Source organism: Christiangramia echinicola DSM 19838, from assembly GCF_000423065.1.
Lineage (GTDB): Bacteria > Bacteroidota > Bacteroidia > Flavobacteriales > Flavobacteriaceae > Christiangramia > Christiangramia echinicola.
Genome location: NZ_AUHG01000010.1, coordinates 865,073 through 922,743, shown reverse-complemented (window position 1 = coordinate 922,743; position 57,671 = coordinate 865,073). Strand labels below are relative to the sequence as shown.

Sequence of the window (57,671 nt, the reverse complement as noted above, 5' to 3'; positions counted from 1 at the left end):
GTAGTATCGGCTTTATCTAGGGTTCCTTTAATTTCGAATTGAATCGCTCCATTATCTTCAACTCCTTTAGGTGCTATATAATCAAGAACTGCATCAAAAGATTTATTTTCTATAGCTCCTACTGTTACTTCTAAAGGGAGGTCTTCTTTAATTTTTCCAACTTCACTTTCGTCTACCTTTCCTTCGAAGATCATCTCGTTCACATCTGCCAGAGTTGCGATTGTGGTACCGTCATTAAAATTGTTACTTTCAATAACCTGATTTCCGGCTTTTACGGGAACATCTAATACCATACCTTCTACCGTAGAACGTATCAACGTATTCGCTGCACTACCAATTCCACTTGTAGTACCAGTTCTAACGATTTCATAATTTTGTTGGGCAGATTTATAATTCTGTTCAGATCTTTTGAAACTAACTTCCGCAGCATCAAAATCATTAGCAGAGATCACCCCTTTATCATAAAGACCTTTTTGCCTTTCAAATTGTTTTCTCTCATTATCAAGATTGATCTTCGCAGTAGCAACAGCATCTTTAGCACTTTGCAATGAAGATACATTCGGGATCACCCTGATCTTTGCGATAAGATCTCCAGCTTCAATACGGTCTCCAGCCTCGATATATATTTCGTCAATAATTCCAGAAATATTCGGTTTGATGAGAACCTCTTCTTTTGGAACTATTTTTCCAGTAGCTACAGTTTTCTTTATAATGGTTTGCTCTGTGGGCTCCTCTGTTGCATAAACTACAGGGTCCTCCTGATTTTTTTGATAGAGATAGTATAAAGCGCCAACGAAGGTCACGGCTATGAATACTAGAATTCCGATGGTTACAAATTTTTTCATTCCTTGATTGTATTAGTGTTTAAAGTATTATTCAGTTCTTAAGGCATCTACAGGCTTAACTCTAATTGCCTGTTGCGCCGGAATTAAGCCGGCTAAAAGACCGGATATTATTAAAATGGATAAAGCGACCATGACCACTCCCAGGTTTACAGAAGGATTAAGGAACATCATTTCTGAAGTATCCATCTGGCCAAGTTGTAAATTCACCAGCCATATTACTCCCGTGGCCAGGATAATACCTGCCATACCGGAGACAATAGTTAAAAAGATAGATTCCATTAGAATCTGGCCACGTATAGACCATGGTGTTGCACCAAGGGCACGACGAACTCCAATCTCATTGGTTCGTTCTTTTACTACGATCAGCATAATATTGCTAATCCCGATGATACCAGAAAGCAAGACAAGTACACCTACGAAATAAGCAACAGCCTTAAGGGCTACAAAAAGTCCGTTTACTTTGCTGTATTCCTGGTAAAGATCAAAATTTCCAACAGCACGATCATCGTCAGGATGTATGGTGTGTCTATTTTTAATAAGATCTATTATATCATTTTTAAGGTTGGTTATAGAGTTGCCATCATAGGCAGTTATTGCCATCCATCCAACTTTATTCCCGCGGTTGAACGCCTGGGAGAAAGCTGTAAACGGGACATAAATTTCCTTCTGCCCTCTCTCAGGATCACCGCCCTGACTCTTTTTCTTATAGGTACCAATCACCATAAAGTTCACTCCACTAATCTTTATGTAAGTTCCCAAAGGATCTTCTCCTTTATCATATAGAGTAGACTTTACACCTTCCCCAATGATAGCAACCTTTCTCTTCTCATTGATATCTGAATAATTTAAAAATCTTCCCGATGTAATATTCATGGGTTCCTGTTGAATGATCTCAGGATAATCTCCATAAACATTGAAAGCTCCGGTATTTAATCCTCTTACCACATTATTTGCTCCACCAAATCCATCTAATTGATTTCTTGGAGAAACAAACCTTAACCCAGGCACCTGGTCCTTTATTGCCGCCACATCTTCTATTTCGAAACTATATCTACGTCCTTTGGGCATACCTTTATAAGGTTTGGAAGCAACCTGGGTCCACATGAACATTGTGTTGGTAGCTATACCACTAAACCCCTGCTTCACACCGTTTTCTAAGCCTTTTCCTGCAGCAAGAAGTATTACCAGGATAAATATTCCCCATAAAACTCCAAAGGCAGTAAGAACGGTTCTAAACCAATTCGCGGTCAAGGCCTCTATTATTTCACTCCAACGATCTCTACTAAACATATTATTCGTCTCTTAAAGCTATTATTGGTTTGATCCTTGCCGCCCGCCAGGCTGGAAAAAATCCTGCTAAGGCTCCGGCAAAAACAAGAATTACGACTGTATTTATGGCTACAGTAAAGTTCACGGTGGGATTATATATATATTGAGTTTCTATAGCCGGACCTACAAATTCCAGAAGGGTTAGGCTAAATATCAATCCAAGGAAACCTGCAATTGCAGTAACGAAGATAGATTCATGAAGTATCATCCCAATAATTGAAAGTGGCTGAGCTCCCAGTGCTTTTCGTATTCCTATTTCCCGGGTCCTTTCCTTAACTATGATCAGCATAATATTACTTACCCCAACAACCCCGGCTATGATAGTACATATACCAACTCCCCAGAAAAAGAGTCTCATCATATCCATTAGCGTGAAGAACCTTTTCGCGTTTTCCAGATAATTATTAATATGGATTGCACTATTATCATCTGGAGCTACGGTATGCCGTTCTTTTAAAAAGGCTTCCAATTCTGTAGAAAACTGAGTTGATGCTGCAACCGCCGCATCAAAACTTTCTTCCGGTTTCAGGGTTAGATATAATCTTTCAATATTATTGGCTCCTCCAAATGCTCTTTGTGCTGTGGTAATAGGAACTACTGCACGTGTTTCATCTCTTTCCCCTCCAGGATCTGTAAAAACCCCAACTACTTTGAAGTTAACCCCGGAAACCTGTACCATTTTACCAATAGGATCCTCGTCTTTAAAAAGATCGAGCTTTACACGGTTACCAATAACCATGGTTTTTTCAGAATTATTGAGATCATTAATATCAATAAACCTGCCTGCGGTAAGGCTCATATTTTCTAACTCCTGATAAGCCGGGAAAGAACCATGCACGGCATAGGAACCAGATTCCTTACCATAGTTTAGCACCTGCCCCCAATTCTGATAAAGCGAAGCTGTTTTATCCAGCCTATCGCCATAAAGTCGCAAGATCTGGTTATAATCCTCATTTTTCATTTGGATACGCCTACCTGGATTGAGACCTTTATATTCTTTTGAAGTAACTCCCGGAAATACAAAAATTAAATTGGAAGCATCCTGTTCAAATTCTCGAGCAATGCCATTTCTCATTCCTTCTCCAATTCCGAGAAGAATAACAAGAATAAATATTCCCGATGCTACTGAAAGACCAGTTAAAAACGTACGTAACTTATTTTTACGAATGGTTTCAAAGATCTCTTCCCATCTATCCAGATCAAACATTTTCTAAAGCTCTAACCTGTGAAACTACGGTATCCTCTATAATAAGACCATCCTTTAGATTAACGATCCTTTTCGTCATCTGGGCAATATCGTGTTCGTGGGTCACCACTAAAATGGTACGACCTTCATCGTTAATTTCCTGTATAAGATCCATTACTTCATAAGAAGTTTTTGTATCCAGCGCTCCAGTTGGTTCATCGGCTAGAAGGACTTTTGGATCACTAGCTAAAGCTCTCGCAATCGCCACCCTTTGCTTTTGTCCCCCAGAAAGCTCATTAGGTAAATGGCCGGCCCAATCTGCAAGTCCAACTTTCTCCAGATAACTCATAGCCCTGTCCATTCTTTCTCCCCGGGAATGTCCCTGATAGTACAGTGGTAAAGCCACATTATCCAGTGCTGTTTTATAACCTATAAGGTTAAATGACTGAAAAATGAATCCGAGAAATTTATTACGATACTTCGCAGCAATCTTTTCGTTAAGATTTTTAATTGGCACTCCATCGAGAACATAGGATCCCTCATCTGCCTCATCGAGCATGCCAAGAATATTTAAGAGTGTTGATTTTCCGGAACCCGAAGATCCCATAATAGAAAGTAATTCGCCTTCTGCGACATTTAAATTGATCCCTTTTAATACGTGCAATTTATTAGCACCCATTTTATAGGATTTGTGAAGATTTGAAATTTCAATCATGATTGATGGTTATTAAACAGGATAATGACTCCTATTTAATAAGACTGCAGAAAAAAAGAAATGTTACAGTCTTAAGACAAAAACCACAATTTCTTTACATTAACTTCACAAAAAAGGTACATTTCTATACCGATTTTGATTTGTTTTTTCTAGATCTGTAAATAAAATAGCCTACTCCTCCAATTAATAAATAGGGGAAAATCATGAGATAAAGAATACCATCATTAATACCTTTTGCGGTACTTTGATTTGCTTCACTTTCTAAAACAGCCCTACACATAGCACATTGAGATTGCGCCATTTCAGGGAGTAATAATAAAATTAAAAGTAATAATCCTGTGAATTTCAAATTCTTCATCTCCATTTTCATTCTAATAATCAATTCAAAATTAATAATTTACGATCAATTTTAATAATATGGCATCATAAATAAAAACACCAACACTCCGGTGATTGCAACGTACAACCAAATAGGAAAGGTCCATTTGGCAATTTTAGAATGCTTCTTATACTCGCCACTTAGGCCTCTATACATAGTAAAAAGCACAAGAGGAACTATAATTCCAGAAAGGACAATATGAGTAATAAGAATAAAGAAATAAATATACCTAAGCACTCCTTCTCCACCATAAGGCACAGGCTCATTACTTATTTTGGATAGAACATAACTAACCAGAAATACAACTGATAATCCAAAGGCTGCAATCATTGTATTTCTATGCTCAATATATTTTTCGGCATTCATAAAGAAATAACCAATGATCAATAACAGCGCAGTAAGAAAATTAAGGATCCCATGGAAAAGCGGGAAGGTTATTGCTTCAACCCCAAGTATATTAAAGCGCTCTGGCAATAACATTAGAACAAGAACGATCACTGGCACTGCAATTGAAAGAGCAATGATTACAGGCACTGCTACTTTATCTTTACTTTTTAGAGTTGTTTTCAAAGTAGTTTATTTATATCCTCTATTAATATATCTATTTGCGGCTCCTCTTCTCCACGAGCTACACTTTTATTCCTTTCAACTGAACCACGATAATAGATAAGTGGATTTCCAAACTGATCCTTTCTGGATCTTATAAATCCTTCCTGATCTACTAGAGCGAACATACCCTGATGAGCAAAACCACCTGCAGCATCGGCATCTTCACCAGCATACAGACCAAATCCCTCGTTTGCCAGTTTATATATATCGCTTCTATCTCCGGTCATTAAATTCCAGTTAGCGCTATCAATACCATAATTCTGAGCATATTCAGCTAAGACTTCTGGTGTATCATGAGCAGGATCTATAGAAAAGGAGGCAATTCCGAAATCATCCTGTCCCTTGAACACATCTTGAATTTCAACCAGGTTCTTATTCATGATCGGGCAGATAGTTGGACAGGTAGTAAAGAAAAATTCTACCAGATACACCTTACCTTTATAATCCTCATTGGAGATGGTATCGCCGTTCTGGTTTATAAATTCAAATTCTGGAGCTCTCTTCTTTTCACCATCCAGGACAATATAAGACAATGCCTCTCCGGTATTCTTCGTATTCTTAAGTCGCGGTTGATTTAATCTGTCTGAAGATACTACCTCGTCATCATTGATACGATCTATGATCTTTGGTATAAATATTATTCCGAAGATTAGAATAACAAGTGAGATACCTACGTATGAATAATTTTTCATTTTAATTATTTCTTTGTTTCAGGATTATTCCTTTTCAAAGCAAGACGATATTCAGCTAGAATAACCTTTACATCATCGTTCATTTTATTATTTAGCTCGGCTACGTCTCTGGAGTCGTATCCAAATAACTTTCCATGATCCTCATCATCATCTCTACCTCGAAGATTTGCATCTTTATCTACAATGAAGACGTATGGGGTATGATCATCTGTATCTAATGCATGTGGGGTTTCAAATGAATTGAATACTTCCTGAATATTTTCACGGGTTGAATACGCTATCTTCCATTTAGAAGATTCGCTGATCTTTTTAAATTCCTCTACAAAAGCACTGGTTTCCTCTTTAGTTTCTTCAGGCAGAATAATGACAAACTGAAAATCATCAAAATCGTAATATTTCTCCAGGATCTTTTTATCAAGATTGAAGGTATTACCCTTAATATTTTCAAGATCTGAACCGAAAAAGGCTACGATACTAATATGCTCTTTAAAACTTATAGGATCGCCGGAATTGGATTCAAAAGAAGTTATGTCCTGCACATTTTCAGTAAGAACAGGTAATTTGGCAAAATTGTTCTTTCCAGAGGCAAAAAACAAATATGCAGTTATAGGCAGGGCAAATAGAATACCTAGTACCAGAAACTTTTTCATAAGCAGAAATACCAGTTTTACAAAGGGCTACAAAAATAAAAAGACGGTTTAATAAAACCGTCTTTTCTAATGCTTTTAACTTTTCTTAGAAGTCCCAGGCCGTATGCCCGTTTTTATATACATCGTAAATGTAGCCACCTTCAGTTAAGAGAATAAATATCAAATAAGATATCAGGAAGATCGCTGTCCATACAATTGCACGTCTCAGGCCTTTTGTTTCATGCTCAAGGTGCATAAATGCCCAGGCAATATAATAAGCCTTATAAATAGTAAGTATAATAAAGATCCAGTTAAGCAACCTCATTCCAAGAAGAAATGTATCTGTTAGGAATACAGGTTTTATGATCCCTAGAATAACCTCTACAATTGTTACTACTGAGAGTATTGCAAAAACTATCCAGATCCTTCTGGTTGCCGATCCGTTAGAATGTGTAGTATCGTGAGCCATAATAATTTTATTTCCGTATTAAACCAGGTAAAAGAATGTAAATACAAATACCCATACAAGGTCTACAAAGTGCCAGTAAAGTCCAACTTTCTCTACCATCTCGTAACTTCCACGTCGGTCATAAGTACCTATGATCACGTTAAAGAAGATGATAATATTAATGATAACTCCTGAAAGTACGTGGAACCCGTGAAATCCTGTAATAAAGAAGAAGAAATCTGCGAACAATGGAGCCCCATATTCATTATGAGTAAGGTTCGCGCCTTCTACAGTTCCATTCGCATCATTATTAAGTTTCATCAAAGATTCTTCTCTAGAAAGAATTGTCTTTTTCCCGTCTTCAGTTAGTTTCTGAGTTCTAATAAGCAGCCCTTCATTTTGAATGAATCCAGCTTTTATCTCATCAAGACTATAAGTTGGAAGATCCTCGCCAGCATCAAACCAAATACCGGTATTACTTTCATGCTCAACTCTATCTCCAGCAATTGGAACAGCAATATCTGACAGAGCTACACGCTCACCATCACTGTCCACAAACTGAAGTATATTACCTCCGTTTGTTGTTACCGCTCCGTACTCTCCGCTAATGAAGTTTTTCCACTCCCAGGCCTGAGACCCTACGAAAATAGCACCACCAATTATGGTAAGGAACATATAAATTGTAACTTTTCCTTTCTTCATATGATGACCAGCGTCTACCGCAAGTACCATAGTTACAGAAGAGAAAATAAGAATAAAAGTCATCAACGCCACATAGTACATTGGCGCATCTACACCATGCAAAAACGGAAAGTGATTGAACACTTCATCTGCGATTGGCCATGAATCGATGAATTTAAATCTTGAAAAACCATAAGCGGCAAGGAATCCTGAAAATGTTAAAGCATCGGAAAGGATGAAAAACCACATCATCATTTTTCCGTAACTTGCTTTTAGTGGTTCATTACCACCACCCCAGGTTTTTCCTTCTGTGCCTGTTCTAACGACAGTAGCCTCCATAGAAGTATTTTAATGTTAAAGGATGCGCAAAAATACGTATTTTTATTATCTATAGAAATAGAAAAACAAAATCAAAAATATCCAAAGCACATCAACGAAGTGCCAGAATGTCTCACCAAGCTCAAAGCCAAGCATTTGCCCTGCCTTATAGCGTTGTTTAAAATGGTTATAAATTAGAACCAATAATACTATGATACCTGCGAATAAGTGGGCTAAGTGCACACATACAAGGATATAGATAAAGGATGTAGTCACCGTACTTTCTGCCCCGGTAAACCAATACCCCTGACTTAATATATCGCTAAAACCGTAGAATTGAAAAACGATAAAGAGAATGGCCAGGATCAATGTTCCTATCAAAAAGGCACTGGCATTTTTCCTATTACCAGCAAGTATCATTTTCTTACTCAAATAAAGAGTAATGCTACTGGCAATGATCACGATGGTACTCCATAAAAAAGCGATAGGCAATTCAAAATCAATCAGCCAGTCTGGCCTGTTCTTACTCACCACATAAGCACTGGTAAGCCCGGCGAAGGTCATCGTCATACTTACTATCCCAAACCAAAGCATCATCTTCTTTGCCCGGCCGTGTTTCTTTTCGTCAGATCCCTGAGTTAAATCCATTGTCTAATAAATTTATCTAATACATATATTATTTGCAAAAGTGTGATATAAGATACACTGGCAAACATTAATTTTTTAGCAGCCTCTGCTGTCTTTTCCTTATAAAGTCTAATCGCGTAGTAAAGCATCCCGAGCCCGAGCAGTAAAATAAGCACCCCTGAAACAGGTGTTAGGAAAAGCTTCCCGGTCACACCAAATACAGGCACAAGCGAGATAATTATCGTCCAGCAGGTGTACAAGATCACTTGTATCGCAGTTCCTTTATCGCGTTTACCCGTAGGCAACATAAAGAATCCACCTTTTTTATAATCGTCGAATAACCACCAGCCTATTGCCCAGAAATGCGGGAATTGCCAGAAGAACTGTATCATAAATAAAGTACCCGGTTCTATACTGAAACTTCCAGTAGCAGCAACCCATCCTAACATAAAAGGAATGGCCCCAGGAAACGCTCCCACGAATACCGATAATGGAGTTTTGGTTTTTAAAGGAGTATATATACTTACATACAGGAATATGCTAATAGCCCCGAACATTGCCGTTTTAGGGTTAATAACATACAATACTATTAGCCCTAATACCGTAAAAATACTCGCGATAGTAAAGGCAACTGTATTCGTCATTCTACCCGCTGGAAGAGGACGGTTCTTTGTCCTATCCATCAACGCATCAAGATTCTTCTCGATGATCTGATTATAGGCATTAGAAGCTCCAACCATAAGGTAACCCCCAATAGCCAGCAACGTAACAACGACAAAGTCTATATTATCTGCCCCTAGAAAATAACCTGCAACAGAGGAAAAGACGACACTTATAGCCAACCTCATCTTGGTAATTTCCTTAAAATCTGACAGTATTGAAGCGCTGGAAGTATGTACGCGAGTGTTGCTCAAAAAAGCTTTTTTTTAACTGGCGCAAAGATACTTCTTAATTGGGTTTTAACAAGGACGGCAATGTGTTAATTTTCAGAGGTGAAAATCATTAATAATCAAAGTACCAGTTAAAGATATCTGTTCTTAGACCAAAATTGATCCATGTAGTTGAATTTTCAAAGTTTGTCAGGGTTTTAGTTTGCGGATTAAAATCGCGATAAATAAAGCTGGCAAAAAGCTTTAGATTAGTAGTTGGATTCACAATATACCCGGCTTCAAATTCCGAATAAAAGGAATTCGTGGTATTTCCCTGCCCAATCTGCACTCCGGTATCAAATGGACGATCTTCTTCATTTCTATAAATATCCTGACCGTAATATTCTCCTGTTTCAGAAAAATCGAAGCCTCTTTCTCCAAATATCAGTTTTGCAGAGCCATACATCCTATCTTTTTTATATCTGGCGATAGCTATAAATTCTCTAAAATTCGCTCCCCACAGGTGCGACATAGATTGATTGTTATGACCGTAATTTAGTGTTATTGAATTATGAGAAAAAGTATATGGCCTTACCTGGTTATATTCAGCTTGCAAATAGAGATTATCTACTTTAAAAGCATCAAAATATTTTAACCCCGCCTGGAATCCCAGTTTATTCTTCCAACTCCCTTCTCCGCCAAAAACATCTACCGAAGAAAACTCATCTATCAGCCACTGACCATAGGCATACATCTGGTTCGAAAATTTATATTTTCCGGTTAGTCCTATAATTGCATTACCTCCATCTGCCCCGGTTGCGAATTCTATGGCCCGGTAAAAAATAACCGGATTCAGATAATTAATATCAAAACCACGGTCATTATCATTCTCCCACATCACAGATTCAAAAAATCCTAAATTCAGTCTTTTGGTCACATTAAGACTCAAATAGTGATTAGCTATATACTTTGTTCTGTAAGACCCACTATTTACAACCTGGGGCCGAACGTCTCGCAAGGACATCCAGGTGTTGGTATATTTAATTTTCCAGAAATTGGTATTCAGTTTTAAATATGGATAAGGAGAGGCATTGTCACTTAACAATAATGATCTATATCCATCACCGATAAAATTTTTACCATGACCAAACTGGATATTAATAAATTCGGCAGGAGTAAATGACAAATATCCTTCAGCTACAGGATAATCATAACCGTCGTCCATAAAGGTTTTAGCTACTCCGCGCCCCGGAATTATAGCAGGATCGCCACCGGCAGGTTTTATAGATTCAGCGAACCTATTATAATATTCAGCAAATCTTCCCTGAGTTTCATATACTACAGAGTAGAAATTAAATTTTTTACCCAGACCACCCTGAACTATAAACTGCCTCCCATTATTATAAGTGAAATCATGAGAAGTTTGTTCAAAGTCTTTCCCTATCTGCAGGTCAAAACCTGGATCTAAAGTAAACCAGTATTTATCTGTCTGGAATCTAACCAAATGTTCATTCCAAAGTTTTCTACCCGCATAAGTTGAACGATCCTGTAGCATTTCATCTCTGTGCGCTTCAAAGTCATAATACCTATTCACTTCACTGAATAATAAAGGTTTTGAAGCTGAATGCGTATTTGTACCAATCTGATTGAATTCTGCATCAAACCTGCTATAAACCTCATGCGATAATGGGATATTAATCTCACTATTATATCTGGGACTGGTAATTTCGTTAGATTTTATATTTTCATATTCAGATAAAATGTTTTCATCCTTAGAAGGCTTTGAATCCTCAACCTTTAAAGCAATCTCATCTTCCTCTGGAATTGGCTGTATCGCAGCGTTATTCTGAAGCGGTATCCTTAGCGGCATTTTAAACTGCATATGCACCGAACGCCCATTATATCTGGCTGGTTTAATGCCTGGAAGTGACTCAAACACCCTTTTGGTTTCATCCTTTAATTCTTCATACGCAGCATCCAGATAGATCAACTGGAATTTTCCTTCTTCATCTACTTCAAAAATTATGGTTAGCTGACCTTTATAATTTTCTTCCTTTACAACATCAGGAACCTGGAAATTAGAAGTGACATAAGTAACGAGAGTTTGATTAAAGCATTGTTGCTGGTTCTGAAAATCTACATTCTCACATTCGGGAAATTCAGGATAAACTTCAGAAGAAAGATTAGTATCCTGCGCGGTGATCTGAAAACTTAAAAATAAAATTGGAAGAAGTAAAATATACTTCATACGCTAAAGGGGCCTATGGTTTATGGGTGTAATATACAGTTTTTATAAAAGTGAATTTACATAAAATAAAAAATCCCGGCGAATGGCCGGGATTAAATATCTTCGAAAGTAATTTCTTAGTCCTGAACTTTAAATGCAATAGGAAGAGAATACATAACCCCTACTGGCTTACCACGTTGTTTACCTGGTTTCATTTTAGGCAGACTGTTGATCACTCTTGCAGCTTCCTGCTCAAGTCTTGGGTGTGGAGCACGAGCTCTTACCTGACCAATATTACCTTTTTCATCAATTCTAAACTGAACGATCACACGGTTGATACCGCTTAGTCCAAGCTCAGCTCCAAGATCTGTATCAAACTCTTTGTTCACATACTTAGAGATCTTTTCACTCATACACTTTTTACGCTGATCGTTGTTACCTAAATTTTCACATCCTGGAAAAATTGGCACATCTTCAATAACCGCAAACGGAACATCTTCAACTTCCTCCTCTACCGGAGCCTCAACAACTTCTTCCACTTCTACGATCTCATCAAGATTAGTTTCTGTAGACTGAATTTCGTCTTCTTCAACTTCTTCCTCATCTTCCACAACCTCGATAATTTCCGGTGCCGGTGGCGGTGGTGGAGGTGGAGGTGGCGTATTCTGCATTTCAGTAATTGGCACATCCTCTTCATCAAGTGCGTCCATATTTACCTGTCCTATATCTATATTATCAGGGTCATAAGTTTTCCACTCAATCGCCCTCCAGGTTATAAATAGAACTACTACAAGACCAAGTTGAAGAAACAAAGTTCTGTTTCTGTTCAAATTAGCCTTCGGATTTTTCTTAGGTTCCATAATGCGTTATATTGTTAAGGGTTGCTAAAATAAAGATTTTTTCTAAAAAACTAAATTTATCTGGGATAATAAGTAATTAAAACTACGGTATTTTTATAAACTACTCATTATCACTCCTGAACTTTAAACCTTATAGGTATAATATAGGAAACAGGAACTGGTTTTCCCTGTTGACGTCCCGGCTTCATTTCTGGTAATTTTCCTATCACTCTGCGGGCCTCCTTTTCCAGTTCTGGATGCGGAGCTCTTGTCTGGATTTCTTCGACAAGACCTTTCTCATTCACTATAAACATTACTGTCACAAGATTCGTACCAGTGAGGCCAAGCTCTGCCCCTAAATCTGTATTAAATTCCCTATTTACGAAATTACTGATCTTATCACTCATGCATTTTTTCCGTTCGGCGTTCTTGCTCAAACTTTCGCAACCGGGAAATATCGGCACTTCTTCTATGAAATCTATTGGAATATCTACAGGTTCTTCCGGATCTTCAGGTTCCTCTATTTCGTCTGGCTCTGGAATATCCTTAAGATCGAGATCGGTAGGAACAACTGGATCTTCAATAATATCTTTGTCATCTGGCACCTCATCAATAATATCGGTTATAATCTTTGGAGGTGGTGGAGGTGTTTTCTGTGGAACGATAGTTACCGGGGGAACCTCCTCGGTCATTTCATTCATACTAATAATATCTGTTTCTGCAGATTTTGTATCATAGGTTTTCCACTGGAAAGCCTGAAGAGTTAAAAATAGTACAAGTATGAGTCCGATTTGAAGAAAGAGGACCCATCTCCGACGAAGGTCAGCCTTCGGATTTTTCTTAGGTTTCATAATAGTTTAGTTAATAAAGGTTATAATTTAGCTAGGCAACTTTCTGTTTCAGCTTTTTTACCGTCGGCGCCATGACCATAAAAAAGAAAACAGCAAGTACTACACCAGTAGAATTTGCCAGAACATCCCACCAATCGGGTGTCCTGTAACTGGTTAGGGTTCCCTGCAAAACCTCAATTAACATACCAAATAGAAAAGAAGCGAATGCCACCCATAGTAAATTGGAGGTATATCGCTCAAAATCAGAGTGTTTAAATAGAAAGTATAATTTCCACAATACTGCTAAAAACAAATATGCTCCGGCATGGAGCATTTTGTCTGTGGGATCAAATCCACCAACGCTAACCTTGAAATCCATTACTATTAAAGAGAAATAAGTAATGGCACTGGTATAGATCAGTGCAAAAAGCAATAATATTCTAGCTACCAACTACTTCCTTATATTCATCTGCAGATAATAGATCTTCAACTTCTGAAGTATCTGTCAGCTTAATTTTTATCATCCATCCTTCACCGTAAGGATCTTCATTCACTTTCTCTGGCTCATCCTCAAGGCTATCATTAAATTCAATGATCTCACCAGAAAGAGGCATAAAAAGATCTGAAACTGTCTTAACGGCTTCTACTGTTCCAAAAACTTCCTCTTTTTCAAGAGTTTCATCAAGAGTTTCAACCTCAACATATACGATATCCCCAAGCTCGCCCTGGGCAAAATCTGTAACTCCAATGGTTGCGGTGTCGCCTTCTATTTTAACCCACTCGTGGTCTTTAGTGTACTTTAATTCTTGTGGAATATTCATAGTATTGTTTTATAAGACCGCAAAGTTAGTTTTTTAGCCGAATTGTTCAAATAAGGCTTCGTTAATTTCCGAAATTATATATGAGGGTAAAACCAGATCTAATCGTAGTTTGCGGAAAGGCTGTTGAAACTGCATATTCTGAGAACGTATGATCATAATAGAACCTGGCAGTTAAATTCCTGGTAAACGCATAATCTGCCTTGAAATTAATAGACCATATATCCTGACCAGAAATTGTCTGGGCATTGGCAAGGTCGAGATACCTTACGATTGTGCGGTTCTTTCTATAAGATACATCTGCTCTAAAATTAAGGTCGCTACTCAGCACTCTTCTTCTTCCTCCTAAAGCAGTTGCAATTTTAAGATCTTTAATTCTATATCCAGTCCCCAGGGTATACTCATTACCACTATATTCGGTTAAAAGGTTATTATCAAAACTAAAAGCAAGGGATCGATCTTTTTGCATTTCAGCGAGGATCTGAATACTTCCTTTAGTTTCAAAATCTATCCTGACCAGCGGCGTAAAAAGCTCTGTTAATACAAGGTTCGAGTAAAGTACCGGATTTTTAAAATCTCCGGCCTGGTTTAATTCTTCTGGATTTGCGGGGTTGTAATCGAGATTCGTCTGGAACTGGTTAAGCGTATAATCTGAACGATATCCATGATTTAATGAAAATCTTCTAAACTTATCTCTAAACCATTCAAGCCTCATTAAACCGGTATATTTCAAATTCCAGTTAGGAAGCGGAAAATTCCTGAAAGCTCCTAATTTCACATCCCCGGCATCCTTCCCGGAGTACGCAGCAATGAAAGCAGGCAATAATACCGCCTGATTACTTTTCCCTATTCCTCGAGGATAACCTTCCTCATCAACATCTGCAGGATCAAGACCTCTTTCTGAAGCCAATCTACGTGCAACTTCTATCCTGTTTTCTCTAAATGTTTCGAAAGTTTGCGAACTCGCTTCAGTAGAATTATTAAAAGCCGTTTTTATAAGAATAGTTGAAATATTGAAATTCCCGTAGGTATATGGAGTCAACGACTGATACTCCAAAGTATTCGGATCTACCTTATAGTTTTCTGAATAATTCTCTGAAAAATTCTTTCTACCGGTAAGTTCAATAGTAAGATCTGGAAGTAAATCAAGCCCAGCCTGATAATCTAATTGTTCATTCTTAAGGGCGGTATATTGCTGGTTGAAATTTTGAAATAAGGTTAACCAGCCTCTTTCCGCCGCCATATATCTAATATCGTTCTGGGACCCAAAAGTAAAGCCAGCCGTTGGCCTGAAAGTTCCCATAAATCCAATACTTTCAGTATATCCCGGAAGGAATATACCACGACTATTTCTGTAATTTACCTGCAAGGTTTTAAGCCCTGTAACCACATTTACAAAAGTATTATAGCCTTTGTTGGTCTTTGGTCTTGGTTGATCTGCTTCTTCATCCTGATCTTCATCTGGAGGTCCCAGAGTTGGCACCCCACGGCTTCTTTCCTGTATACTCTTCGCTCCACTTGCTGCTTTCTTCTCTACCAGGCCTACATAATTATACAGATCCTGCATATTGAGGCTCGCATTAATCTGGTGCGAATTAGAATTCTGAACGCTATTTCCAATATCAGGGATCCCTTCAAGTTGCTGGAAAATCCTTGAACCTCGTTGCCACTGGAAGTCTCCTGTATAAGAATAGGTAGCATTTATAAATCGAAGTACGGGAATCTTACTTAATGGTAACTGGTAATTAACCTGTAAAGTTTGGTAGTGCAGGTTTGGATCTCCAACATTAAAGAAATTATCCCATAAACCTATACTGTTATCGGCAAAACCTTCATCATCTATATAATTTCTAATGATCCTGTTGTTGCTGGCATTAAAAGAAAAACTTAGCGATCTGGTTAGGTTATAGTTCACCCCGTATTGCCAGTCAAAAAGATAGTTTCGTTGATAAAGGGTTGGTATTCCTATATCGCCTTCACTAAGATCCAACGATCTGAATTTTTGTTCATTATACTGCCTGAAGATATTGGAACTCGCATTGATATTTGAGGGAAGGTAATTGATATTAAAATCTCTGAAGATCGCAAAATAATCGCTACTATCAAGGACAGCAATATTCTTTAAAGGTTCTATATTTTTTTCAGGGAAATTGAATTCATAGGTCCCTCCTACCCTTACACTTTGATCTAAACTTTCTTCGATCTCGAAATCACGATGATCTACCTGATTATAGGAAGTTGAAAATGCAAAATTCTCAATATCATAAGGCATAGGAGTTTTTTCGCCAACTCTTTCTTTTCTAAGGCCTATCACATTTATACTTTGCCTTTTTGTGTAAGATTGAGACTGCTTTTCAACTCTATCCCTCTCCTCAGGATCTTCAATATTATTCAATCTTGTATCCAGCTCAACATCCAGGAATTCCTGGTCGTATTTTGGAGTAATTAGTTCTTCTCCCCTGCTATAATTAACCGGTACCTTTACACCCCATTTCTTTGGCAATAGCTGACCCATATTTACATTGGTCACTACATCATATTGCTGCAGGTCTTCCCTGCTACGTGCATTAGGACCCTGTTCAATACTTCCAAAACCAACGGTACTACGCCTACCGGTAGCTGAAATATTAGCGAAATCTGCCAGGTTACTATCCATACTAACAACACCGGCCCATCCGCCTTCATTCTTAAGATCTGATAGTCTTAATTCATTAAACCACACTTCACCACAAAGATCTGTAACTCCATCTACACGAGTACCATTCTTCACCCCAACCATCAATAGCCTTACATTACCAAAACTAGGATTACCTTTAACTCCCAGCCTTAATCTACCCATATCATATGGAGCTTCGGCATCTATTTGCTGGAGTTCTTCGGTAAAGAAATTCAACTCTGTAGAATTTAAACCAGGATCGCCCAGTACTGCGGTCTTTATTTGTTGAAGCAATTCTAATTCTAAATTCAATCTGTTCACTTCCGGCCAGATCTCTTCAGGTGTTGTCGCGCCAAATAACGTAGCAGAAAGCGGGATCTCTATCTGATAAAAGTTATCACTAAAATCTGTTCCCATTCTAACAAATGCTACTAACTGCCCATCTTTTAGAGGTGGCTGATTTACAACCGATTCAGCATGTAGGAACATCTCCAGATTCTTATACTGGCGCATATCTATCTGAAAATTCTTATACACTGCCCTGGCATCCTGTGGTTCAAGATCACAAACACTTAATGATAAAGACTGTTCATTTTGCCTGATATTTGAGTTACTTTGATATAACTCTTCTCTTTCCACTCCCGGGGGAAGCACATAAGGAATAGGTTCACGATTCTCATTTTCCTCAATATTCACCGCGTTAACTTCAAATAGAGTATTTGGGTTTTCTATCTGACCCTGATCTTCAAATAAGCTTTGGTTGTATCTTCTATAATCTCCTCTTACCAGGTCCATGGTTCCAAATCTTAAAACTGTTGGATCCTGGAAATCTGTAAGGAACATTCTAATAAATCTTATGGATCTGAAATCTGCAATTCCTCCTACTGCTTCTGTAGGTTCGAAAATTGGAATTTTAAATTGTAACCATCTCACCGGTAATTCCTGCCCATTACGAAGTGTGGTGGTAAGTTCTTTTACATCGGTTATATACTGGTTATTATCAATATTCATCCCCTGGAAAAAAGGAATTTCATATTCAAAATAACTGTTGATGGTGTTCATCGTATTATCGCGGTTGATATCTTCCGCAGTTGGTAAAGTCGAGTTACCACGATTCGTATCGGTCACCTCTGTTGGGGAGTTACCCTGGGTTCCGTTATAGTTTTGGTATCGCTGAATAATACTACCCTCTGTGTTCAGGAAATATTCATAATTATCTGCAGATGGATCTGGCAGACCGGCAAAATTCGGAAATTTAACAGATTCATCCGCATCCTGAAGTCCGTCATAACCCGCATCCTGTAGAGTTCTTGCAGCATCATCTGTATCAAAAGCATATACCAGTGAATTATCGGCGGGTACAGAACCAAAAGCTGTATTTATAGTATTGGCCTCGCCTTCACCTTCTGGAAGACCATTCTCATATTGCTTTCTACCATCCTTTAAAACGTCTTCAGATATATTACCAAGGTTAAAATTGATAGTTCCTGCGGAATTTCCTGAATTTTCAGGATAGATATAAGGATCCATTACCCAGAATTGAATGTACTCTACATTGGACTGTTCAAAATTGGTAGTATTTATAGACCTCATGATCCCTCCAAAGTTACCGGCAGGATTCGGTAAATTATTTCCTCCTGAAGCTGCAGGATTATAATTGTATGGCCCCCTTTCTGAAGGATCATAAGATACATCCATGGTATAAACTACCTGGGACTGGCCCTGCACCACATCTATATTAGGGAAGAGCTCGCTTAAAGCCACTCTTCTGGCAGCATAGGTAGAAATATCTGAATCACTAATCCCATTTGGACGGTTGTTGCTATAGAAAATAGGATCTATAGTATACCAGGACATTTTCGCCCTTTTATATCCCACACCTAGATCTCCGTTACCCAGTTCACCTCCAAAACCAATAGGGACACTTGAAAGTTCCCAGCTCAGCGGATTATTAATATCTATGGCCGTTTGTGCTGCTTCAAAATCATCAATGTAAGTAGTTGCTTTTCCATCAAAATTATCAGAAGCCGGGCTACCAGGGACTAAATATGCAAATTCACCACGAACCGACACATTAGAAATCACATCTGTATCTATATTCGGTAATTTATTTACAAGCCTGGTAAGAAACGGCACTTCAGTGCTATAATTGAAGTTAACTCCAAGAATGGTGTTATTTATAGGCTCATATCCATAATTCGCCTTTTGTGTAAGCGGGCGTTCTTTAAGGTTGATAAAAGTACCACCAATAAGGAAATTCTCATTGAACTGATGCTCTACGTTCATCCCCGTAAAACGTTTTGTTTGCTGACCAAACAGGGCATTGTTTTCAGTATTTACCTGGATAGGAATATCTGAAGCTAAAAGTGCTTCATCCAGGATCTGGACTCTACCCAATTCATAATTTACCACGTAATCCACCCCTTCCTGGAGTATTCTACCTCCAGCCGTAACCGTAACCGATCCTGGAGGAAGATTAAAACCAATCGGTATCCCCTCCACTTCAGCAGATTTGTATCTACCTTTTAACTGGAACTTGTTCTTATCTGCTTCCTCCTGTTCTGCCTGGGTTTTTGTAGTTCTATACATCGCCCTGAAAACATATCGCTGCTGATTCTCATTCCATGTTTCAGGAATGGTATAATCTTCAGTCCCGCTATTAGGAGTTGCATCAAGTTTTTCGAATAAGTGGCTACCAAAAGGCTCGACCGTAGTAAATATTATATTTCCGTTTTGTGGATCTATAGTGATCTGAGGAACATAATCAAAGAACCCATCACCGTCATTAATTGGGTCATTATTAACGTTCAGTTTATCTAAATTAAACACTCTTAATAATGGCGTTTCCGTCACATCATCTGGCAGGCTCGTACCTTCTACCGGTCTAATATAATTGAGAGGTTGAGGATCTGTATAAAGAATGTTCATCCTGAAATCCTGACGTTCTAATTGATAAGCGCCAAGGCTGTAGATATTTTTCATCATCAGGTCCCAGATAGGTTCATTCACATTAATGATCGTGCTTTTCAGCATTTTCACCACCAGGTTCTGGCTGGCTCTCGGGTTGGTACCGGTATCTGGTGTTTGATCTGGAGCATCATTGGTCGCATTCACCCCATCATTGGCAAATTCTCCAACCTGATATACTTCCCCGTTTATGGTATATTGAAATGCTACCCCAAGAACCTCATCATTGCTCAATCTCTGGTTGAGGGAAATATACCCCAGCTGGGTATTAACGGTATATTCATTAGGTTTTAATTGCCTGGCGTTTTCTAGCTTGGCATAATCTGTTCCTTCAGAAACCGTTACGCTCCCAAACCCCTGATCTACGGTTGCAATATCACGAATAGCAGGAGTTAAAACTGTTTCACCGGGACCGGTAATCCCGAATGGGTTAAAATCGTTATTAGGGTTATCTGGAAAAGCTCCCGCCGGCTGATTGAAAAAACCTCCTGGAATATTATCCAATCCTATATTTCCGGGAATGTTTGTTTCCCCAAGATCCTGTATCGCTACAATATTCCGGGTATCCTGTATATTCTGAATGTTATTGGTACGGTTGGTTACCCAAACCTGAATTCTCTTTATTTGAATATTGGTATTAATGAAGGGGTAATTCTCCAATGCTTCGTCATAGGTATCTCTAAAATAATGCGCCAGGAAAAAGTGACGATCCTGATCATAATCCAAAGCAAATTTTTCAAAATCTTCAACGGTAGCACCGCCTTCAACATTTACGGTTCGTCTTTCTGATTTCTGTTCAGAAAACACCCCGGTAATTCTTGTTTTACCAAATTGTAACTGAGTTTTAAAACCAAACAGGCTCTGCGCACCCTGGATCAATGAGTTATTAAGCGGCATGTTCACATTACCCACCTCAATTTTTTGAACGATATCATCCTCATTAGGAGTGTATTCCAGCTTCAACTGATTCTGAAAATCAAAAGTAGATTCAGTATCGTAATTCGCGGTGATCTGGAGCCGTTCACCTACCTGCCCAAGTAAACTCAGACTTATACGCTGATCAAAATCAAAAGAAAAATTTCGTCTATTCCTGGGTGAAAATGCCGGATTATCCTGTTTAGTATAAAGAAGTCCCAGGTCCAGTTCAACAGATCCCTGTGGCACAATATTGATCTCTGAACCACCAAATATGGTTTCAAAGAAATTGCTATTCACATAAAAATCTGGCAGCAGGTCTTTCTGGATTTCCTCAGAACCCTCTTTTCTCCCGGAAAGCGCATCATTTTTGAGTTTGAAATAATTACGCATTTCCTGCTGAAGTATCAGTTCTTCAAACTCCTGAGGCGTTAAGACAAGTGGTAATCCCAGATTGATCTCCCCTAGATTTTCCTTATAGAAGTAACGGTTAAGGATAGGGTCATATTCATACTTTGCAACGATGCTATCTGGATCTGGAAGACTAATATCACCTAGCACATAACCAGTAGCGGTGGTATCCTGGGGCGTTTCCTGAGCCACAGAGTCCACTGAAAATACCAGTAATAAAAGAAAACTTAGGTATACTGGTGAATACAATTTTGAGTAATTGTTCCTCAACTTACTTACAGCTTTTTTAGAGCCAGTTTTATAATAGATTCGACTGTGGATTCGGGATCTTCCTTAAGGATCTTCTCTACAACTTTACTGGCCTGACGCCTGTTATAACCTAAGATCTCTAAAGCTGATAACGCTTCTTCCTTGTTAGTATTGTTCTTAGAGACGAAAACTTCATCATCTCCAAGTACTTTTAAAACTTTATCTTTAAGATCTAAAATCACGCGCTGCGCAGTTTTAGCTCCTATTCCTTTCACACTTTGAATAGTTGGTACATCTCCTGTAGCTATAGCATCTATAACTTCGTTAGGCAGAAGCGACGACAACATCACCCTGGCTGTGCTGGTTCCAACACCTGAAACAGATATTAATAATTTGAATATTTCCCTTTCAGATTTCTCGATGAAGCCATATAAGGTATGAGAATCTTCCTTTACCTGGAGATAGGTATATAAACTTACCGCCTCAGAATCTGGAATCAGCGAAAATGTATGTAGAGAAATATTTACTTCGTATCCAATCCCATTGCATTCTATAACAACATAGGTTGGATTTTTTTCAATTAATTGGCCCTTTAAATGATGAATCATGAAAAATTATTGGGTTCACACTCAAATGTAGTAAAATAAACCAAAGGCAGAAATTGAGTTTCTGCCTTTTAATTTGAGAGTATTTAAAATTATTTTTTGAGTCTTTTCTCTTTTTCCTGAGCATCTACTACTGCAACTGCAGACATATTCACCATCTCCTCTACACTGGCTCCCAGCTGTAAAATATGTACAGGCTTATTCATTCCCATCATAATAGGCCCGATAGAATCTACATTATTAAGTTCTTTTATGAGCTTATACGTACTATTTGCGGAGTCCAGATCTGGATAAATTAAGGTATTCACTTTCTTCCCTGCAAGCTTAGAAAAAGGGAATTTACTTTGTAACATTTCACGATTCAAAGCAAAATCTGTTTGCAATTCTCCATCTACGCTCAACTCTGGATGAAATCTATGTAGATATGAAACTGCATCTTTTACCTTCTTAGCTCTTGGGTCTTTAGACGATCCAAAGTTTGCATAAGAGATCATTGCAATCACCGGTTCCATACCAAAAAGCTGAACGGTACGTGCAGTCATCTGGGCGATCTTTGCCAGATCTTTTGCAGGCGGATCTATATTAATAGAGGTATCACTAATAAAAATAGGACCTCTAGAAGTATTCATCACATTGGTTGCTGCAACCCTAGAAACCCCTTTCGCCATCCCGATTAATTCCAGCATTGGTTTTACCACTGTAGGATAAGCACGAGAATAACCTGAAAGTAAAGCATCGGCATCACCTTCGTTCACCATCATAGCTGCAAAATAGTTACGTTCACGCATCAGCTTTTCAGCGTCATACTTGGTAACTCCATTCCTATGTCTGGTCTCCCAATATTTATTGGCATAATTCTTTCTATGCTCTTCTTCCTCGTCCGATTTAGGATCGATTATAGCTACATCTTCTTCTTCAAAATCAATTTCAGCCATCAATTCCTTGATCACTTCTCTTCGACCAAGAAGAATAGGAAATCCAATCCCTTCATCTCTTACAATTTGAGCTGCTTTCAGCACATCTAAATGATCTGCTTCAGCAAATACAATTCGCTTAGGATTTGTTTTCGCTCTGTTTATTAATAAACGGGTGATCTTATTTTCATTACCCATTCTTTCCAGAAGCTCCTCTTCATATTTATCCCAATCCTGGATACCCTGCCTTGCTACTCCGCTTTCCATGGCTGCTTTAGCGACAGCGGGCGGTACTTTCGCGATCAGTCTTGGATCGAAAGGTTTTGGGATAATATAATCTGGACCAAAATTAAGACGCGTTTCACCATAAGCGATATTCACCTGCTCCGGTACTGCTTCTTTTGCAAGTTCGGCCAGTGCCTTTACGGCAGCCTTTTTCATTTCCTCATTGATCTTGGTGGCCCTAACATCTAGAGCTCCACGGAAAATGAATGGAAAACCAAGCACGTTATTAACCTGGTTAGGATGATCACTACGGCCAGTTGCCATTATAATATCTTTCCTGGTATCCATAGCCAGTTGATAATCAATCTCTGGATTTGGATTCGCCATAGCAAAAACGATAGGTCTTTTGGCCATGCTTTTCAGCATTTCTGGAGATACTATATTTGCTATGGAAAGACCAACAAATACATCAGCATTTTTCATGGCCTCATCCAGGGTGTCAATTTTTCTAGCGGTAGCAAATTCAGCTTTTTCCTCAGAAAGATTAACTCTATCTTTTCTAATCACTCCTTTACTATCCAGCATTACGATATTTTCAGCCTTGGCTCCGAATGCTTTATATAATTTAGTACATGAAACTGCTGCAGCTCCCGCACCGCTGATCACGATCTTTACTTTTTCAATTTTCTTTTTAGCTAGTTCTACTGCATTTAAGAGTGCCGCAGCAGAAATGATCGCGGTACCATGCTGATCATCATGCATCACCGGAATATCCAGTTCTTCTTTTAATCGTCTTTCGATTTCGAAAGCTTCAGGAGCCTTAATGTCTTCAAGGTTAATTCCACCAAAGGTTGGTGCAATATTCTTTACCGTTTCAATGAATTTATCTACATCTTTAGTATCTACTTCAATATCAAAAACATCGATATCGGCAAAGATTTTAAATAAAAGGCCTTTCCCTTCCATTACAGGTTTAGACGCTTCAGGACCAATATCTCCAAGTCCTAAAACAGCTGTACCATTAGAAATAACTGCAACGAGGTTTCCTTTGGTAGTATATTTATAAGCGTTTTCCTTATCTTTTTCTATTTCCAGACATGGCTCGGCTACACCGGGTGAATATGCAAGAGAAAGATCTCTCTGGGTTGCATATTTCTTTGTAGGCACAACTTCAATTTTTCCTGGCTTTGGTTTTGCATGATAAACCAATGCTTCTCTTCTCTTTCTGGAAGTATTACTCATAATTCTATTTTTTGGCTGCCTAGCAAAGGTAGTAAGCTTTAATTTTTTGAAGTATATAAAAATAGAATACTTTCAAACTGAATTTGGAACAAAAATTAACTCCCGGTTATTTTTCAATTAGCTTTCATAAGCTCTTCCATATCCTTAATAATCTCCTCAAGTCTGGTAAGCAATTTAGAATAAATCAAATGCGTACTAATTCTATAACTTAATACCCCTATTGCAGATAAAACTATGGATAATATTGTGACAACTAGGATTTGATATTGTAGCATCATTCCATCAAAGGTTGACAGTACTAAAGTCTCCCTGAAATAAAGATAATATCCTGGCAATATTAGAACCGGCAATCCTATTCCCAGAAGGATCGTATAATATTTCTGAAGCCCTTTTATCTTAGAGTAGTAATTTGTCAAATAAAGGTAGGTGTTGGCACTTAACTTCAAGTCTTCAAGCTGTTTTAGCTTTCTTCTATTCAGTAAGAAAAGGAGTAGAATTAAGATTCCAACATAGATGCCGAGCACAGGTTTTTCCATGAATATAAATACCCCTGCTAAAATTACGGCCATTGGTACAAGGCTAATATTATCTATCCTTGAAGACGATTTGATCCTTTCTATGATTAGTTTAGGCTTTTTACGGTATAAATCCTGTACAACCGGAATCTGGATATTATCATCAGATTCAAATCCTTCTTTCCATATATTTTCAATAGATCTTTCCATCAAGTAATTCTTTTAGTTTCTTTTTAATTCGCGTAATCTTTACCCCTATATTATTTGAAGATAGTCCGGTTATTTCCGCAATCTCCCGGTATGAATTCTCTTCCAGATATAATAGAATTATTGCTCTATCTGCTTCTGAAAGTTTTTTTATTGCTGAATAAAGTAGTTTGAGAGATTCACTGTTAAAAGGATTTTCTTCTGAATGCAGATCACCTGAAATTTCGGGCAGTTCATTGCTGTTTTTATTTATCTTTTTATCCTTTCTTAATAATGAGAGCGAAACATTTAAGGAAATTCGATAAACCCAGGTAGACCATTTCGAGTTGCCTTTGAAATTATTTCTGCTTTTCCACAACTGAAGGCAGGTTTCCTGATAATAATCCTGAAAGTCTTCTTCTGAATCTGTATAGGCCCGGCAAATTTTTACAATGATACCGGCGTATGGCAAAATAAACTGTTTATAGAAATCTTTACTCAAACCTTCTTTTATCTGTTTAGTGACAGAAAATTAAGTTTATTACAGAACCTCAAAATTTTATTTATTCAAAAAATCGATATTCCTTTTAAGACCTTCGAATTTTGTTCTTTTAACCGCCGATTTTCTAAAAATTTCATTGAATGTTTCCCGGGTGATCTCCTCCCAATCCTTTTTATCATTTTCTAAAAGATCGGGATGCGGATTGAAGAGCGGCTCATTATGTGGTTTTGAAAAACGGTTCCATGGGCAAACATCCTGGCAGACATCGCAACCAAACATCCAATCATCGAATTGGTTCTTATATGAAGATGGCAGTTCATCCTTCAGTTCAATAGTGAAATAGGAAATACATTTACTCCCGTCAACTTTATAAGGCTCAACTATAGCGTTGGTTGGACAGGCATCAATGCAAGCCGTACAACTACCGCAGTGATCTGTAACCGGAGTATCATACTCCAGATCAAGATCTACAATAAGTTCAGCAATAAAATAAAAGGAACCGGTTTGCTTGGATAGTAAATTAGAATGTTTCCCAATCCAGCCAAGTCCGCTTTTAGCCGCCCAGGCCTTATCTAACACAGGTGCTGAATCTACGAAAGCCCTACCATGAAAATCTCCAATTTCATCCTGCAGCGTTGAAAGAAGCTGCTTTAATTTATCCTTGATCACAAAATGATAATCGCGACCGTAGGCATATTTACTAATCTTATAAGAATCTTCATTTTGAAGCTCGTGAGGATAATAATTCAGCAATAACGAGATCACACTTTTAGAACCAGGCACCAGTTTAGTAGGATCAAGGCGCTTATCGAAATAATTTTCCATATAGCGCATTTCTCCATTCATATTCTGCTCTAACCAGTTCTCCAATCTCGGCGCCTCTTCCTCAAGAAATTCAGCTTTAGAAATTCCACAAGAGAGAAACCCAAGGCGTTTGGCTTTGGCTTTTATTAATTCTGAATATTTTGATTGGTTCTGAAGCATTAGATCCTCTTTTCAAATCTTAAGATCGCGTTCTTTGGCTTTAAAGTAATTAGCGGTTTAATATCAATTTCTTCATTTACAGCAATGATCTTATACCTATTTACTAATTCGGTGACTGCAATGATCATCTCGAACATGGCGAAATTATTCCCTATACACTTCCTTGGTCCTGCCCCGAATGGAAAATATTGTGAGGAATATTTCCTCCCACCTTCTGCAAACCTTTGAGGCTTAAAATCATCAGGATCGTCCCATAGATCGGGATGACGATGTACTTCGTGCAGCGAGAATAATAAATTAGAGCCAGCCTCAAAATGCAAACCATTAAATTCATCTGCTTCAAGGTTTACACGGTCTATAAAATATGCCGGCGGGTATAACCGCATGGATTCCTCTATAACCTGTTGCGTGATCTGAGCCTGAGTAACAAAACTCATTAAATCATCGGTCTGCTTTTTTAATTTCAGCGTTTCTGCATAGATCTTTTCCTGCCATTCCGGATTTAAAGCCAGTAATTGAGCAGTAAAAGTGAGAGAATTAGAAGTAGTTTCATGTCCTGCAGTGAATAATATCAATATCTCATCAATAAGCTGCTCCTCGTCCATGAAATTCCCGTCTTCATACTTTGCCTCCAGCAGCATATCCAGAAGATCATCGCAACGCTCCTTTGAATCCCGACGCTCCTGCACCATCTTCTTTAAGATATTTCTTGCTTCAGCAGTAAGCTTTAGATATCCATCGATCTTACCACTAGCTTTGAACCACCAACCTAAATAAGGCTGCCTAAGTTCTTTAACCAGCATTTTCTGCGTCTCCTCTGTAATATATTGCAACCTGTTGATCTCCTCCTGATTTGCGGCGCTGCTGAAGAGAGACTTTACTACGGTTTGAAAAGCAAGGTCATTGTAGATAGGAAAAATATCGATCTCTTCTTCTGTAGTAATCTTTTCATATTCCTGAAGAATTGCCTGTTTGATAGCGTCCATTAAATTAGCCAGTTGCTTTTTATGGAAGGCAGGCTGAATTAATTTTCGCTGTCTTTTCCAGTGCTCACCTTCTGAAGTTAGCAATCCTTCACCTACGTACTTAACCAGGTCTCTGGTCTGGATCTCAGATTTCACATAATTCTTCTGGTTTTTTTGTAGTACATATTCCACAAGACCGGCATCTCTTGAAAAGATCACTGATTTATTGAAACCAATATTCAATCTGAAAGTATCTCCTTTTTCTTCAAAATTGTTATGATGAAACGGTAGCGGATTTTTTAAGATATTGGCAGAGTGTTTTAGAAACTTTAAAAGTGATACTTCGGGTATTTTTTTATCTTTTTTATTCAAAATCTGATGGTTTGATCGTGCTGAGTGCAGTTGAAGTATTATTAATTAAGTTCATCTGGCCAATAATCTAAGTTAGTTGGGTTTCGACATTCCGATAAAATTTGCAATCTATCAAAATCACCTGCATTTAGCCCATTTTTTTCCCCACCATCCATTGATTTGCTTTTCAAGATATATGACCGCCATCATTTAATTCCTGTTAGAAACTTAATTCAATAGGCCTTCTTTTAAACAAAAACGTCGATAGCTAAAACAATCCGCCTTGTGTGCTTCCTTTAGTTCGGCCAAGATGCCTGTAAGCATGTTCGGTAACTTCCCTTCCTCGTGGAGTTCTGTAAATAAATCCCTGCTGAATTAAAAAAGGCTCATAAACCTCTTCAATAGTTTCTGCGCTTTCACTTACTGCCGTAGCCAGAGTAGTAATCCCAACAGGACCTCCTTTAAATTTATCTATTATTGTAGCCAGGATCTTATTATCCATCTCATCCAGCCCATGAGCATCAACATTCAAAGCCTTAAGACCAAATTTCGCAATTTCGATATCGATCTTTCCATTCCCCTTAATTTGAGCAAAATCTCTAACTCTACGCAGTAAAGCATTGGCAATTCTAGGAGTCCCTCTACTTCTACCGGCAATTTCTATAGCGGCATCTTGAGAGATTGGAACTTTTAAAATTTCTGAACTACGTTCCACGATACCGGAAAGTAACTCTGTAGTGTAATATTGTAGCCTACTGGAGATACCAAATCTCGCTCGCATGGGGGCTGTAAGCAATCCAGACCTTGTGGTAGCCCCGATAAGTGTAAATGGATTTAAATTGATTTGAACGGTTCTGGCATTCGGGCCGGTCTCAATCATTATATCAATTCTATAATCCTCCATAGCCGAATACAGATATTCTTCAACTATAGGGCTTAACCTGTGAATCTCATCTATAAAAAGAATATCCCTTTCATCGAGATTTGTAAGTAATCCCGCGAGATCTCCGGGCTTATCCAAAACGGGACCGGAGGTTATCTTAATCCCTACATTCAACTCATTGGCCAGGATATGAGCCAGAGTAGTCTTACCCAATCCAGGAGGACCATGAAACAATGTATGATCTAAGGCCTCTCCTCGTAAATTAGCTGCCTGAACGAATATCTGAAGGTTTTCCAACACTTGCTCCTGACCCGCAAAATCATCAAAACTAAGCGGTCTTAAAGCTCTTTCTATGTCAAATTCTTCCGGAGAAAAGTTTTCTCCGCTGGCATCGAGGTTTTCGTTCATCATAAAATTCTGTTATCCGGATTAATATAAGAAATAAAGGGTGAGATCTCCGTAAAAATTCACTTTCAAAGATAATTAAAAAAGCCTCTTCCGATTGGGAAAAGGCTTTTGAAAATCTTTTATGTTAAGGTCTTGCTTAATGATTAAGCTCCTCTTCTCCTTCTTGTAAAGGTGTGGTTTGAGTTACAAAATCCTGTCCTTTGATCACATACTCTCCATCTTCACCGGTCTTAGAATAATCATATGGCCAACGATATACAGAAGGTATCTTACCTGGCCAGTTTCCGTGGACATGCTCTACTGGAGTAGTCCATTCCAGAGTATTTGATTTCCATGGATTCTGAACAGCTTTCTTTCCGAAGAAAATAGAACCAAAGAAGTTATAAAGGAATACTAACTGAATCAATGCCGTGATAATTGCAGCAACCGTGATAATCACATTCACATCTGCATAATCATCAAAATACGGGAAGTTAGTATTTGTATAATAACGTCTTGGAAGTCCGGCGATACCAATAAAGTGCATTGGGAAGAAAACTCCGTAAGCACCAACCGCCGTTACCCAGAAGTGGATGTAACCAAGATTCTTATTCATCATTCTACCAAACATCTTAGGGAACCAATGGTAAACACCGGCAAATAATCCATAAAGTGCAGAGATACCCATTACCAGGTGGAAGTGAGCTACTACAAAGTAAGTATCGTGAACGTTAATATCTAAAGTAGAATCCCCAAGGATAATTCCTGTAAGACCACCAGTAATAAAAGTAGATACAAGACCGATGGAGAATAACATTCCCGGGTTCATCTGTAAATTACCTTTCCATAAGGTAGTGATATAGTTAAATGCTTTTACCGCTGAAGGTATCGCAATCAATAATGTTGTAAAGGTAAATACCGATCCAAGGAATGGGTTCATACCGGAGATAAACATATGGTGACCCCAAACAATTGTTGAAAGGAAAGCGATCGCTAATATAGATGCAACCATCGCACGGTACCCAAAAATTGGCTTACGTGAGTTAGTAGCAATAATTTCTGAAGTGATACCAAGGGCTGGTAGAAGTACAATATATACCTCAGGGTGACCAAGGAACCAGAATAAATGTTCGAATAATACAGGGGAACCTCCCTGGTGACTTAATACTTCTCCCTTGATAAAGATATCACTAAGGAAGAATGAAGTACCAAAACTACGGTCCATGATAAGTAACAGCGCTGCAGAAAGTAGTACCGGGAACGATACAACCCCAATTATAGCAGTTACAAAGAATGCCCAGATAGTTAGTGGAAGTCTTGTCATAGACATCCCTTCTGTTCTTAGGTTGATCACAGTAACGATGTAGTTAAGTGATCCTAATAATGAAGATGCAATAAAGATCGCCATTGAAACTAACCAAAGGGTCATCCCTGTTCCAGAACCACTAATAGCTTCTGGTAAAGCACTTAATGGTGGATAGATCGTCCAACCGGCCATTGCAGGTCCAGACTCAACGAATAGAGATGCAAGCATGATTACACTGGATAAGAAAAACAACCAGTAAGAAACCATGTTCAGGAATCCCGATGCCATATCACGTGCACCAATTTGCAACGGAATTAATAAGTTTGAGAACGTACCACTTAAACCAGCAGTAAGTACAAAGAATACCATGATGGTACCGTGGATAGTAACCAAAGCAAGGTAAATACTTGGAGACATTACTCCGTCTGGAGCCCATCTGTCACCTAATAATGCTTCAAAAACCCAGAAAGATTGTTCTGGCCAGGCTAGCTGGATACGGAATAGGATCGACATAGCGATACCAATAACTCCCATAATTAACCCGGTAATAAGATATTGCTTGGCAATCATCTTATGATCCTGGCTAAAGATATACTTCGTTATAAAAGTTTCTTTATGATGATGTCCGTGATCGTCGTGGTGATCGTGTGCCGGTGCTGTTGCAATTGCTGACATATCTCTAATGCTTTTTCTTAAAATTGTTCTTTATCTAACTATTCTACTACTGCTACTGCATCAACTTCCTGAGAAGAATTTTCAGTATCGTTTTCTCCTTCTGCATCATCGTTACCTTCCATATTTTCAGGAGTGCCAACTCCAGCGGTATCTTCAGGTCTATCAACATTTTCACTACTCTCTTCCATTGTGCTGCCAAAAGTAGGCTGCTCCTCTAACCATGCATTGAAATCTTCTTCAGACTCAACTATGATCTTCATTTGCATATTATAATGGGCCTGCCCACATATCTTATTACAAAGTAAGAAATAGTCGAATTCATAAGAATCAAGGGTTGGTTCTCCCTGAGCTCTCAATTCTTCATTTTTTTCGTTTCTCTCTTCATTCACACTCTTCACTTTATCTACCATGTACTCACTTTCTCTCATCTCTTCAGTAGTGATAGTTGGAGTGAATCCAAATTGAGTGATCATCCCAGGCACAACATTCATTTGTGCTCTAAAGAATGGGAAATAAGCGGAATGTAATACATCCTGAGAACGGAATTTAAATAGTACCGGCTGACCGACAGGTAAATGTAATTCGGTTACGATCTTATCATCTTTACCGTATGAATCAGATTCATCTACACCTAACTGGTTAACACCTTCAATAAAACGAACATTCGCCTTACCTAAAGTATTGTCTTCACCAGAGTATCTAGCTCTCCAGTCGAACTGGTATGCATAAAGTTCAATAACCATAGGGTCTTCATCTTCGTTAACATTCATAATGTCACTCCAGGTGAATAATCCGTAGATAATCAGACCTGCAAGGGTAATTACCGGAATAATGGTCCAGATAAACTCTAACTTGTCATTATCTGCATAGAATAATGCTTTTTGAGTTTTCTTCCCTTTGTATTTATAAGCGAAGTAGTGTAATAATCCCTGGGTGATGATCTGTACGAACATGATCAACCCAATAGAGATGAACATTAAAGTATCATATTCCCCTCCATGTTCAGAAGCTGCTTCAGGCAAATAGAATCTACCATACTCCCAGAAACAGTAAACGGTAATTACATAAAGGAAAATCACGAACGCCAACATCAATATCCCATGCAGGTGATTATCCTTATCATTTGCAACCTGGGAAGTATCGGCATCGGGTCTCTTAGATAACTGAAATATCTTAGAGATCTGCCAACCTGTAACGGCCAGAAGTGCTAGTACTATGATTACTAAAAATACGGTCATTTTATAAGTTCTTCTTTAAACAATCAATCTTTATTAATAATGGTAATGCTTACTTTCCTTGATAAAAGGATTCCCTTTAACCAATAACGGCGCCTTAGTTAGCGAATTGAATACAACAAAGGTAAACAAGCCTCCAAACAATAACATGGCACTAATTTCAGGAATTCCAATAAACCATGACTCTCCAACAGTTGCAGGCATCACCATCACGTAAACGTTAAGGTAATGACCACATAAGATCACAATACCAGTCATAATAACAAACCAGTTCACTCTCTTATAATCACTATTCATTAATAGTAATACCGGGAAAAGGAAGTTTGTGATCAACATTCCGAAGAATGGTAATTGATAATCTTCCATTCTCTGGATAAAGTATACTACCTCTTCAGGGATATTTGAATACCAGATAAGCATGAACTGTGAGAACCAAAGGTAGGTCCAGAAAATACTGATCCCGAACATGAACTTAGCAAGGTCATGAATATGACTGTCATTCACGAATTCAAGATATCCTCTTGACTTAAGGTATATACTGATAATGGCAATTGTTGTAATACCAGAAACAAATAAGCTGGCAAACACGAACCATCCAAATAATGTACTAAACCAGTGCGGATCTAAACTCATTATCCAATCCCATGACATCATAGATTCAGTCACGATAAAGAATACCAGGAATCCTGCAGAAAGCTTAAAGTTCTTTTTGAAAATTCTATTATCGGTCGCATCATCCATCTTGATAGAATTCTTTCTAAGCAGATGTCTGAAGAATATCCAACCACCCAGATAAATAGCCGCTCTAATAAGGAAGAAAGGCACATTTAAATAAGCTGTCTTATTCTGAATAATTTCATCATGTGCAACTACTTCAGGATCCATCCAGACGAATAAATGGTTCATATGAAGTCCTGAAAGCACTAATAATACAAATACTATAATACCTCCTGGCAATAAGTATGCGGTAATTGCTTCCATAACTCTAAAAAGTACTGGAGACCATCCTGCCTGAGCAGCATATTGTATTGCGTAAAAAGCAAGTACTCCAAGTGAAATCATAAAGAAAAAGAAAGCAGCAACATAAAGTGCAGCCCATGGCTTATTCTGTAACTGGTGCAGAATATGCTCATAGTGCTCATCGTCATGAGAAGCTTCTTCTCCATGACCAGCTTCGGCACCATGATCTGCAGTGGCAGATGATTCTGAATGCATTTCAGCATTGTTCCCTCCAGGAAGTTGCTCTACATTCACTTTTTCGGTTTCTTCGCCAGCATGTTCTTCTCCATGTTCACCATGAGAAGCCATCATTTCCTTGACATCCTCTACGGTTTCCGGTGCAGCGATGAATCCATACATGAGACCTATTGCGCCAACAATCATAAATATGAATGCTGTTAATTTTAATTTACTGGATAGCGTATACATATCGATAGATCTAAATCTTTATTCTTGAGTTTCGGTTTGGTTGTTCTCGGTAGCCTGCTCATCTTCTACATCACCCGCATCTTCATAGATATTGGCATCGGCTCTTGAAGGAAGAAGTTGAGTCTGTTCATCAGTCTCTTCTTCGTAAGCTCTTTCCGGCTTTCCTTCCAACTTATCTTTAAGGCTCATCACATAGTGATCTATCTGCCAACGTTCTTTAATTGAAGTTTGAGCAGCATAAGAACCCATGTTATTGATCCCGTAATACATTACGTGATAAGTACTACCCTCTGTAATTGCACGACCGGCATCATCATAAGATGGAATACCAAGAATCTTTTCTCTTTCAACCAAAATTCCCTTTCCATCACCTTTATCTCCGTGACAAACTGCACAATAAATAGTATAAAGTGATTTTCCTTCAGCCAGGTTATCCTGGGTATAAGGAAGTGGATTGCTCAAATTAGTTTTTGCTGCCTCATATCCCTGTGCATTATTTTCATAATCATAAGGCATCCATCCTCGCGGAATAGAACCTTCTACAGGTAATTTAGCTTCCTGACCTTTTTCGAACACCTCGTACTCACCATAAGTTTCGTAACCTACAGATTCGTACATATCTGGCATGTACTGATAGTTTGGATCTTCCTTGTCCTGACAGGATACAACTGCAAAGCCAAGCAAACAAAATCCTATAGTTTTATGGAATAAACTTCTCATTATCACTATTATTATTCTATTAATTTAATTTCAGATGCTCCGGTCTTATATAAAAAGTCCGTTAGGTCATCTATATTATGATTGGCAGCATCTACCTCCATAAGAAAAACATCATCTGTAGTTCTTACATCTGGATTTTCAGCTTTTTTGAATGGCCATAATCTACTTCTCATATAAAAAGTAATTACCATAAGGTGAGCTGCAAAGAATACAGTTAATTCGAACATAATAGGCACAAATGCCGGCATGTTCTGGATGAAACTGAAACTTGGTTTACCACCAATATCCTGTGGCCAGTCTTCGATCATGATAAAATTCATCATTGCAACTGCTACACATAGACCAACTAAACCATACATAAATGAAGTGATGGCCAATCTGGTTGGAGCAAGCCCCATTGCCTTATCTAGTCCGTGAACCGGGAATGGACAATAAATCTCACCAATATGATAGCGTGCTTCACGAATCTGCTTTACAGCTTGTAAAAGCAGATCGTCATCTCGGTAAATAGCGTGTAATACTTTAGATGCCATCCTGATTATTTATTTTTTAGTTTGTTAGCCTGAGCAACCCATCCTTCTCTATTCGCTTCGATAGGGAAATTCTCGATCACTTCATCAAGCAATTCAAAATCCTGTTCTGTCAACTTACTTACCTGGTCAAAAAGGTAAATTCCAACCTGGTGCAAATGCTGCTGTAATAATGGTCCAACATTCTTAAGTTTCGTAAGATCATCTGCATCCTGCTTAGCTGGATCGTAAGTTCCAATTCTACCAAGCATTTCATCAATACGGTCTTTCATCACTTCTGAAACAACCATACCGTCTGCGTTCACAGTATCCTCATGATCATGATCTGATTCATTTTTCGTAGTATGCTCAGTATCTTCAATCTTATTATGAATACCGGTTTCGTCATTCATCTTAGGATCTCTACCTACTGCCTGAGGATCATAATGAAGTGCATCATCACCATGCTCAGCTCTTAATTTTTTATACTTATCTCCGGAAGCCTTCAATATAGTTTTCACCTCAGCCTGTGCGATCACCGGGAACGAACGTGCGTAAAGAAGGAATAATACAAAGAAGAATCCAATAGTACCAATGAAGATTCCAATATCTACAAATGTTGGCGAGAACATCGTCCATGAAGATGGAAGGTAATCACGGTGAAGTGAAGTCACGATAATTACAAAACGCTCAAACCACATCCCGATGTTTACAACGATCGATATAAAGAAAGAGAACATGATACTTGTACGTAGTTTCTTGAACCACATGAACTGTGGTGAGAACACGTTACAGGTCATCATACTCCAGTATGCCCACCAGTAAGGTCCGGTAGCCCTGTTAAGGAATGCATACTGTTCGTATTCCACTCCCGAGTACCAGGCGATAACCAACTCGGTAATATATGCAGTACCAACAATAGAACCTGTGATCATGATCACAATGTTCATCAATTCTATATGCTGAATAGTAATATAATCTTCAAGGTTAGAAACCTTTCTCATAATGATAAGCAGGGTGTTAACCATGGCAAATCCAGAGAAGATCGCACCCGCAACGAAGTAAGGAGGGAAAATGGTGGTATGCCATCCCGGTATTACCGAAGTTGCGAAGTCAAAAGATACGATGGTGTGTACAGAAAGTACAAGTGGTGTTGCTAGACCTGCAAGAACCAGAGATACTTCTTCAAAACGCTGCCAGTCTTTAGCACGTCCACTCCATCCAAATGATAATATTCCGTAAACTCTTTTTGTAAAAGGCGTAATTGCTCTATCACGAATCATCGCGAAATCTGGAAGTAATCCTGTCCACCAGAAAACAAGGGAAACAGAAAGATACGTAGAGATCGCAAATACATCCCAAAGAAGCGGTGAGTTAAAGTTCACCCAAAGAGATCCAAACTGGTTAGGAATTGGAAGTACCCAATATGCCAGCCATGGACGCCCCATGTGAATTAATGGGAAAAGACCCGCCTGCATTACAGAGAAAATGGTCATAGCCTCTGCAGACCTGTTAATTGCCATTCTCCACTTCTGGCGGAATAAAAGTAATACGGCAGAAATAAGGGTACCGGCGTGACCAATACCTACCCACCATACGAAGTTGGTAATATCCCAGGCCCAACCTACTGTTTTATTTAATCCCCAGGTACCTATACCTGTAGAAATTGTGTAAACTATACATCCAACACCCCAAAGAAAGGCAACAAGTGAGATAGCAAAAACTATCCACCAGGTTTTATTAGCCCTTCCTTCAACCGGAGCAGCAACATCAACAGTCACATCGTGATAGCTTTTGTTCCCGGTAACTAGAGGCTTTCGTATAGGTGCTTCGTAATGAGACATATCCTTATCTGATTGATTCTTAGTTATTCGTTATATTAAGCTTCGGTTGTATTTCTAACTTTTGTCTGGTACATCACATTTGGTTTTGTACCTACATACTCAAGCAGATGATACATCCTGTCATCATTTTTCTTTTCAAGAATTTTTGAGTCCTCGTTATTCACATCTCCAAAGACCATAGCTCCTTTATCACAAGCTGCGGAACAAGCGGTCTGGAATTCACCATCTTCGATCGTTCTACCTTCACGCTTGGCATCAAGTATCGTCTTTTGAGTTTTCTGAATACACATAGAACATTTTTCCATAACCCCTCTTGAACGTACTGTAACATCTGGGTTAAGCACCATTCTACCAAGGTCATTGTTCATGTGGTAATCAAATTCATCGTTCTGTGCATAGTTGAACCAGTTGAAACGACGAACTTTATAAGGACAGTTGTTTGCACAATATCTTGTACCAACACATCTATTATAGATCATTTGGTTTTGACCCTGTCTACCATGTGAAGTTGCCGCTACAGGACAAACAGTCTCACAAGGAGCATGGTTACAGTGCTGACACATTACTGGCTGGAATACAACCTGAGGATTATCAGCTGGTTGCTCAAGCTCTCCGAATTCAGAAAGTGAACTACCCAGGCCACCAATATTTTCTTTTTTCTCAAGATCGTTCGTAAAAGTGTCTTCAGAAGAGAAATAACGATCTATACGCAACCAGTGCATATCTCTGGATTTCCTTACTTCTTCTCTACCAACAACAGGAACGTTATTTTCAGAGTGACAGGCGATCACACATGCACCACAACCTGTACAGGCATTTAAGTCTATACTCAAGTTGAAATGAGGACCGGTAGATCTGTCAAAACTTTCCCAGATATCAACATCTGGAGAAGTAACCGGAGTTTCCTGGTGATCTAAAGAAACTTCAGGAACGTGATTCCAAACATGAGCATCTTTAGTATTAAATATTTCAAGGCTGGTTTCCTTGATAATATCACCTCTACCCATTAAGGTATTATGCAGCTGAACACATGCAAATTCATGCACTCCCGCAGCTTTCTCAATTTTTACTTTTTGTACTGAACTAAAGTTCTTATACAAAGGATAAGCATTAACCCCAGTTTGCATTTCTTCCTGAATTCCCGCTTTTCTACCATAACCAAGCGCAAGACCAACAGATCCTTTCGCCTGACCAGGCATGATATAAACCGGCACATTCTGAACTACAGTATCACCAACGCTAAGGTTTACATAACTTCCGTTAAGACCTCCATTAGCAACATTTTCATTTTCCAACCCAAGTTCTTCAGCATCAGCCTTAGAAACAGTTACATAGTTATCCCAACTCGCTCTTGAAAGAGGATCTGGCAATTCCTGCAACCATGGGTTATTAGCCTGCTGACCGTCACCGATCGCAGTATTTGTGTAAAGAGTCAATTCAAATCCTTCACCTTCCATTTCGTCCATATTGAATGAAACTGAAGAAGAACCAGAATTTGCTGAAGCCGGCAGCGCAACAGGAGAAGAAGCTTCAAATACTCCATCATGAAGTACCTCGCTCCAGTTTCTGTCACCTAATCCACCAGACCAGGTCTCTTTAATATATTCGTAATAAGAAGAATTGTTATCAGACCATCTTAAAAGTGTATCCTGAAATTGTCTAGTATCAAACAATGGTCTTATTGTAGGTTGCATTAAACTGAAAGACTTTTCAGAAAACTGAATATCTCCCCAGCTCTCCAAATAATGTGGAGTAGCAGCTACGTATTTACTTAATTTTGAAGTCTCATCGGTTCTTGTAGCGAAATCCACTACAGTTTCAACCTGCTTAAGACCTTCTGCGAATTCCTTACCGTTTGGAAGTGTATGAACTGGGTTTAGACCAGCGATCAACAGAGCACCAACACTACCATTATTCATATCTTCAACCAACTGAGCAACTTCCCCGGCATTACCCTGACGGATAACTCTAGCATTTGAAGTATCCATCACTCGGCTACCAAGAGCCTCGTTGATCTCTAATGCCCAAGATTGAGCCTCATCATCTGGAATTCCACAAACAACCACAGCACCACTACCGGCCTGCCTTAGTTGTCTTGCAGCTTTTACCACCGCATCGTCAACACTTGCAGGAAGATCACTAGTAGAAGAACCACCAGCTACATAACCTCTTAATGCCGACATCACAGCTTTTTGCTGAGAAGGCTTTAAAGGAACACGTTTATCTGCGTTTGCTCCTGTAAGAGACATATTAGACTCAAACTGAATATGACGAGACATATCGCCATTTTCAGGAATTCTTGTTTTTGCAAAGGCAGCATCATATCCACCACCCTGCCAGTCTGCAAGAAAATCTGCACCTACACCAACTACGGTCTTAACTTTCGAGAAGTCATAGTTAGGCAATGCACGTCTTCCATATTTTGACTGGAATGCATTTAAAGCAGCATCTTCTGAAACTGTATCATACACTACGTGACGAACATTTCCATATTTAGAAGAAAACTCCTGAATAAGTTTTGAAGTTGAAGGACTGGCAAATGTTTGCGTTAAAAGAACAATTTCTCCACTTGCATTCTCTAGGGCAGTTCCAACCTCACGGTCAAACTCCTCCCAGGAAACATTTCTACCTTCAATCATTGGGCGTTTCACCCTTTTTGTATCATACAATGAAAGTACCGAAGCATGAACACGAGCATTAGCACCGCCTTTAAACTTCGAAAGATCATTATTCTCGATCTTGATTGGTCTACCCTCACGAGTTTTTACTAAAACGCTAGCGAAGTCGAAACCATCAGCAATCGTAGACGCGTAATAATTCGCGATTCCAGGAACAATCCTTTCAGGTTGTACCACATAAGGAATAGATTTTACCACCGGGCCCTCGCAGGCAGCCAGTGATGCCGCTGCTGTACTGAATCCAACATACTTAAGGAAATCTCTTCTTGAAGTTTTAGAATCTCCAAGATTTTCTTTATCCCCAAGAAAGTCCTCTACAGGGATTTCCTCAGCGAATTCCTTCTGTTGGAGCGTCTCAACAACAGAGCTGTTTTCATTTAGCTCTTCAACACTTTTCCAGTATTTCTTGTTTGATGACATATTATATCTAGATATTAGCTTCTTAAATTATACCTGAATTCCAGGATTTTAATAGTGACACTTACCACATTCCAATCCGCCCATCTGAGCAGCAGTAAGCTCTTCTACACCATATTTTTTCGATAACTCCTCGTGGATCTTTTCGTAATACTCATTCCCCTCGATCCTGATATTGGTTTCACGGTGACAGTTAATACACCATCCCATAGTTAAAGGAGCATTTTGATATACGATCTCCATCTCTTCGATTGGACCATGACATTTCTGACATTCGATCCCAGCAACTGTTACGTGTTGAGAGTGGTTAAAGTAGGCGAAATCTGGAAGATTATGAATACGAACCCATTTCACAGGCTTCTCCTCACCAGAATATGTTCTGGAAGCAGGATCCCATCCGGCTGCATCATATAACTTCGCGATCTCTTTATCGTAAAATTCTTTTGAATATTCTTCAGTAGCAGTTTCAGGAGCAACTTCAGAAATAGATTTATGACAATTCATACAAACGTTAAGCGATGGAATTCCTGAATGCTTAGACGTTCTAGCAGAAGAGTGACAGTACTTACACTCGATCTGGTTATCACCGGCATGGATTCTGTGAGAATAGTGTATCGGCTGTATTGGCTGATACCCTTTATCTACACCTACCTGCATCATCCAGCCATAAGCGAAATACCCCACGGCTAAAAGCACAAATATCGAACTTACCAGTACAAGGAATTGATTCTCAACAAATGCTTTATAGATTGGCTTTCTCTTTGGTTTTTCAGGAATCACAATTCCAGAGGCATCAGCAAAGTTTCTAAGCGTTTTATTAACTAAAAACAAAACCACCAGAAGTATCGCTAATACAAAAACGAGGATCCCCAGGATCACATCTGTAGAAACTCCTCCAGATCCTCCTGCAGCACCAGCCTCTCCAGCAGCCCCACCAGCCGCAGCTTGTGGTTCTGGCTTAGGCTGTTCCACATAAGCCAGAATATTATCTATATCCCCATTACTTAGTTGCGGAAATGCAGGCATAGCTGTTTGCCCCCATTCATTATAAACCTCATTTGCCTCAGAATCACCACTAGCGATTAAAGCAGCAGAATTCTTCACCCATTCATGGATCCATTCCATGTCACGTCTATCTGTCACACCATTAAGAGCAGGACCAATAGAGTTTGAATATGGCTTATGACATGAAGCACATAGAGAATTAAACAATTCTTTACCCGCAGCAGGATCCCCTAGACCTGAACCACCAGCATCTGCAGCTGCAGTCTCCTGTCCCGCTTCAGCCTGGGCAGTCGTGTCTTGCGCCGCCTGAGCTTGCGAAAACCCGGATAGGGTGAATGTAAATAAAAATGCTACGCTTAATAGTAGTTGTCGCGAAGTTGAATGGCGGAAAATCACCTTTTTCATATTATAAGTTCGATTAACGTCTAAACTTTGGTACGGTTTTTACACTCAGTATTTTAGGGCTAAAAACCTAAAAAGGTACCTTTAAATTCAGGCACAAAAGTAATACTTATAGACGATTTTAGGAATGTTACATAAGTGTTAATGGTTAATTTATATTAGTTCTAAATAATAAATTACAACCTGTTTAAGTTATTTAATTTTACATTTGTCAAAAAGCCAAAATACTATGAGAAAACCGAAATCCCTGCTTCTTTTAGCTTTCACTGCTTTTCTGTTTATTTTTAACCAGGAAATGAGCGCCCAACAAGGGAACGTGAACATTCAACAAAACAAGAAGATAGATAAATTAATGGAAGTGAAAACCGAGTTGAATGAGAACAATAAAATTGGTGATCGCTACGTGATTCAGTTATTTTATGGTGATAACGGCGAAGCCAATGAAGTTATTCAGAAATACAGAAACCTTTACTCATATAGCTCACAGATCACTTATGAGGCTCCAAACTATAAAGTATGGATAGGAAACTTTAGAAATCGCCTGGAAGCAGATAGAGCTTTGCTAAAGATAAAAGAAAATTTCCCGGCAGCATTTATTCCGAAGCCACAGAGAAAATAATTTAAAATATATATCAAAAAAAAAGCGACTCATTTCTGAGTCGCTTTTTTATTATATGAATTTTAAATCTATTTAGATTTAAGAGTTTTCTTAACCTCAACTTCTCTGAAGGCCTCAAGAACATCTCCCTCTCTAATATCATTGTAGTTCTTAACCTGCATACCACAATCGTAACCTTTTTTCACTTCTTTCACGTCATCTTTAAAACGTTTAAGTGAAGCAAGCTCTCCTGTGTACACAACCACACCATCTCTAATAAGTCGTATACCAGCACTTCTGTAAATAGTACCAGAAATAACCATACAACCTGCAATGGTACCGATCTTGGATATCTTGAAGGTCTCTCTGATCTCTGCTGTACCGGTAATCTCCTCCTTCAATTCTGGAGAAAGCATACCTTCCATCGCATCTTTAAGATCGTTGATCGCATCGTAGATGATCGAGTAAGTTCTGATATCAATTTCTTCTTTATCGGCAACCTGTCTTGCATTTCCAGCAGGACGAACGTTAAATCCAATAATTACGGCATCAGAAGCAGAAGCCAATAACACATCACTTTCTGTGATCGCACCAACTCCTTTATGTATAATATTCACCTGGATCTCTTCAGTAGAAAGTTTCTGGAAACTATCTGTTAAAGCTTCCACAGAACCATCCACATCACCTTTAAGAATAATGTTCAATTCTTTAAAGTCTCCAAGTGCAATACGTCTTCCAATTTCATCAAGCGTGATGTGACGTTGAGTTCTAACATTTTGCTCACGTTGTAACTGAGTACGTCTTGAAGCAATATCTTTAGCCTCACGTTCGTCTTCCATCACCTTAAAGGTATCACCCGCCTGTGGCGCACCATCAAGACCAAGTATCGAAACAGGGGTTGAAGGACCAGCTTCTTTAACATCGTTACCACGCTCATCTTGCATAGCCTTCACCTTACCACTATTTCTACCGGCAAGTACATAGTCTCCAACCTTAAGTGTACCAGCCTGTACAAGTATCGTTGCTACATAACCTCTACCTTTATCAAGGAAGGCTTCCACAACTGTACCCTTGGCAAGTTTATTTGGATTTGCCTGCAATTCAAGGATCTCAGCTTCAAGAAGCACTTTTTCAAGTAATTCTTTCACTCCAGAACCTGTTTTTGCAGAAATATCATGTGATTGAATCTTACCTCCCCAGTCTTCTACAAGAAGATCCATGGCGGCAAGTTTTTCTTTAATCTTTTCTGGATTCGCAGTTGGAAGATCAGACTTGTTAATTGCGAAAATAATTGGAACTCCGGCAGCCTGTGCGTGAGAGATCGCCTCTTTTGTTTGAGGCATCACATCATCATCTGCAGCAATTACAATAATCGCGATATCTGTCACCTGAGCACCACGAGCACGCATCGCCGTAAAGGCTTCGTGACCCGGTGTATCCAGGAATGCTATTTTTTGTCCACCTTCGAGTTTCACCCCGTAAGCACCAATATGCTGTGTAATCCCACCACTCTCACCTGCGATAACATTCTCTTTACGAACATAATCCAGAAGGGATGTTTTACCGTGGTCAACGTGACCCATTACAGTTACAATTGGAGCTCTTGTTACAAGATCTTCAGGATTCTCTTCTACCTCTTCAACTGTTTCTTCAACATCTGCAGTTGTAAATTCAACCTCATACCCAAATTCATCAGCTACTATACTTAAAGTCTCTGCATCAAGTCTCTGGTTCATGGTAACCATCATACCTAGAGACATACAGGCTGAAATAATCTTGGTAACGGGCACATCCATCATAGTTGCTACCTCACTTACAGTTACGAATTCTGTAACTTTCAGGATCTTTTCATCAGACTCCTGTTGCGCAAGATCGTCTGCAGAACGCTGTCTGTGTTCGTCTCGTTTTTGTCTTCTATATTTCGCTCCTTTTCCTTTAGAAGATTTCCCTTGAAGTTTTTCAAGTGTTTCACGCACTTGTTTTTGCACTTCTTCCTCAGTAGGCTCCTCTTTAGTAATAGGTTTACTTCTTTTTCTTCCAGCTCCAGCGCCTGTACCTTTAACACGAGGTCCACCGCCTCCACCTTTTACATCTTTACTGATGCGGCGACGACGTTTTTTACGCTTATCCTTATCATCTTTCTTATCATCCTTTTTCTCATCCTTCTTCTTAACAGGCTTTTTGAATTGAGATAGATCGATCTTTTTACCAGTGAAGTTAGGACCACTAAGTTTTGTATACTTAGTCTCTATAGTACTGGAAACCTCTTCCTTCTCCTCCTCTTCAGCAGCAGGAACATCAGCTGCCGGAGCAGCCTCCTCTTTCTTAGGCTCTTCCTTCTTCGGCTCCTCTTTCTTAGGCTCAGGCTTCTCCTCTACTTCTTTAGGCTTTTCCTCTTTTTTCTCTTCAGCTTTTGCTGCAGGCTTTTCAGGTTGCTTAGTCTCTTCAGCTTCTTTGACAGGTTCTTCAGCTGGAGTTTCTTTAGCTTCTTCTTTAGGGGCGACTGGCTCTTCTTTCTTCGGCTTTTCACCAGATTTATTATCTAAATCTATTTTACCGACAGGCTTAAGGCCTTCAAGTTTTGCTTTAGACGAAACAGCTTCCTCTTCAGCTTTACGTTTCTCCTCTATTTCCTTGCGAAGCTCTTCCTTCTCCTTCTTTCTCTCTTCCCCAACTTCTTTGGAAGCCCTCTTCTTACTCTTGTCGGTTTCGAACTCGTCAGAAAGCACCTCGTAGATTTCTCCCGAGATCTTGGTAGTTGGACGTGCGTCTATCTCGTAGCCTTTGGAATTAAGAAATTCCACAGCCCTGTCTAACGAGATATTGAACTCACGTAGAACTTTATTTAATCGCGTTGTTTTCGCTTCTGCCATAAATTGCCCTCTAAATTAACCTCTTTTAATGTATTCTGTATTCTAAAAATATATTATTCTTCAAATTCTGAACGAAGAACAGACATCACATCTTTAATTGTTTCTTCCTCCAGATCTGTACGACGAACAAGATCATCTACATCCTGCTCTAAAACAGCTTTCGCTGTATCCAGACCAATTTTAGAAAATTCGGCGATCACCCAATCTTCAATTTCGTCTGTAAATTCTTTTAACTCAACATCTTCTTCAACACCTTCACGGTACACATCTATTTCATAACCTGTCAATTGACCTGCTAATCTAATATTGTGCCCACCTCTACCAATTGCTTTAGAAACTTCTTCCGGCTTCAGCATAACCTCAGCAGTTTTAGCTTCTTCATCCATTTTAATGGAAGTTATTTTCGCCGGGCTCAATGCTCTGGTGATAAATAACTGCTCATTATTGGTGAAATTGATCACATCTATATTCTCATTCCCCAATTCACGTACAATACTGTGAATCCTGGAACCTTTCATACCTACACAAGCTCCAACAGGATCGATTCTATCATCGTAAGAATCTACCGCTACTTTCGCTTTTTCACCTGGAACACGCACCACTTTCTTGATAGTAATTAAACCATCAAAAACCTCTGGGATCTCCTGTTCGAATAACTTCTCAAGGAAACCGGGAGCGGTTCTGGACATTATGATAGTAGGCTTGTTACCTTTTAATTCGACGCTTTCTATGATTCCCCTTACATTTTCTCCCTTACGGAAAAAATCTGAAGGAATCTGACGGTCTTTAGGAAGCACAATCTCATTCCCTTCATCATCAAGTAGAATAATAGCTCTGTGCCTTATATGATGAACTTCTGCAGTATAAATCTCTCCTTCGAGATCTTTAAACTGCTTATAAATATTCGTATTGTCATGCTCGTGGATCTTCGAGATAAGGTTTTGACGTAAGGCCAAAATTGCTCTTCTACCAAGATCTACAAGCTTCACTTCTTCTGAAACATCTTCCCCAACTTCAAAATCTGGCTCGATCTTTCTAGCCTGAGCAAGAGATATTTCCCTGTTAGAATCTTCTACTTCACCATCTGCTACAACGATTCGGTTTCTCCAAATCTCAAGATCCCCTTTATCAGGGTTTACAATAATATCAAAATTATCGTCTTCTCCATACTTTTTCTTTAAAGCATTTCTAAAAACATCCTCCAGGATCGCCATCAGCGTAACACGATCTATAAGTTTATCGTCTTTAAACTCTGAGAATGACTCAATCAACGCGATATTTTCCATATCAATTTGTGATTAAAATGTTATTTTAACTTTTGCTTCCACAATCTCAGAATAAGGCAATACCGCCTCTTTCTGAACTGTAACCTTACCTTTACCTACTGGCTTAGGCTCTCTTGCTTTCCATGAAAGCTTTATTTCCTTCTCGTCTGCAGACAAAAGATCACCTTCGAATTTATCATTCTCGGTCTTCACCTTCAATCTGCGACCTAAATTCTTTTTGAATTGTCTCGGCATTGATAGAGGTTCAGACACCCCGGCCGAAGTTACTTCTAGAGAAAAATCTTCCTCTTCCCTGTCCAGGTTATGCTCAATTCCGCGGCTAACCAGGATACAGTCATTTACCGAAACCCCTTCATCACCGTCTATCACTATTTTAATATGATTGGCGGAGTTTACATCAAGGCTGATTAAAAATAAGGAATTATTTTCTTCGAATACCTTCTCTGCTAACTTTTCTACCTTCTCCTTCAGCATATGTTTATAAAAAGAGGGGACTTCTGTCCCCTCGCTGTACTTTTTTTAGTTTCAACGCTGCAAATATAGCAATATTTTTCAAGTATAAAAACGTGATATTAAATGAAATGAGCTATCTCCTTATTTATCTTCTAATTATCTAAAAATTCAGCCCATACCTACAACCATAAAAAATTAAATTTGAAGGAACAGATGAATTTTTCTTTGTAAATTTAATATGATACTCATTTACAATACTTTATCATTCAATCATGAAAAATATCCTCGTCCCTACAGATTTCAGCGACCAGGCTGAAAAAGCCTTGAAAGTGGCCGCACAATTAGCCAGAAGATTTAATGGTGAGATCTTTTTACTGCATATGCTGGAACTCCCATTACAACTTATAGACCCCATTGGGGGCGGAGGGCAGAATATGCCAGAGGCAATATTCTTTATGAAACTGGCTCATCAACGCTTCAATAAGATCCTGAAGGAACCTTACCTGAAAGGGATAAAGGTTCATGAAACTGTGGAGTTTCATCGAGCCTTTGACGGGATTATGGAAATAGGAAGAGAAAAAAAATGTGATCTTATTGTAATGGGATCCCACGGTGCAAGTGGCTTCCAGGAAATGTTCATAGGGTCCAATACTGAGAAAGTAGTGCGACATTCAGAAATACCTGTGCTGGTAATTAAGAATGAGATTCCAGATTTTGAAATAGACAATTTTATATTCGCAACCGATGCCAACATATCACATAAAGATTCTTTAAGAAAGGCTATTAATTTTGCCAATACCCTGGGAGCCACTTTACATTTACTTTTTGTAAACACCCCAAATGATTTTGTAACTAGTAATGAAGCTTATCAAAGAATGGAAGATTTCATTGGAGATCTAAATAAGAACAACTACAAAGTGCACATATATAATGACATAAGTGTAGAACAGGGAATTTTGAACTTTGCAAGGAAAATTAATGCCGGCCTTATAGGAATTGGCACCCATGGCCGCAAAGGTCTCGCCCATTTTTTTAATGGCAGTATTAGTGAGGACATTGTAAATCATGCCAATAGACCTGTGGTCACCTTCAAGATCTAGAGAAAGGATTTTAAGGCTCCATTTTTTAATAGATTCCAGACATAATTCCAGAATGATTTTGTCTTAACCCTGGTGAAGTTTATATTCTTGTAATGTGCTTTATTATTCTGCGCTTTATTTCGAACAATTAAATTGGCCAAAGCCGAAATAACTTTATTTTTCTTATTGCCATCTTTCCGTAAGACTTCAACCTTAAAATCTTTATATTCCAGCCTCATTTCCCCCTGGGCCTTGTTTTTATTTCCATAAAAATTAAAATACATACTGAGAATTTCACCAGTTGCTTCGATATTCAGGCCTGCTTTCATGAATTTATTCATCTGCTCTGCTGCCAGCCTTCCCATATCTCCAGAAATCTGGAATTGATCTGCACGATCACTAACATCAAACTCCCAGTCTACATGTAGCGGTGCGCCATTCATAAAGCTGGAATTAGAAATCACTTTCGTTTTTGGAAAATCTTTACGGTCTAATCCTACATTCGTGAAATTCTTAATCTGCATATCCAGGTTTGAAAATTCCACTACGCCCGGCTCCCGGTCTACATGCACCCGTTCTTCATATTTCAGATAAGAATTAGAAATAGAGATACTATCAAAATTAATAAGAAAAGGTATCTTCCTTATCATTTCACTATACATAGGTTTAATACTAGTGTCATCTGGAGGATACTTGTCCCGATAGATCCTAAAATCAGCATTAACAATTCTCGTCAAAGAATTTTCAATCTTCAGGGAATCTTCCTGAACCGACCAGTTAAGATTTTGCATGAAAATAGAATCTATTGTTAGGTCATACCTGTCTTTTTCAACACTAATAGTTTTTTGATGTTCAGATTTTGAATATTTGGGTATAATCCTGAAGTTTGAAATAGTTACTTTATGATTGTCTATTTCGAAATCACCTAGCGACAGCTCCTGTTGCTCATTCAGATCATAGAAAAGGCTATCAGCATTTAATAGAATTAGTTCATAATTAAAAGGAATAGTTTCCTTTAAGGTTTTTTCATTAATGCGCACCTGCTCCATTTTAATGGCCCGGACCTTTGCGAATAATCGGTGTGCACTACTATCTTTTTCGAAGATCTTAAAACTACCATTATGTACATTTACCTTTTTTACCAGGACCTTATTTTTAAACTTCCCTTGCTTCTTTTTCTTATCTACACTTGAAGTGTCTTTGGCTTTATTTTTAAAATTATAAAAATTGACTTCTGGTCCAGAAATCTCGAGTTCACCAACAATGATGTCCTTATCTAAAAGATAATCCCAAATTTGAATATCATTTAGCTGGATAGTATCTACTCGCAAGGTCTTTCCACTGATCTTAGCAAATGGATTGATCACCTCTGCCGTACGATCAAGTAATTTCACATCAACTTTATCAAAAGTAATATGTGCCTTCTTTAGATTATCCTCTATCCCGGTCCTGAGCTTTTTTTCAAGCAGAGTATTAACTATAATTAGAGCTATCGCCAAAACCCCGATTCCAATAAGAGCTCCGACTGCAATTTTTGTAGTTTTCTTCAAATTATTATGAGTTTTAAAAAACCAATTTACAATTAGATAGGAATCCCGGGCCCGCTTTAAGATTTTTTAACTTAAAAGATTGTGAGACAGAAGTTGGCAAAGTTAAATTAATGTCAAACTTGATTTTATACTTGAACGGTCCGGTATTTGAGTGCTATATTTGAACAGATATAAAAAAGAAATGTTTTTAAAAGTAGGTATAAAGATTTTGTTCGTAATCACCGAGGTTTTCCTTGGTTTTTACAGTTTGTTGGTAAGTGAAAGTTTGCTTATCAAATTTATCTTTTTTGCCGTTACCGCTGCAATCATTGCATTTGGTATGCTAAAAACAATAAATAAAATATTACCTACAGATAAAGCTATAATGGAAATACAAGCCGATGAAAAAGAGCTATAATTTCCATTACTATATTATAGAAATCCGTTGATGACTTCAACGGATTTTTTTTTGCTTATTTTGCTGTTTATCCTAACTCAAAAATATGAGGCTTATTTGCCTGGCAGACACTCATAACTTGCATCATGAAATCCCTATTCCAGATGGGGATGTTCTCATCCATGCTGGAGATTGCACAGATGGAGGTACGAGAAATGAAACCGAAAACTTTCTCGAATGGTTCTCCTCGCAACCTCATAAGTACAAGGTTCTAGTTCCCGGGAATCATGATTTCTATTTTGAAAAGCCAGATAATCTTTCGAAAATTCCAGACGGCATTCATTTATTAATAGATAGTGGCCTGGAAATTGAAAATTTAAAAATCTGGGGATCACCAGTGACACCTGGCACAAATAATTGGGCCTTTAACAGGGAAAGAGGAAACCAGATACGAAAGCATTGGGAACAAATTCCAGTAGATACAGATATCTTAATTACTCATACTCCACCATTTGAAATTTTAGATGAAATTGGCAGCGGAATTAAATTAGGCTGCGAGGAATTGAAGAGAATTTTACCAATTGTCCAGCCGAAATACCATTTATTTGGACATATTCATAACGCTTCCGGCTCCATAATACGCTCAGGAATTAGTTATTTCAACCTTTCCATGCTCGATGAACGCATGCGCATTATGTATTCTCCTAGATCCATAGAACTGTAAATTTAAATTTCTTCTTAATAGCCTTCCCATGAAGTTAAAAGTTTATTAACTCAGAAAGTATTACATTTTTTTTAACAGCTTTTATACTGTCTAATAGTAATTTAGCCATGTTGATAATGATGAAAAAGGACACTATGAATAGAATTACTACCCCGGAGATAATTGACGAAGTCAAAAATCTTATCACTTACAGTATCAGTAACAAGGAAATAGATAATGCTAATTTCCAGATGATGCACCGTGCAATTGTTAAAAAGTATTTTGAAGCAAAGCACGTTAATATTAATTACAAAGATCAATCGATTGATCTTAAACTACCGGTAGGTCAAAAGAAATATACCAGTATTACCTTTGAATGTCAGAATCTGGAGAGATTTCTTAAATCATGCCTAAAAAAAGATGATAAGAGCATCTTCTTTTATCAGGAGATCTTAAATCACTATAACGTAATTTCCGCAGCTTAAAAATAAAGAATACACCAATTACTAACTACAATTTAGCCTGGTCCCTACACCGGGTTTTTTCATTTTACAGACTCTCCTATTTCTTTTAATATATTTACCGTTAGAGGCTTGGATAAAAAGCCCGTAACTTCAGGAAACTTTTCAGCCCTTTCTTTATCTGAATAAGCAATAGAAGAAGAAACAATATAAATTTTGGTTCTTTCAGGAATCTCTGAAACAACTGTCCTTAACTTTTCAATGAATTGCCAGCCATCCATCAAAGGCATGTTGATATCAAGCAAAATTACATCAGGAACTAAAAATTCTGATTTCTCCAGTTCAGAAATTACCTGCTTCGCACCTTTGAAAAAATACCTGTCCTCAAAAACTCCAGATTTTTGAATTAATTTTTTTATGATCATTTGATAGATCTCATCATCATCTATTACCCAGACACTTTTCCTCATTTAAAGATCACTTTAAAAGTGGTACCAATTCCAGGTTCACTATCTACAAAAACATTACCTCCCATAGCATTGATCTGGTTCTTGGTAATGAACAAACCTACCCCACGAGAATCTTTTCTTTCGGTAAAAGTTTTATACAAGCCGAATACTTTATCGCCATGCTTGTTCAAGTCTATCCCAATCCCATTATCTGCAATTTTCAAGACCCATCTTTGATTATCTATATATCCAGTAACTGTGATAACTGGATTGCGATCTCGATGACTATACCTTAATGCGTTTGTAAGAAAATTTAAAAGCACACTTTCCATATAGGAGGCATTAAAGGTCACTTGCATTTCCTCTGGCACATCTATATTCACCTGCGCTTTTTTCTTTTTGATCTGAAGCTGTAATACTTCCAGCGTTTTATCGAGATATTCGGCAACCTTAATAGTTTCCACGTTAATATCTAAATTATTATTTATGGATACCACCTCATTAAGATCATGTAAAGATTCATTCAGGTTTTTGGAAACATTTTCTAAAAGTGAAATATAAGTTTGTTTTTCCTCTTCACATTCTTCAGTTTTATACAATTCAAGAATAGATTCCAGGTTACTGGAGTGAGACCTTAAATTATGAGAAACGATATAAGCGAAATTCAATAGTCTTTTATTTTGCTCCATTACAAAATCATAAGACTTAAATAAATTTATTTCTGCCTCCTGTTTCGCCGTGATATCCCTGAAGTTAACCACATAACCACCAATACTTTTCTCTCGAGTAAGGTTTGTAATGGTAACATCTACCCAGATATAATTTACACATTTGGTTTGCAGCCTCAATTTAATACCACTAAACGGAACCCCTGGATTTTCTCTAGACTCCTTGAATTTACCAATTAAATTAGATGCATCATCAGGATGTATTAAAGAAAATATTTCATTCTCTGCTACATATAATTCTTTATATCCTGTAATGCGCTCTAAAGATGGGGAAGAATATTTAGCATAACCCTGCGTATCAATTATGAGGATCACCTCACTAGAATTCTCCACCAGAGACCTGAATCGACGTTCATTCTCTTCTCTCTCCCTTTGGGCCTTTACCCTAGCCGATATATCTTCTACAAGTGCAATATGAGAACTCGCTTTCTCTCCATGGGACCATAGAGCTGAAACATTCAGCTTTATCCAGATGATCTCGCCATCTTTTCTAACCAGCCGCTTCTTAAGATTGTATTCTCTTATTTCATTATTTCGAAGCCTGCCCATTAAAGCTATATTCTCATCCCGATCTTCAGGATAACTTATAGCCACATGATCTTTTTGTATTAATTCTTCATTGGTATACCCCAGTAATTCCTGAAACCTGTTATTTGTTTCGAGTATTTTCCCACTTAAAGAATTTACCCGTGCCATTCCTATAGCCGCCTGATTAAAGATAGTTCTAAATTGAAGCTCGCTTTTAGCAAGATCGCCCGCCTGCTGCTTCACCTTTGCGGCTAGAATCGCTGGTTGCTTCATTGTATTAAAAATGATCCAACCTAAAGCTCCAGACATAATCAAGATTAGAAAAGCTACTGGAATCACTGCATAAAGAGGCTCATAAGGTTCAGTGGGAATTATATAAATTTTCCAGTCTCCATCTGGAAAAACGATCTCTCCTGAATAGGACTTTGTGAAATCATTGGTTGTCGAGAGGAAAAATTCTTCTTTCCCGGACAATGGATCCCTTTTCGAAAATTGAAATTTAAATTTATTGCTTGAAAGATCCTCTATCCCTGATTGATCTATCAGGTTTTCAAATTTAATTAGAACCGCAGAAAAACCCCAGAATTCATTTTTTATAAACACAGGCAACCTTCCTATCACTGCCAGGCCACCTTGTTTTAATTCAATTGGACCAGCAAAAAACATTTTCCTATTATCGATAGCCCTATAGGCCTCCTCGTTTCTTGTACTGTCTTCAAGAATATTGTAATTAATAACTGCCTTATTTTCCTCATAAGGATATACCTGCTTTATAACTCCGCCAGGTACTGTTTGGATCCCATCAATACTGGGATTGCCATCTACAAGCTGACTAGCAACCTCATCGAAATTATTTATAACACCATTTTCATCTATTTGAAGAGCAAGGGAAAGCGCTGCGGAATAACTGTATTTTAAAGACTGATCTATATTCTGCTCTACCAAGTCAATGATCCCTTTCATCTCATCATCCCGGGTTTCCTGAAGGATCTGGTAGCGCTGCCAAAGCATGAATAATCCTAAAGCAAGAAAGAACAAGGCAGCAAGAAGAGCCACTAGGAGTGGCTTTTTATTTATTGCAGGATTCAGCTTCTCTGTCATTCCAATAAGAAAGTAAGGCTAATAATCTAAGACCATCAGGTTTTTGGGCGAGCAAATATAATTCAATTAATTGTGCTTATGCAACTTATAAATTTTTGAATTAACCCTTTTTAAATAAATCACAGTTTTAAGTGATGTAGATAATAGTAAAAAATACTAAAATCTTACTTCCTTTATTAAGATCAAAAAATTGTTAATTGCTGATTTTTTGAGGTTTTCTACTGAGATCTTATAACTGTGTTCGCGAAGATATTCTATATAAGAGTATCATCAATCCATGACTTCAACTGTCCCTCAAGCTCTACAATCTGGAAAAAAGGAAAACCCTAAACTTTTCGAGGCAATGAGACAGATATATAACTTACTACTCTTAAAAATGTTATGCTGAACTTGATTCTGCATCTCAAAAAAATATTCGCCATTCTCTTACTACAGACTACAAACTAAAAAAGCCTGAACTTTCGTTCAGGCTTTTTGCACCTTGTTGGCCTACTAGGGCTCGAACCTAGACTCTTCTGGACCAAAACCAGACGTGTTGCCAGTTACACCATAGGCCAATGCTTAAATGCGGATGCAAATTTAAAACAAAGTTTAATCTACACAAACTTTTTGCATGAATTTTATTGAAAAAAATCAGCTTTATTTTCCAGCCGCCTGTTGCAGGTTCATTTTCAGTATTTTCCAAAATAAATGCTTTTCTCTTTCGTTTTGAAACCATTCAGCATTTTATTATTAAATTCGCCACTTTAGTACAACTACGCTAATATTTATGAGAGATCTTAACTTTAGTAAGTGGAACAAAATACTGGGTTGGCTGGTATTTGTTATCGCTTTAACTACCTACACGCTTACACTCGAACCTACGGCAAGTTTTTGGGATGCCGGTGAATACATTGCTACCTCAGCAAATCTGGAAGTGGGTCACCCTCCCGGAGCGCCATTCTATCAAATGATGGGAGCTTTTTTCTCCACATTTGCCCCAGACAATACTAAAGTCGCTTTGATGGTGAATTTTATGTCTGGTTTTGCCAGTGCAGTGGCAATTATGTTCATGTTCTGGTCTATTACCATGTTAGTTTTAAAAGTTGCAGGACCTGTTACTAAATTATCTCCTGCCAGAAAGATGGCCATTTTAGGAAGCTCTTTAGTAGGCTCTCTGGCATTCACTTTTACAGACAGCTTCTGGTTCAATGCAGTGGAAGCTGAAGTTTATGCTATGGCTGCCTGCTTTATGTCGGTCATGTTCTATTTAGGCCTTAAATGGGAACGGGACATGTTCACTCCCAGAGGGAACCGCTGGATCATATTAATTTCTTTAGTCATCGGACTTTCCTTTGGAGTTCACTTTATGGGATTACTTACATTACCTGCAATTGGATTCCTGTATTTCTTTAAGAATTATAAAGAGGTAACCGTTAAGAATTTTCTTATCGCCAATGTGGTTGTAGTGGCCGTTTTGATGTTCATTTTCAAATTACTCCTGCCCTACACCCTAACATTCTTCTCAGCTTCAGAATTGTTCTTTACGAACAACCTGGGAATGCCATTTAATACCGGTACGGTAGTAGCCTTTCTGGTTATCGTAGCTGCTTTTTACTACCTGATTAACTACACCAGAAAGAAGAATCTTTACAAATATAACACACTCCTACTCTGCATCTTATTTGTTTTAGTAGGATTCTCAAGTTGGGTAATGCTGCCTATAAGAAGTAATGCTCCTACGGTGATCAACGAGAACAGTCCTGATAATGCCCGAGAATTACTTGCCTACTATAACCGTGAGCAATATGGGGAAACCCACCTGTTCTTCGGCCCGCAATGGTCTGAAATGTACTCTGGTCTTGATCCTGAAAATCCTTACGAAGATGCTAAACCGAAATACGAAAAAGACGAAGAGCTAGGAAAATATGTGATCGTCAACGATTACAAAAATGCCAAGCAAAATCTTGATGATGACCACAAGGCAGTACTTCCACGTATGTGGAGTACAGAACATGCGGTAAATTATATGGAATTTACCGGTCCGCTGGATTTCAAAATAAAGGCTGAATATCAGGGTGAAGACAGACTACTACAAGCTGTCAACCAGTTTAAAACTCAGTTCTCACGAGGAGAACGAGATATGGAAGATTACCATAATTTCCTGAAGCAATTCAGTGAGTATTTAGATATAGAAAAACCAACTTTTGCCGAAAATATTGGTTATTTACTGGAGTACCAGATTGGCTACATGTACTGGAGATATTTTATGTGGAATTTCACCGGGCGCCAGGATGATATTCAGGGAAAATACACCGATCTGCACGGTAACTGGATAAGTGGAATAGATTTTATTGATGAAATGCATATTGGGAGTCAGGACAACCTGCCTTCAGACGCAAAAGACAACAAAGCCCGAAATACTTATTTCTTCCTTCCTTTCATCCTCGGATTGATAGGCCTGGTTTTCCATTTAAAAAGAGATAAAAAGAATTTCTGGGTGCTAATGGTATTTTTCCTGTTTACGGGAATTGCCTTAAAAATATACCTGAACGAACGCCCATTTGAACCTCGTGAAAGGGATTATGCCCTTGTTGGTTCATTCTACGTATTTGCCATCTGGATAGGCTTTGGAGTTTATGCTTTATTCGATAAACTTAGAAGTGTAATTAGTCCGAAAATTGCCGCTCCGGTGGTTATTGCCGCGAGTTTATTGTGCGTGCCCGTTTTATTAGCTTCAGAAAACTGGGATGATCATGATCGTTCCGGAAGAGATACTGCTTTAACCATGGCCCGGATGTACCTGGATTCAGTAGACGAAAATGGAATATTATTTACTATAGGTGATAATGATACTTTCGCGCTATGGTATGTACAACAGGTAGAAAAATATAGAACTGATGTACGAATCGTTAATACCAGCCTGTTAGCTACCGACTGGTATATTGACCAGATGAAGCGTAAAGCCTTCGAAAGTGATGCTTTGCCTTCGCAGCTGGAAAATGACTTCTACAATGGTAAAAATGACGCTATATTCTTGCGTGAGGTGACTCAGGATACCATTCCTATTGGCACCTGGATGAATTATATAGAGAATGAAGATCCTCGCACCCAGGCCGAATTACAAAGTGGATCTTTCATTAATACTTTCCCGTCTAGATATGTTAGGATCCCTGTAGATAAGCAGACGGTTCTTGAAAACAATATCGTAGACAGGTCTGAAGCTGATCAAATCGTTGATCATATTGATATTGCGATTGGAGACCAGATACTTTATAAGAACCGACTATTAATGCTGGATATACTAGCGAACAATAATTGGGAAAGGCCAATCTATTTCACCGGAGGAAGTTTTGGTGATGAAGATTACTTATGGATGAAAGACTATCTTCAACTGGAAGGAGTTACATATAAATTGGTACCGATCAGAACTCCGTTGAATCCAAGAAATCCGTTCGATATGGGCAGGGTGAATACAGAGAAGATGTATAACATCGTTAAGAACTGGGATTGGGGTAATATGGGATCTGATGATATTTACCATGATCCTGAAACCCGTAAAAACTCGATCACTTATAGAAGCAACCTGGCAAGATTGACCGAAAATCTTTTAAATGAAGGCGATACTATTCATGCAGAAGAGATCCTTGATCTTGGAATGAAACATATGCCGGTAGAGCATTTTGAATATTATACTTTACTGGAGCCATTTATTACCGGTTATTATGAAGTAAATAAACCGGCAAAAGCCAGAGAGATCTGGGAAAAGGTTGCTAGAAAATATCAGGAAAACCTGGAATTCTTTAGTGAATGGGAGGTTGATCGCCAATACAGATATGCAGATGAGATCATAACCGATATGGAACGTTATCGAGGATTGGTAGATATGATGATGGTTTATGAGGATCGGGAAACAGCTCAGAAGAAAGCCGAAGAGTTCAATAATTATTTGAAGCTATTCAGACATTTCTATAGAGAGGATGAAGAGATCGATGCTGATACGAAATCTCCTCAACAAGAAATTCTGGAAGCTCTCGATGGTGCGACACCTGTGGAGACAAACATAGATTCCTCAGCTCTGGATTCGGTTGAAGAGTAACTAGAAGTGAGAAGTGATATGCTGAATCAAGTTCAGCATGACGAAGACACTGGAAACGTCACACTGAACTCGTTTCAGGGTCTCTCTTTAGTTGAATTATACTAGGATTGAAATGTATGTAATATGAGTATTTAGCAGTGACATCTTAGACTTGGGTATCAAATTCAAAAATATTAAGTTTAGATTCTGAA

At 38.4% G+C, this 57,671-nt stretch carries 45 protein-coding genes and 1 tRNA gene (1 of these 46 cut by a window edge); 6 read left to right on the top strand and 40 right to left on the bottom strand.

Translation table 11 applies throughout. From position 1 onward, the window contains the following. The 33 genes from G530_RS0104770 to G530_RS0104610 all read right to left on the bottom strand — a co-directional run. On the bottom strand, positions 1-845 hold the 5' portion of the coding sequence (locus G530_RS0104770; RefSeq protein WP_026933446.1) for an efflux RND transporter periplasmic adaptor subunit. It extends 274 nt beyond the left edge of the window; only the first 845 of its 1,119 coding nucleotides appear in the window; the start codon lies at positions 843-845; its stop codon lies beyond the left edge, outside the window. A gap of 27 nt (positions 846-872) precedes the next feature. Continuing rightward, the gene (locus tag G530_RS0104765; protein WP_026933445.1) at positions 873-2,135 is read right to left on the bottom strand and encodes an ABC transporter permease; all 1,263 of its coding nucleotides are present in this window, start codon (positions 2,133-2,135) and stop codon (positions 873-875) included. Between the two features lies 1 nt (position 2,136). Next, positions 2,137-3,381, bottom strand: coding sequence for an ABC transporter permease (locus tag G530_RS0104760; protein WP_026933444.1), 1,245 nt, complete (start codon positions 3,379-3,381; stop codon positions 2,137-2,139). Next, complete coding sequence (locus G530_RS0104755; protein WP_026933443.1) at positions 3,374-4,075, bottom strand: ABC transporter ATP-binding protein; 702 nt, start codon at positions 4,073-4,075, stop codon at positions 3,374-3,376. The genes G530_RS0104760 and G530_RS0104755 overlap by 8 nt, the downstream gene beginning before the upstream one ends. Positions 4,076-4,199: 124 nt before the next feature. Next, positions 4,200-4,433: a hypothetical protein gene (locus tag G530_RS0104750; RefSeq protein ID WP_035715871.1), complete on the bottom strand. Its 234-nt coding sequence runs from the start codon at positions 4,431-4,433 to the stop codon at positions 4,200-4,202. Positions 4,434-4,484: 51 nt separating this feature from the next. Beyond that, positions 4,485-5,024: a DUF420 domain-containing protein gene (locus G530_RS0104745; protein WP_026933441.1), complete on the bottom strand. Its 540-nt coding sequence runs from the start codon at positions 5,022-5,024 to the stop codon at positions 4,485-4,487. Next, positions 5,021-5,755, bottom strand: a complete 735-nt coding sequence (locus G530_RS0104740; protein ID WP_026933440.1) for an SCO family protein — start codon at positions 5,753-5,755, stop codon at positions 5,021-5,023. Before G530_RS0104740 ends, G530_RS0104745 begins: the two co-directional genes overlap by 4 nt. Before the next feature lie 5 nt (positions 5,756-5,760). Beyond that, positions 5,761-6,405: a hypothetical protein gene (locus G530_RS0104735; protein ID WP_026933439.1), complete on the bottom strand. Its 645-nt coding sequence runs from the start codon at positions 6,403-6,405 to the stop codon at positions 5,761-5,763. An 85-nt stretch (positions 6,406-6,490) separates the two neighbouring features. Beyond that, the gene (locus G530_RS0104730) at positions 6,491-6,853 is read right to left on the bottom strand and encodes a cytochrome C oxidase subunit IV family protein (protein ID WP_026933438.1); all 363 of its coding nucleotides are present in this window, start codon (positions 6,851-6,853) and stop codon (positions 6,491-6,493) included. An 18-nt stretch (positions 6,854-6,871) separates the two neighbouring features. Then, positions 6,872-7,852: a cytochrome c oxidase subunit 3 gene (locus G530_RS0104725; protein ID WP_026933437.1), complete on the bottom strand. Its 981-nt coding sequence runs from the start codon at positions 7,850-7,852 to the stop codon at positions 6,872-6,874. Between the two features lie 45 nt (positions 7,853-7,897). Continuing rightward, positions 7,898-8,479 (bottom strand): cytochrome c oxidase subunit 3, encoded by a 582-nt coding sequence (locus tag G530_RS0104720; protein WP_026933436.1) that lies wholly within the window; start codon positions 8,477-8,479, stop codon positions 7,898-7,900. Beyond that, positions 8,470-9,372: a heme o synthase gene (cyoE, locus tag G530_RS0104715; RefSeq protein ID WP_026933435.1), complete on the bottom strand. Its 903-nt coding sequence runs from the start codon at positions 9,370-9,372 to the stop codon at positions 8,470-8,472. Before cyoE ends, G530_RS0104720 begins: the two co-directional genes overlap by 10 nt. Before the next feature lie 88 nt (positions 9,373-9,460). Next, positions 9,461-11,575: a gliding motility protein RemB gene (locus G530_RS0104710; protein ID WP_026933434.1), complete on the bottom strand. Its 2,115-nt coding sequence runs from the start codon at positions 11,573-11,575 to the stop codon at positions 9,461-9,463. A 116-nt stretch (positions 11,576-11,691) separates the two neighbouring features. Further along, positions 11,692-12,414, bottom strand: a complete 723-nt coding sequence (locus G530_RS0104705; RefSeq protein ID WP_026933433.1) for an energy transducer TonB — start codon at positions 12,412-12,414, stop codon at positions 11,692-11,694. Between the two features lie 110 nt (positions 12,415-12,524). Further along, positions 12,525-13,244, bottom strand: coding sequence for an energy transducer TonB (locus G530_RS0104700; RefSeq protein WP_026933432.1), 720 nt, complete (start codon positions 13,242-13,244; stop codon positions 12,525-12,527). A gap of 31 nt (positions 13,245-13,275) precedes the next feature. Beyond that, a complete protein-coding gene (locus G530_RS0104695) occupies positions 13,276-13,674 on the bottom strand; it encodes a VanZ family protein (RefSeq protein ID WP_240472127.1) in 399 nt (132 codons plus the stop codon). Next, a complete protein-coding gene (gene gcvH / locus G530_RS0104690) occupies positions 13,664-14,044 on the bottom strand; it encodes a glycine cleavage system protein GcvH (protein ID WP_026933430.1) in 381 nt (126 codons plus the stop codon). Before gcvH ends, G530_RS0104695 begins: the two co-directional genes overlap by 11 nt. 61 nt (positions 14,045-14,105) lie before the next feature. Then, entirely contained in the window at positions 14,106-21,239 is a 7,134-nt protein-coding gene (gene sov, locus G530_RS0104685; protein ID WP_026933429.1) for a T9SS outer membrane translocon Sov/SprA, read from the bottom strand. A gap of 26 nt (positions 21,240-21,265) precedes the next feature. Further along, entirely contained in the window at positions 21,266-21,847 is a 582-nt protein-coding gene (gene ruvA / locus G530_RS0104680) for a Holliday junction branch migration protein RuvA (RefSeq protein ID WP_026933428.1), read from the bottom strand. A gap of 89 nt (positions 21,848-21,936) precedes the next feature. Continuing rightward, positions 21,937-24,225, bottom strand: a complete 2,289-nt coding sequence (locus G530_RS0104675) for an NADP-dependent malic enzyme (protein WP_026933427.1) — start codon at positions 24,223-24,225, stop codon at positions 21,937-21,939. A gap of 113 nt (positions 24,226-24,338) precedes the next feature. Beyond that, on the bottom strand, positions 24,339-24,950 hold the full coding sequence (locus G530_RS0104670; RefSeq protein ID WP_026933426.1) for a hypothetical protein: 612 nt from the start codon (positions 24,948-24,950) through the stop codon (positions 24,339-24,341). After that, positions 24,934-25,428: an RNA polymerase sigma factor gene (locus tag G530_RS0104665; RefSeq protein ID WP_026933425.1), complete on the bottom strand. Its 495-nt coding sequence runs from the start codon at positions 25,426-25,428 to the stop codon at positions 24,934-24,936. The genes G530_RS0104670 and G530_RS0104665 overlap by 17 nt, the downstream gene beginning before the upstream one ends. A 57-nt stretch (positions 25,429-25,485) precedes the next feature. Continuing rightward, positions 25,486-26,412, bottom strand: coding sequence for a tRNA epoxyqueuosine(34) reductase QueG (gene queG / locus G530_RS0104660; RefSeq protein ID WP_026933424.1), 927 nt, complete (start codon positions 26,410-26,412; stop codon positions 25,486-25,488). Next, positions 26,412-27,749 (bottom strand): cytochrome P450, encoded by a 1,338-nt coding sequence (locus tag G530_RS0104655; RefSeq protein WP_240472126.1) that lies wholly within the window; start codon positions 27,747-27,749, stop codon positions 26,412-26,414. Before G530_RS0104655 ends, queG begins: the two co-directional genes overlap by 1 nt. 247 nt (positions 27,750-27,996) lie before the next feature. Then, complete coding sequence (gene ruvB, locus G530_RS0104650; protein ID WP_026933422.1) at positions 27,997-29,019, bottom strand: Holliday junction branch migration DNA helicase RuvB; 1,023 nt, start codon at positions 29,017-29,019, stop codon at positions 27,997-27,999. A 136-nt stretch (positions 29,020-29,155) separates the two neighbouring features. Next, positions 29,156-30,979, bottom strand: coding sequence for a cytochrome c oxidase subunit I (locus G530_RS0104645; protein WP_026933421.1), 1,824 nt, complete (start codon positions 30,977-30,979; stop codon positions 29,156-29,158). Between the two features lie 38 nt (positions 30,980-31,017). Next, entirely contained in the window at positions 31,018-32,217 is a 1,200-nt protein-coding gene (locus G530_RS16550) for a cytochrome c oxidase subunit II (RefSeq protein WP_035715778.1), read from the bottom strand. Positions 32,218-32,250: 33 nt separating this feature from the next. Continuing rightward, positions 32,251-33,642, bottom strand: a complete 1,392-nt coding sequence (locus G530_RS0104635) for a hypothetical protein (RefSeq protein WP_026933420.1) — start codon at positions 33,640-33,642, stop codon at positions 32,251-32,253. Positions 33,643-33,660: 18 nt separating this feature from the next. Further along, entirely contained in the window at positions 33,661-34,362 is a 702-nt protein-coding gene (locus G530_RS0104630) for a c-type cytochrome (protein WP_026933419.1), read from the bottom strand. Positions 34,363-34,373: 11 nt separating this feature from the next. Next, positions 34,374-34,895, bottom strand: a complete 522-nt coding sequence (locus tag G530_RS0104625) for a DUF3341 domain-containing protein (protein WP_026933418.1) — start codon at positions 34,893-34,895, stop codon at positions 34,374-34,376. Between the two features lie 5 nt (positions 34,896-34,900). After that, a complete protein-coding gene (nrfD, locus tag G530_RS16545) occupies positions 34,901-36,715 on the bottom strand; it encodes an NrfD/PsrC family molybdoenzyme membrane anchor subunit (protein WP_084519388.1) in 1,815 nt (604 codons plus the stop codon). A gap of 35 nt (positions 36,716-36,750) precedes the next feature. Beyond that, on the bottom strand, positions 36,751-39,813 hold the full coding sequence (locus G530_RS0104615) for a TAT-variant-translocated molybdopterin oxidoreductase (protein WP_026933417.1): 3,063 nt from the start codon (positions 39,811-39,813) through the stop codon (positions 36,751-36,753). 48 nt (positions 39,814-39,861) lie between these two features. Then, positions 39,862-41,220 carry a c-type cytochrome gene (locus G530_RS0104610; protein ID WP_026933416.1) on the bottom strand — a complete coding sequence of 453 codons (1,359 nt, stop codon included), beginning with the start codon at positions 41,218-41,220 and terminating at the stop codon, positions 39,862-39,864. 226 nt (positions 41,221-41,446) lie between these two features. Here G530_RS0104610 and G530_RS0104605 point away from each other — a divergent pair, with 226 nt between their 5' ends. Then, positions 41,447-41,836 carry an SPOR domain-containing protein gene (locus G530_RS0104605; protein WP_026933415.1) on the top strand — a complete coding sequence of 130 codons (390 nt, stop codon included), beginning with the start codon at positions 41,447-41,449 and terminating at the stop codon, positions 41,834-41,836. A gap of 68 nt (positions 41,837-41,904) precedes the next feature. Here the strand turns inward: G530_RS0104605 and infB are convergent, their stop codons facing one another. From infB to rimP, 3 genes are read right to left on the bottom strand one after another with little or no spacing between them, the layout of a single operon-like run. Further along, positions 41,905-44,688 (bottom strand): translation initiation factor IF-2, encoded by a 2,784-nt coding sequence (infB, locus tag G530_RS0104600; RefSeq protein ID WP_026933414.1) that lies wholly within the window; start codon positions 44,686-44,688, stop codon positions 41,905-41,907. A gap of 53 nt (positions 44,689-44,741) precedes the next feature. After that, positions 44,742-45,974 carry a transcription termination factor NusA gene (gene nusA / locus G530_RS0104595; protein WP_026933413.1) on the bottom strand — a complete coding sequence of 411 codons (1,233 nt, stop codon included), beginning with the start codon at positions 45,972-45,974 and terminating at the stop codon, positions 44,742-44,744. Between the two features lie 12 nt (positions 45,975-45,986). Next, positions 45,987-46,448, bottom strand: coding sequence for a ribosome assembly cofactor RimP (rimP, locus tag G530_RS0104590; protein WP_026933412.1), 462 nt, complete (start codon positions 46,446-46,448; stop codon positions 45,987-45,989). A 251-nt stretch (positions 46,449-46,699) separates the two neighbouring features. Between rimP and G530_RS0104585 the strand changes: the two genes are divergently transcribed. Continuing rightward, on the top strand, positions 46,700-47,527 hold the full coding sequence (locus tag G530_RS0104585; RefSeq protein ID WP_026933411.1) for a universal stress protein: 828 nt from the start codon (positions 46,700-46,702) through the stop codon (positions 47,525-47,527). On the opposite strand, the gene G530_RS0104580 is transcribed toward G530_RS0104585, so the two are convergent. Continuing rightward, on the bottom strand, positions 47,524-49,056 hold the full coding sequence (locus G530_RS0104580; protein WP_026933410.1) for a hypothetical protein: 1,533 nt from the start codon (positions 49,054-49,056) through the stop codon (positions 47,524-47,526). The genes G530_RS0104585 and G530_RS0104580 overlap by 4 nt on opposite strands. Positions 49,057-49,237: 181 nt before the next feature. On the opposite strand from G530_RS0104580, the gene G530_RS0104575 reads away from it, so the two are divergent. From G530_RS0104575 to G530_RS0104565, 3 genes are all read left to right on the top strand, one after another. Beyond that, complete coding sequence (locus G530_RS0104575) at positions 49,238-49,453, top strand: hypothetical protein (protein ID WP_026933409.1); 216 nt, start codon at positions 49,238-49,240, stop codon at positions 49,451-49,453. 85 nt (positions 49,454-49,538) lie between these two features. Beyond that, positions 49,539-50,156 carry a metallophosphatase domain-containing protein gene (locus G530_RS0104570; RefSeq protein ID WP_026933408.1) on the top strand — a complete coding sequence of 206 codons (618 nt, stop codon included), beginning with the start codon at positions 49,539-49,541 and terminating at the stop codon, positions 50,154-50,156. A 134-nt stretch (positions 50,157-50,290) separates the two neighbouring features. After that, complete coding sequence (locus tag G530_RS0104565; RefSeq protein ID WP_026933407.1) at positions 50,291-50,620, top strand: hypothetical protein; 330 nt, start codon at positions 50,291-50,293, stop codon at positions 50,618-50,620. 59 nt (positions 50,621-50,679) lie between these two features. Here the strand turns inward: G530_RS0104565 and G530_RS0104560 are convergent, their stop codons facing one another. The 3 genes from G530_RS0104560 to G530_RS0104550 form a co-directional block, all read right to left on the bottom strand. Further along, positions 50,680-51,066, bottom strand: a complete 387-nt coding sequence (locus G530_RS0104560; RefSeq protein ID WP_026933406.1) for a response regulator — start codon at positions 51,064-51,066, stop codon at positions 50,680-50,682. Then, the gene (locus G530_RS0104555; protein WP_035715776.1) at positions 51,063-53,402 is read right to left on the bottom strand and encodes a PAS domain S-box protein; all 2,340 of its coding nucleotides are present in this window, start codon (positions 53,400-53,402) and stop codon (positions 51,063-51,065) included. The genes G530_RS0104560 and G530_RS0104555 overlap by 4 nt, the downstream gene beginning before the upstream one ends. A 484-nt stretch (positions 53,403-53,886) precedes the next feature. Next, positions 53,887-53,959: transfer RNA gene (locus G530_RS0104550), tRNA-Gln, on the bottom strand. Between the two features lie 212 nt (positions 53,960-54,171). Between G530_RS0104550 and G530_RS0104545 the strand changes: the two genes are divergently transcribed. Continuing rightward, positions 54,172-57,480 (top strand): glycosyltransferase family 117 protein, encoded by a 3,309-nt coding sequence (locus tag G530_RS0104545; protein WP_026933404.1) that lies wholly within the window; start codon positions 54,172-54,174, stop codon positions 57,478-57,480. The last annotated feature ends 191 nt before the right edge of the window (positions 57,481-57,671 follow it).

Bases quoted from the DNA above. Each gene is read 5' to 3' on its own strand.
- ruvA (WP_026933428.1), bottom strand. From the start codon at position 21,847: ATGATTCATCATTTAAAGGGCCAATTAATTGAAAAAAATCCAACCTAT.
- G530_RS0104730 (WP_026933438.1), bottom strand. From the start codon at position 6,853: ATGGCTCACGATACTACACATTCTAACGGATCGGCAACCAGAAGGATC.
- G530_RS0104700 (WP_026933432.1), bottom strand. From the start codon at position 13,244: ATGAAACCTAAGAAAAATCCGAAGGCTGACCTTCGTCGGAGATGGGTC.
- G530_RS0104635 (WP_026933420.1), bottom strand. From the start codon at position 33,642: ATGTATACGCTATCCAGTAAATTAAAATTAACAGCATTCATATTTATG.
- G530_RS16550 (WP_035715778.1), bottom strand. From the start codon at position 32,217: ATGACCGTATTTTTAGTAATCATAGTACTAGCACTTCTGGCCGTTACA.
- rimP (WP_026933412.1), bottom strand. From the start codon at position 46,448: ATGCTGAAGGAGAAGGTAGAAAAGTTAGCAGAGAAGGTATTCGAAGAA.
- infB (WP_026933414.1), bottom strand. From the start codon at position 44,688: ATGGCAGAAGCGAAAACAACGCGATTAAATAAAGTTCTACGTGAGTTC.
- G530_RS0104605 (WP_026933415.1), top strand. From the start codon at position 41,447: ATGAGAAAACCGAAATCCCTGCTTCTTTTAGCTTTCACTGCTTTTCTG.
- ruvB (WP_026933422.1), bottom strand. From the start codon at position 29,019: ATGAACGAAAACCTCGATGCCAGCGGAGAAAACTTTTCTCCGGAAGAA.
- G530_RS0104760 (WP_026933444.1), bottom strand. From the start codon at position 3,381: ATGTTTGATCTGGATAGATGGGAAGAGATCTTTGAAACCATTCGTAAA.
- G530_RS0104615 (WP_026933417.1), bottom strand. From the start codon at position 39,813: ATGTCATCAAACAAGAAATACTGGAAAAGTGTTGAAGAGCTAAATGAA.
- G530_RS0104610 (WP_026933416.1), bottom strand. From the start codon at position 41,220: ATGAAAAAGGTGATTTTCCGCCATTCAACTTCGCGACAACTACTATTA.
- nusA (WP_026933413.1), bottom strand. From the start codon at position 45,974: ATGGAAAATATCGCGTTGATTGAGTCATTCTCAGAGTTTAAAGACGAT.
- G530_RS0104585 (WP_026933411.1), top strand. From the start codon at position 46,700: ATGAAAAATATCCTCGTCCCTACAGATTTCAGCGACCAGGCTGAAAAA.
- G530_RS0104765 (WP_026933445.1), bottom strand. From the start codon at position 2,135: ATGTTTAGTAGAGATCGTTGGAGTGAAATAATAGAGGCCTTGACCGCG.
- G530_RS0104755 (WP_026933443.1), bottom strand. From the start codon at position 4,075: ATGATTGAAATTTCAAATCTTCACAAATCCTATAAAATGGGTGCTAAT.
- gcvH (WP_026933430.1), bottom strand. From the start codon at position 14,044: ATGAATATTCCACAAGAATTAAAGTACACTAAAGACCACGAGTGGGTT.
- G530_RS0104670 (WP_026933426.1), bottom strand. From the start codon at position 24,950: ATGGAAAGATCTATTGAAAATATATGGAAAGAAGGATTTGAATCTGAT.
- G530_RS0104740 (WP_026933440.1), bottom strand. From the start codon at position 5,755: ATGAAAAATTATTCATACGTAGGTATCTCACTTGTTATTCTAATCTTC.
- G530_RS0104735 (WP_026933439.1), bottom strand. From the start codon at position 6,405: ATGAAAAAGTTTCTGGTACTAGGTATTCTATTTGCCCTGCCTATAACT.
- G530_RS0104675 (WP_026933427.1), bottom strand. From the start codon at position 24,225: ATGAGTAATACTTCCAGAAAGAGAAGAGAAGCATTGGTTTATCATGCA.
- G530_RS0104750 (WP_035715871.1), bottom strand. From the start codon at position 4,433: ATGAAGAATTTGAAATTCACAGGATTATTACTTTTAATTTTATTATTA.
- G530_RS0104555 (WP_035715776.1), bottom strand. From the start codon at position 53,402: ATGACAGAGAAGCTGAATCCTGCAATAAATAAAAAGCCACTCCTAGTG.
- G530_RS0104710 (WP_026933434.1), bottom strand. From the start codon at position 11,575: ATGAAGTATATTTTACTTCTTCCAATTTTATTTTTAAGTTTTCAGATC.
- G530_RS0104565 (WP_026933407.1), top strand. From the start codon at position 50,291: ATGAATAGAATTACTACCCCGGAGATAATTGACGAAGTCAAAAATCTT.
- G530_RS0104630 (WP_026933419.1), bottom strand. From the start codon at position 34,362: ATGAGAAGTTTATTCCATAAAACTATAGGATTTTGTTTGCTTGGCTTT.
- G530_RS0104645 (WP_026933421.1), bottom strand. From the start codon at position 30,979: ATGTCAGCAATTGCAACAGCACCGGCACACGATCACCACGACGATCAC.
- G530_RS0104725 (WP_026933437.1), bottom strand. From the start codon at position 7,852: ATGGAGGCTACTGTCGTTAGAACAGGCACAGAAGGAAAAACCTGGGGT.
- queG (WP_026933424.1), bottom strand. From the start codon at position 26,412: ATGCTTCAGAACCAATCAAAATATTCAGAATTAATAAAAGCCAAAGCC.
- G530_RS0104705 (WP_026933433.1), bottom strand. From the start codon at position 12,414: ATGGAACCTAAGAAAAATCCGAAGGCTAATTTGAACAGAAACAGAACT.
- G530_RS0104545 (WP_026933404.1), top strand. From the start codon at position 54,172: ATGAGAGATCTTAACTTTAGTAAGTGGAACAAAATACTGGGTTGGCTG.
- G530_RS0104720 (WP_026933436.1), bottom strand. From the start codon at position 8,479: ATGGATTTAACTCAGGGATCTGACGAAAAGAAACACGGCCGGGCAAAG.
- G530_RS0104625 (WP_026933418.1), bottom strand. From the start codon at position 34,895: ATGGCATCTAAAGTATTACACGCTATTTACCGAGATGACGATCTGCTT.
- nrfD (WP_084519388.1), bottom strand. From the start codon at position 36,715: ATGTCTCATTACGAAGCACCTATACGAAAGCCTCTAGTTACCGGGAAC.
- G530_RS0104560 (WP_026933406.1), bottom strand. From the start codon at position 51,066: ATGAGGAAAAGTGTCTGGGTAATAGATGATGATGAGATCTATCAAATG.
- G530_RS0104575 (WP_026933409.1), top strand. From the start codon at position 49,238: ATGTTTTTAAAAGTAGGTATAAAGATTTTGTTCGTAATCACCGAGGTT.
- G530_RS0104570 (WP_026933408.1), top strand. From the start codon at position 49,539: ATGAGGCTTATTTGCCTGGCAGACACTCATAACTTGCATCATGAAATC.